This is a genomic window from Saccharopolyspora antiqui, assembly GCF_052246905.1.
Taxonomy (GTDB): Bacteria; Actinomycetota; Actinomycetes; order Mycobacteriales; family Pseudonocardiaceae; genus Saccharopolyspora.
The window spans coordinates 1-56,164 of sequence record NZ_JBQQBO010000018.1 but is presented as its reverse complement, the minus strand read 5'-3'; the positions used below and the strand labels follow the sequence as shown (position 1 = coordinate 56,164).

Sequence of the window (56,164 nt, the reverse complement as noted above, 5' to 3'; positions counted from 1 at the left end):
GGATCATGCTGCGATCGGCCGGTTCCAACCGCGAGTTCCCCCACGCGGCCAACGCGATCAGCACCGGCCGCAGCGACCGCCCGAGGTCGGTCAGGACGTACTCGTGGCGGACCGGGTTGGTCTGGTAGGGCTTGCGCTCCAGCAATCCGTTCGCCACCAGCGCCTTCAGCCGGGCGGTGAGCATGCTGGAGGAGATGCCGATGTTCTGCTGGAACTGGTCGAAGCGCGTGTAGCCGTCGAAGACGTCGTGCAGGATCAGCAGCGTCCACCACTCGCCGACGTAGCCCAGTGCCGTCGACAGTGGACATTCGCGGTCTTCGAGCCGGATCTTGCTCACCACCGTTTGACCACCCCACCTGTTGATGCTAACTTCGAAGTCACTTACTTCTACTTTAGCATCCACGACGGTCGGCGGTCGAGCACGCCCAAGAAACCTGGGACCGCTCATCGCGGCGACCGCATGCCCGAGCACGGAGAGACCCGATGACGAACCAAACCGCCGCCGACCGGTTGCCTGCAGCCGTCCGCACCTACCTGGCCACGCCGAAGGACGAACTGAGCCCGCTGGTCGAGCAGCTGTTCACCAGCGACGTCGTAGTGCACGACGACGGCCAGACCCACGTCGGCGTCGCAGCGATCCGCGCCTGGACCGAAGGCGTCGCAGCCGCGTTCACCTTCACCCGGACCATCACCGACACCACCCTCACCGGCAACGCGGCGATCGTGCTCACCAGGGTGGCGGGCGACTTCCCCGGCAGCCCGGTCGACCTGCACCACCACTTCTCGCTGGCCGACAACAAGATCAGCGCCCTGACGATCTGCACCTGATCATCCGACGATCCGGACAGCTCAAGAACCCATGAGGAGCCATCGAAGAAATGTCGCTTCACCTCGGCACGTTCGGCGCCTGGCTGAACCCCCTGCACGATGACGACGCACGCACGAAGTACGCCGTGGAAGCCGAAGCGCTCGGCTACGGCACCGCCTGGCTCGGATTCGGCATCCAGCACATCGAAGATCTGGCGCTGGTCGAGCGGATCTTCGATGCGACCTCGACGATCACCGTCGCGACGGCGATCGTGAACATGTGGATCAACGACGCCACCGAGATCGCCAAGTCCTACCGGCGAATCCGCGCGGTGCACGGTGACCGGCTGCTGCTCGGCATCGGCATCGGCCACCCGGAATCCATCCAGACCTACCGCAAGCCCTACGACACGATGGTCGACTACCTCGACCGGCTGGACGACGGCGGGGTGCCTCGCGACCGGCGGATCCTGGCCGCACTCGGGCCGCGCGCGCTGCGGCTCGCCGCCGCTCGGGCCGCGGGCTCGCACCCGTACCTGACCGTTCCCGCACACACCCGCACTGCGCGCGAAGTCCTCGGCCAGGACAGGATTCTCGCACCTGAGCAGAAGGTCGTGCTGGACACCGATTCGGATGCGGCCCGCGCCATCGGCCGACCGTTCATCCAACATCCGTACCTCGGCCTGACCAACTACGTCAGCAACCTGCGGCGGCACGGCTACACGGAGCAGGACGTCGCAGACGGCGGCAGCGACCGCCTGATCGACGCCCTCAGCCTGCACGGCACCGCGGCGGCCATCGTCGCCGGGATCACCGGGCACCTAGACGCCGGAGCCGACCACGTCGGCATCCAGGTGCTCACCACGGGCACCGAAAGCCCGATGCGGGGCTACCGCGAACTCGCCGAAGTCCTGTTCTGACGCGAATCGTTCGACCTGGTTCCGCTGGCGCCGGACAATCGGGGGATGACGGTGCGGGTCGGGTCGATCGTGATGGGCGCGTTGGACGTGCGGCGGGCGATGGAGTTCTGGTGCCGGGCACTCGGTTATGTGCCGCGTGACGAGCCGGAGGACACCTGGGTGGTGCTCACCCCGGCGTCCGGGGACGGCCCGAACATCTCGCTCGGGCTGTCCGAGACGCCGGTGCAGCACCGGCCGCGGGTGCACCTGGACCTCTACACCGGCGACCAAGCCGCCGAGGTCGAACGGTTGCTCGGCCTCGGCGCGTCGCGGGTGGACTGGCAGGACTACCCGGCGGACGCGGACTTCGTGGTGCTCGCGGACCCCGAGGGCAACCGATTCTGCGTGATCGACCACGCCTGACGGCGGCGAAACCGCCAACTCTCAGATATCCAGCACCAGTCGACTACCCCGGCACCGGGAGACGCAGATCATCATCGTGTCCCCCGCCGCCTGCTCCTCGTCGGTGAGCACGGAGTCCCGGTGGTCGAGCTCGCCCTCCAGGACCGTGGTCTCGCAGGTACCGCAGGTGCCTTCCGTGCAGGACGAGAGGACGTTGATCCCCGCGTTCTCCAGCGCTTCGAGGACGGTCAGGTCCGGGGTGACCGTGACGCTGACCCCCGAACTGTCGCAGACGACCTCGAATTCGGTGTTCTCGCCGGACGAAGCGACCGCGGTGAAGCGCTCGACGTGCAACCTGCCGGACTGCGGGCACCGCTGTTGGACGGCGTCGATCAGCCCGGTCGGCCCGCAGCAGTAGACGAGCGCCTCCGGGTGTGCGTCGAGCATGCCGTCCAGGTCGAGCAGGCCGACCTCGTCCTGCGGATGGACGTGCACCCGGTCGGCGAACTCGGCCAGCGGTTCGAGGAAGGCCATCGACCGGCGGGTGCGGCCCCCGTAGTGCAGCACCCAGTCGGCGCCGGATGCGGCTGCTGCCCGGACCATGGGCAGCAGCGGGGTGATCCCGATGCCACCGGCGATGAAGACGTACCGCTGCGCTGGCAGCAGCGGGAAGTTGTTGCGCGGCCCGCGCACCCGCAACGCGGTCCCGACCGCCAACTCGTCGGCTATCCACCGGGAACCACCGCGTCCGTCGGGTTCCCGCAGGACCGCGATCCGCCACCGCTGCCCGTCCGAGGGATCACCGCACAGCGAATACTGGCGGGTCAGGCCGCCGGGCAGCACGACATCGAGGTGCGCACCGGGCGTCCAGCCGGGCAGCGCGCCGCCGGTGGGGTGCTCGAATTCGACTCCGACGACTCCCATCGCCTCGTCGCGACGGTCGACGACGACCAGCTCGGCCTCGAAATCCGAAGCGGTGCGGCTCGGCGCGGTGGACGGGAGCATGCACGGACCTCCCCTGGATCAGGAACGGGATCACACTCGCATCCGAACGTAGGGCCCGGCCGGGGACCGGGGGATCGGATCGATGTCGCAACCACGCCGTCCTTTGCGCCGACAACGACTACGTCATCTGTCGCAGAGCCCGCCTCGCGGCGGGGCCAGATCAATCACGATCCTGGTCACCGATTGGTCCACTTCGGACGGCTGACCGTCCGGAGCACAAGCGATCCACCCCCCGCGCTCGGCGGGGATGTTCGCTGGTGGTCCGGGAGGTGCGGCTGATCCGCTCAGCCCTGGGCGCGGCGGGCGCGCCAAGACCGGATCTTGCGGACGAGACTGCGGCCCAGGTAGACGAGGATCAGGGTGACACCAGCCCACGGCAGCACCAGCAGGAACATCCGGAGGATGGCGACCAGGGCGGCGGCGATCTCTCCGGCCCGCGCCGCACTGCCCACCCCCTGGCCCTGCACCAGCAGCGCCTGCCACACGACTGGCAGGACCTGCGGCGCGAGGACGAGGAACCCGATCAGCCAGTACGCCAGGAAGGGGATCACCAGCACGACCCAGACCGCGATCACCCACCGCGCCCAGGGTTTGAGCTCTCGGACGCGGGGATGCATCGGTCGGCCCGGAACCAGGCTGCGCAGCGTGGGTCCCATCCGGTCGAACAGGTCCGGGACCCCGACCAGGTCGCTGAGGATGTAGTAACCGTCGAGGCGTATCGAAGGCAGGAACTGCCAGACCGTGGTGGCCTGCCAGGCCAGCAGCGCGACCAACAACCACGGGAGCTCGGTCTGCGCGTAGAGCGCGATCATGACCAGGATGGCCAGCGCGTTGAAGTAGATGCCGCCGAGATCCGTGCGCAACCGGCCACCGCGACTGAGGCGGTAGGACTCGGTGACCGTGCTGTACATGGCAGGCCACACCAGGTAGATGCCCAACCCCATCGCGCCGGGACGGGCGCCGCCGTAGCGGCAGGCGGCGACGTGGCCGAACTCGTGGAAGATCCCGGCGATCGCCAGCACACCGATCACCAGCAGCAGCTGTTCCGGCTGGTTGATCATCGCTTGCGCGCCGGAGACGATCTGCCCCATTCCGCTGCGCACGACCAACCAGATGTCGGCGAAGACGAAGCCCGCCAGCGCGATGATCAGCACCGGTGGCCAGAACAGCGGCTGGAACAGTCCGGCGATCACCCAGACGACGCGTTCCGGCACCAGGGCGACCCGGAACTTCAGCGCCAACAGCCGATCCCGGCCCTTCGGGACCGGTTGCTCGGGCCGGTCGGACGTCGGGTCGGCCGCCACCATTCCGGCCAGCCGCAACCTGTTCTCGACCAGGAAGGACACCTGCCCGGCGGTGATGTCGCGACCCCACTCGTCGCTGAGGTGCGCGGCGAGCTGCTGGTAGGTGCGCTGTCCGTCGAGGCCAGCGGCCACCAGGTACAGCAGGTGCGAGAGTTGCAGGATCTGACCGTCGGCCCGGCGCGCCAGGTACGGCGGTTCGCGGTGCCCCGAACCCTGGTACTGCCCGATCAGCTCGGTGCCCGCCACGAGGGCGGGTACCGGGAGGTGCGCGACTTCTTCGTCGGCCGCGGGTGTCCCGGCCTCCGGAGTGGCGACCATGACGACTCCCTGGAGTACTCACGTCAAACAGGCCTGGTCGGCGGTCGGCACTCCCCTCCAGGGGAATGCCGACCAGCCGACCGGAAGTGCACTTCCCGAGCCCTGCCTTCGAAGCCGCTCAGTCCGCTCGCGCGGCTGGCGCCGTCCGAGGTTGCGCTACGCGCACCGACGCCGAACGAATCCGACGACAGGTCCCCTGAGCATTCATCGGTGGTTGTGGGTCAGCACCATGCCACCGACCCGCCGTGAACGCCGGACCGCAAGAGATCAGTGGACGGTTCCGCCGCCATCGCCACCGATACCGGAACCGCCGATGCCGTTCCCGCCGATGCCGTCGCCGCCGCGGCCACCATCGCCACCGTCGCCGCCATCGCCACCGTCGCCGCCATCACCGCCGTTGCCGCCACCCTGGCCGCCGCCGTTGCCGCCGCCAGTGCCGCCGCTGCCGCCGGTGACATCGCCGGTGGTCGTCACGTCATCGTCGCCAGCATCGACCGGGTGGTCGTGCCAGTGCACGTCGTCGTCGAGCACGACCACGTCGTCGCCGTTCCAGGGAAGCCACATCGTCGACATCACCGTGCGCGGTGGCAAGAACTCCACGCGCTGATCCGCCAACTCGGCAACGCTCAGCGACCGAGAGGTTTCTGGCATCTGCTGCTCCTTAGCAAATTGAACCGAATTCACCGGGGAAGAACCGGAACAACGCCGCCACCCTGGTTCGCGCTCCAGCGGCGCTTTCCTGGTGCTCGGGGCAGAAGATAGGAGCACGAGGAACTTGCCGCACCTCGAATCACCCATGGGTGCTCCGCATTCCGCCGTTTGTGCGGAATTTCGACGCATGGCATTGGGGTGTGGCGTTGCGCTCCGACAGTCATTGCTGACGCAACGTCCACTGTGTACCTTGACGTATTGAATTGGACGGGGCGGAAACACGCGACCCGAGCGGTTCGGCGGAATGCTGGTAATGCCCGGTTTCCGGGCATCCATCAGCCCGAGAAAAGGCGCAATACCGATGCTCCGTGCTGGTTGCCGCCACCCGAGAACTCACTGGTGGGGACCTGCTGGCGCGGGTCCTCGGGCGGTGGTCCGTCCAGTCTCGTCAGTAATCGCGCCGGGTGGCCTCGGCGCCCGCGGCGATGATGTGTCCGCCAGCGCCACCGGCACCGCCAAAGCCGCCCTTGTCCGCGGTCGCGTTGAGTCCCTGGTGACCGACTGGGCCCCGGGTGGCTCCGTCGCCGCCATCGCCACCGTCGCCGCCATCACCGCCGACACCGTTGAAAGTGTCCACTGTGGCCGTGGCGCCGCTCATGGTGATGATGTCGCCGACGTTGGCGAACCCGCCATCGCCACCGGTACCGCCGGTGCCGCCATTGCCCTCGTTCTCGCGACCGCCGTCGTTGACGGTCATGGTGCTGTTGCCGCCACCAGCGCCGCCGTCGCCACCGAGGCCGCCCTGGCCGCCCTGCACGGTGATCATGTCGTGGCCGGTGGTGACGATGGTCGCGCCCTCGCCGTTGCCAGCACCGCCGCGGCCGTTGGCGTACAGGCTGCCCCCACCGCCGTTGCCGCCGGTGCCCCCATCGCCGCTGCGGTTGTTCGTCCCGCCGTCGGCGCCGCGGCCGCCGGTCCCGGCCGCGCCGTTGTCGCCGCCGGTGACGGTGATCTTGTTGTTGCCTTCACCAGCGGAGATCCGGCCGAGGTTGGCGGCGCCGCCATTGCCCGCGTTACCGCCGTCCCCGCCCCGGGCGTCCGCCGGATCGGCACTGCCCGGACCGGCGTCGCCACCCCTGCCGCCGTTGCCGCCCTGGCCACCGGTAACGGTGATCGTGTCGTCCCCGGCGCCGGTGTCGATGCTGCCGGTGCTCGCCACCCCGGCGGCGCCGTTGCCGCCGTGCCCACCGGTACCGGCGCTGCCGCCCGCCCGCGCAGTGGCGCGACCGCTGGCGGTCCCATCGCCGTTCTTGCCGCTCCAGCCGTCGAGGCTGCCGTTGCCGCCATTACCGCCATCGCCGCCACTTCGGCCGGTGACGATGATCGTGTCGTCCCCCGCGCCGGAGTTGACGGTGCCCGCCATGGCACCGCCCAGGACGATCCGGTCGTTCCCGTCGGTGCCGTTGAGCGTTTGTCCGGCGGGGACGCCTCGACTGCAGACGATGTTCTCCCCGGAGCCGTTGTCGGTGCGCGTGCAGGTGTTCGGGGCGGCCTCGGCGGCCGGGACCGAGGCGAAGCTGAAGGTGACGGCGAGCATGCCGACGCTGGACAGCGGCCACCAGCGATGGCGACCGGCGCCCTGGACCTGACCGCCGCCGGAGACGGCCCGCGAGGCGACGGCCGTGCCCAACACCTCGGATGGAACGACCCGGCGAGGACGATGACTCATCGAGATAACCCCTTACCAAGAGTTATTGAACTGGGCTGAACAGCCGATGATCTTAGGCCAGAAGAACCAGGAAACTTGGTATTGAGCGGCTTGTGTCGTGCTCCGCATCGCCGGGCGTGCTGTCGGCCCAAGCCGCCGTGCGCTTCCTCGGTCCGTGCGCGATCTCCGCCATCGATTCGCTTCGCGAGTCGGGACCGGCAGCACTGGCCGCGAATTGGTTCAAATTCGGAAATGAGCGGAAACGGATCAGCGCGGTTGTTGAAGAAATGTTCGGCAGGTTACCCGCGTTAACCAGGAATGCGCTGAACGACAGCCGCTGCGCAGTGCGGTCGATAGGATCGGAAAAAGACGCGGGCCTGGCTGCCGCAAACACCGGTTCGAGGTCGGCCCGGTGTCGGCACGCTGCGTCTACCAGCACCACTTGATTGCCATCCGTGACTTCAGCGCATGATTGATTACTTCCGCGACGTATCCGCAAGGCCTCGGAAACATCCGGCGAAATCGATGCTGAGCTGCGGGTTTCGCGTTAGTCGTTCATGATGGCACGTCCCATCTCGGACATTTTCATGCTGCGCCGTAATCTGGGTAGACCTACGCTGCGTGCTGATGCCAACGAACTGGGGCGTTGGAATGGGGATCTGGGGGCGTTTATGACCTTGCTTAGGCATCGATCTCCGCGTCGGTTCCGAGCCCGATAGGCAAGGGAGGACCAAGTGTTCGATTCGACTAAGCCGTTGAGCTCCACGGAGCTAGATGACCAGTGCGTGGAGTTCCTGCCCGCGCGCACTGTTATGACGACCTGGCCGCTGGCCGAGGGCTTCTTGGGCGACTTCGAAATCAATGGCGGTGACGGCGGCGACGGCGGCGGCACCGGTGGCGGCACCGGTGGCGGTGACGGCGGCGACGGCGGCGACGGCGGCTCACGTGCCCCCGGCGGTCACGGCGGCTTCGGCGGCAACGGCATCGGCGGCAACGGCTACGGCGGCGGCGGCATCGGCGGCAACGGTGGCGGCAACGTCTGGTGATCCACCCTGACGCGAGCGGCGGGTCTGCGAGGCCCACGCAGACCCGCCGTCCAGCGGCGCGGACGCGTGGGGGGTAATCCTGGCCACTGACAGCCGAGCACACTCGCGGAAATATCCGAGGTGGTTGCTCCGTTGCAACTAGCGCGGGGCGACTGCCTCGTATGCGTTCGCGTGCGATTGAAAGGCTGATGCTGCCGTGGCTGTTGCTCTCTCCATTCTCGATCTGGCCCACATCAGCTCGGGAGAGACAGCAGGTGACAGCTTCGCGGCGAGCGTCCAGCTGGCACAGCGCGCCGAGGAGTGGGGTTACCGGCGGATCTGGTACGCCGAGCACCACAACATGCCGACGATCGCCTCGTCGGCCACCAGCGTGCTGATCGGACACGTGGCCGCGCACACCCGGAGCATCCGGCTCGGCGCCGGCGGTGTGATGCTGCCCAACCACGCGCCGCTGACCATCGCCGAGCAGTTCGGCACCCTCGAAACGCTGCACCCGGGACGGATCGACCTCGGTTTGGGGCGGGCGCCGGGCAGCGACCAGCAGACCATGCGGGCGCTGCGCCGCGATCCGTCATCCGCCGAGGCCTTCCCGCAGGACGTGCTGGAACTGCAGGGCTACCTCTCCGGCGAGTCCCGGATCCCCGGGGTCAACGCGACGCCGGGCAACGGCACCAACGTGCCGCTGTACATCCTCGGTTCGTCGATGTTCGGCGCCAAGCTCGCCGCGGTGCTCGGCCTGCCGTACGCCTTCGCCTCGCACTTCTCGCCGGATGCGCTGGAAGCGGCCGTCGCGCTGTACCGGCGTGAGTTCCAGCCGTCCGAGCAGCTCGCCGAGCCGTACGTGATCGCCGGTGTCAACGTGATCGCGGCCGACACCACCGAATACGCCGAGGAACAGTTCGAGGCCGCGAAGCGCTACCGCGTGACTCGGATGTTGAGCCAGGGCAGGGAGTTCACGCCGGAGGAAACGGACGCGATCCTGGACTCCCCCGCTGGCCGCCAGGTGCTGCAGATGACCAGGTACACCGCTGTCGGCACCCCGGCCGAGGTGGACGACTACCTGGACCGCTTCGCCAAGCAAGCCCAGGCCGACGAACTGATCGTGGTGTCCGCGGCCACGGATCGCGCCGCCTGGCTGCGGTCGCTCGAACTCGTCGCCGAGGTTCGCGGACTGAAGTCGGCGTGAAGTCGGACTGAAGCGCCGGACCCGAGATTCGGGCCCGGCGCGAGGTTCTGGCTACCGCGCGGCGGCTCGGTTGAAAGCGGCGCGCGCCCACAGGTAGCCGACCAGCGCGATGGCCACGCACCAGCCGATGGCGAGCACCGCGTCTGCGCCGATCGGGGTGCCCATCAGCAGTCCGCGGACCGTTTCGATGATGGGCGTGAAGGGCTGGTTCTCGGCGAACCAGCGCACCCCGGCGGGCATCGAGTCGGTGGGCACGAACGCGCTGCCGAGGAACGGCAGGAACTGCAGTGGCAGGCCGATGTTGCTCGCGGTCTCGGCGCTCTTGGCCACCAGGCCGACGGCGACCGACATCCAGGTGAGCGCGATGGCCACCAGCGTCAACACCACCACCGCCGCGATCCACTCGCCCGGACCGGCGGTGGGCCGGAACCCCATGAGCAGCGCGACGGCGATGACCAACCCGACGCTGAGCATCGTCTGGATCACGCTGCCGACCACGTGTCCGGCCAGCACCGAGGACCGGGAGATCGCCATGGTGCGGAACCGGTTGATGATGCCCTCGGTCATGTCCACGCAAACCGACACCGCCGCCGACATGGACCCGGACGTCGCGGCCATCATGATGATCCCGGGGGCGACGTAGTCGAGGTAGTCGGCGCTGCCGCTGGCCGCGCCGCCAAGACCGGCGCCCAGCACCCCGCCGAAGATGTAGACGAACAGCAGCAGCATGACGATCGGCATCCCGATCACCGAAAGCGACATGCCGGGGTAGCGCAGCGCGTGCAGCAGGTTGCGCCGCAGCATGGTCGCGGAATCGCTGGCGGCATGGGAAAAGGTGGTCATCGCAGTGCCTCCGCCGCTTGGTCGGGACGGCCGGTGAGGGCCAGGAACACGTCGTCGAGATCGGGCGTGTGCACGGTCAACTCGGCGACGTCGAGCGACTCGGCGTCCAGCCGGTCCAGCACGCCCCGCAGCGCGCGGATGCTGCCTTCGCTGGGGATTTGCAGGGTGAGCGCTTCGTCGTCGCGTGACGTCCCGGCGAAGCTCCGAGCTGCCGCATCGAGCCCGCCGACATCGGCGAACCGCAGGCGGATGTGCCCGCCCGGGATGCGGCGCTTGAGTTCGTCGGCGGTGCCCTCGGCGACCAGCCGCCCGTGATCGAGGACCGCGATCCGGTCGGCGAGCTGGTCCGCCTCCTCCAGGTACTGCGTGGTCAGGAAGATCGTGACCCCGTCGGCCACCAGGTCGCGGATGATCTCCCACGTGGTGCGGCGGCTGCGCGGGTCGAGGCCGGTGGTCGGTTCGTCGAGGAAGATGAGGCGCGGGTCGCCGACCAGGGTCATCGCGAGGTCGAGCCGACGCCGCATGCCCCCGGAGTAGGTGGCGGCCTGCTTCCGGCCTGCCTCGACCAGATCGAATCGGTCCAGCAGTTCGGCCGCGCGCCGCCGACCTTCTGGACGGCTCAGGTGGTGCAGGTCCGCCATCAGGATCAGGTTCTCCTCGCCGGTGAGCAGGTTGTCCACCGCCGAGAACTGGCCGGTGACGCCGATCGCGGCGCGCACCGAGTCGGGATCGTGGGACAGGTCGTGGCCAGCGACCCGCGCGTTGCCGCCGTCGGCGGTGATGAGCGTGGACAGGATCTGGACCGTGGTGGTCTTTCCCGCGCCATTCGGGCCGAGCAGCGAGAAGATCGTGCCTCGCGGGATGTTCAGGTCGATGCCGTCGAGCACGACCTTGTCGCCGAACGATTTGCGCAGTCCGCTGACCGCGATCGCCGCTTGTTCCGCCATGCCCCCTCCTTTCGTCGTTGCCGATGCTTCGACCCCGATCGTTCGGCGTGCGCCGCGTCCGGCCGGTCAACCCACAACGCGAGATCGATGACGCCATCTTGGCATCATCATGATGCCAAATCAAGCCATCAAGGCTCAGGTTGATGCCATTGAATCTCGACATGGCACTTCGTGCGGCTGTGTCGGGCCGTCCACCTCGGGTGAGGTGGGCGATTTCGCGCGAAATCGCCGTCTCCCATGCGGGGCGGGTGGCGATTTCGCGCGAAATCGCCAGGTCCGCCACCCGCACCGCCACGCAAACCAACCCGCACACTCTCTAAACTGGTTCGGTGATGGTCGACGATGCCCAACAGGCACACTGGCAGTCGGTCTACCAGCGTCATCCGCACATGTACGGCGAGCTGCCGTCGGAACCCGCCCGCTACGCCGCCGAACTCTTCCGCGCCCGAGGTGTCCGCGCCGTGCTGGACCTCGGTGCCGGGCACGGGCGCGACGCCCTGCACTTCGCCCGCAGCGGTTTCTCGGTGCACGCCATCGACTTCAGCCCCAACGGTCTGGCGCAACTGGCCCGCGCCGCCGAACACGACGGCCTCGCCGACCGGATCACGACCACCGTGCACGACGTGCGCGCTCCGCTTCCACTAGCCGACGGGAGCGTTTCCGGGGTTTTCGCGCACATGCTGCTGTGCATGTCACTGTCCACAAGCGACATTCACGCGCTCGTCGCGGAGATCGAGCGAGTTCTGCGGCCGGGCGGCAGTTTCGTCTACACCGTCCGGCACACCGGCGATGCCCACTTCGGAGCGGGCATCGCCCACGGCGACGACATCTACGAGCACGGCGGCTTCGCGGTGCACTTCTTCAACCGAGCCCTCGTCGACCGGCTCGCCACCGGTTGGCACCTCGACGAGATCCACCCTTTCGAAGAAGGCGAGCTACCTCGCCGGTTGTGGCGCATCACCCAAACCTGCCCCTGACTCGCGGTGCCGCGGGCGATTATCGCCCTCCACTGCCAAGATGCGGGCGCTCAACTCACCGGCGCGGTCCAGAGCAACCTGGTCCCGCCCGTTGGCAACCGCTCCACAGTGCACCGTCCACCGACCTGCGCGGCGCGTTCGGCGAGGTTGCGCAGGCCGCTGTGCGCGACCGCGTCCGGGATGCCGACGCCGTTGTCCGTCACATCGATCGTCAGGTTCCCGTCCAACGAGATCGTGACGGACAGCTCGGACGCCTGCGCGTGCCGGACGGTGTTGCTCACCGCCTCCAGGACCACCGCCTCGGCGTGCTCGGCCAGCTTCGGCACCAGCACGTCGAGCGGACCGGCCATCCGCACGGTGATCCGGATCGGGTTGTCCCCCACCAGATCTGTGATGACGCGCTGCACCCGCGCCCGGAACCGGACCGCGTTCTCGGAGGTGGCCTGCAGGTCGAAGATGCTGGCCCGGAGGTCCTGGATCACCTCGTGCAGCTGGTCGATGTGCTCGGTCAGCCGATCGGCCAGCGCGTTGGACTTCTCCCGGCGCTGGGTGCCCTGCATGGCCATGCCGATCGCGAACAACCGCTGGATGACGTGGTCGTGCAGGTCTCGGGCGATCCGGTCGCGGTCGGCCAGCACGTCGAGTTCGCGGCGGGCGGCCTGCGCTTCGGCCCGCTGCAACGCCAGCGCCGCCTGGTCGGCGAACGAGGACACCACCTGGAGCTCGTTGTCGTCGAATTCGGCGGAACCGACCGCCCGAACCGCCAGCACCACCCCGGAAATCGTCTCGTTGGCCCGCATCGGCACCGCGAGTGCGGGCCCGAACGCCACATCGATCCCTTCGGTGACGTCGAAGGCCAGCTTCACGACGTTGCGGGGGACGCGTTCCCGGAACACCTGCCCAGCCGTGGAGCCCTCAACCGGGATCGTCCGGCTGACCAGGTCGTCGACGTCCGCCCCGGCGGACACCGTGATGACGAGCTCGCTGACGTCGCTCGGCTCGTCGCCGACCGGCACCGCGATCAGGGCGTAGTCGGCGGCGGTGAGTTCGGTGGCGCGCTCGGCGATCACCTGCAGCGCATCGATGGAATCGGTGCCCGCCAGCAGTTCAGCGGTGATCTCGCTGGTGGCGTCCAGCCAGCGCTCCCGGCGGCGCACCTCCTCGAACAGGCGGGCGTTGTCCACCGAAATGCCCGCGGCACCCGCCAACGCTTGCAGGACGACCTCATCGTCTTCGGTGAACTCCCCGCCACCGCGCTTCTCCGCCAGGTACAGCCGCCCGAACGTCTCCTGCCTGGCCCGGATCGGCACGCCGAGGAAGCTGCGCATCGGCGGATGGTGCGGTGGGAACCCCACCGAAGACGGATGGTCGGCGATGTCGTCCAGGCGCAGCGGCTTGTCCGCCTCGATGACCACCCCGAGCACACCGTGCCCGGTGGGCAGCCGCCCGATGCGTTCCCGCGTCTCGTCGTCGATGCCTTCGAACACGAACTGGGTGAGCGAGCCGTCCGCACCCAGCACCCCGATGGCGCCGTAGCGCGCGTCGACGAGATCGATGGCGGTGTGCACGATGCGCCGCAGTGCCGCGTCCAGTTCGAGCTCCGAGGAGATCGCGAGCACAGCCTCCAGCAGACCGTCGATCCGATCGCGCAGTCCGATGATCTCCCCGACGCGCACTTGAACCTCGGCCAGCAGTTCCTTCAGCCGCATCCGGGACAACTCCGCCACCGACGAGGTCGCTCCCTCACGCGGCTCGCCGGAGCCAGATGGGTCTGCCCTGCTCACGGCTCTACTGTGACACGGCACGCGGGTTCGCACCGGGGCCCGAGCCCGGGCCGGGCGCACCGCCCGACTGGTGACGATCGGCTCTGGCCGCTTCGCCCTGGCTCCGGGCACGCTGACGGCGAGCAGCGGATCCCGCGTGATGCGCGCCACCGCCGTTCAACTCGCGAGGACAGCCGATGCCGCGCGCCGATCGGGCATCCGCGATCGAAGCAGCGCAACCGACCGCGCGCGACGCCGGAGGGGAACCGATGAACACTCCCATCAGGGCGGTCGGGAGCCTGGCCGCCGAGCGGGTTCGCGAAGTGCTGCTGGCGGCCACGGCCGCGCCTTCGCTGCACAACAGCCAGCCCTGGCGGTTCCGCTGCACCCCGGATGCCATCGAGCTGCACGCGGATCGGTCCCGTGCGGTCCCGGTGGCCGATCCGGACGACCGGGAACTCCTGCTCGCCTGCGGAGCGGCCCTGCTGAACCTGCGGCTGGCGATCCAGATGGCCGGGGTGCAGGCAGACGTGCGCATGCCACCGGGGCGCAGCCAGCCGGACCTGCTCGCGGTCGTCCGCCCCGCCGGACGGCGCCCGGCCACACCGACCTGCGTCGGGCTCGCGGGGGCGATCCACCAGCGCCGCACCAACCGCCGACCGTTCCAGCCGACACCGGTCCCGCTGCCGGTGCGCAACCAGCTGCGGCAGGCAGCGGAAGCCGAACGGGCCTGGCTGGCGATCCCCGAGCAACCGCAGCTGGCCAAGCTGCGATCCCTGCTCGAACGAGCGCACCAGGTGCAGTTCGCCGATCCGGCGTTCGCGGCCGAGTGGCGGTATTGGACCGGCCGCGACCTCGACGCCCGCGACGGCGTGCCCGCGCGCAGCTGCGGCCCCGCTCGGGAGCCGCAGGACGAGTGGGTGCTGAGGAACTTCGGCGGCGGCAGCGCGAAAGCCCGGGTATCCGGCAAGGACTTCGAGCCCGAGCCGCTGATCTGCGTCCTCGGCTCCTTCCAGGACTCGCTGTCGGCGCAGCTGCACGCCGGGATGGCGATGCAACGCGTGCTGCTGACCGCCACCACGGCCGGGCTGTCGGCGTCGTTCCTCTCCCAGGCGATCGAGGTCCCCGCCGCGCGCAAAGAACTGCGCGCCCTCATCGGCGGCGGGCTGTGGCCGCAAGCCGTGCTGCGCATCGGCTACGGGTCGCCGGTGCCGACGACTCCGCGACGGCCCCTGGAGGAAGTTGTCGAGGGCGAACCGGCGCACACCCACCGGGGCTAGTCGACGGCAGCCACTCCAGCCACCCGAGTCGACCCGCGCACCGGCTACGTCGAGCTCGGGCGGTGGTGCAGCCGGGTGGCCAGCACCGCGGCCTGGGTTCGGCGCTGCAGCCCGAGCTTGGACAGCAGGCGGGAGACGTAGTTCTTGACCGTCTTCTCCGCCAGGTGCATCTGGTCGGCGATCTGCCGGTTGGTCATGCCCTGGCGGATGAGCTCCAGCAGGACGCGCTCCTGGTTGGTCAGGTCGGGCAGCGTCGCCGAGGTGTCCAGCTTGGCGCGCAACTTCTCCACCAGCGCCGCGGTCGCCTGCTCACCCAGCAACGACTTGCCGGATCCGACCGTGCGCACCGCCTCCGCGAGCGCCATGCCCTTGATGTTCTTGATCACGTAGCCCGCGGCCCCGGCCAGCATCGCATCCAGCGTGGCCTGCTCATCCGGGAACGAGGTCAGCATCAGGCAGTTCAGTCCCGGCACGCTGGACCGCAGCTCCCGGCACAGCTCGATGCCGTTGCCGTCCGGCAGCCGCACGTCCAGCACCGCCACGTCCGGGCGCAGGGCGGGAACGCGGGCCAGCGCCTCACGCACCGTGCAGGCCTGCCCGATCACTTCGAGGTCGTGCTCCGCGTCGAGCAGGTCGGCCAGGCCGACCCGCACCACCTCGTGGTCGTCCACCAGGAACACCCTGATCACACCGTCGTGCAAGCGATTCACACGTCCAGGCTAAGGTTGGTACGCGGTCGCTACGAGTTGATTACGGCGCTGGGACATCAGGGCCAGGCCGCTTACCGGACGGTGGATCTTGGGCCAGCGGCTGACTTCCGTTCTGCGGCGGCGCCAGCTGCTCGGCCCACCCGAGCAACTCGCACCGCCAAGCAGAACGACTTCATAGGCGGGCCCTCACGCGTCGGCGCGGAAGGTGAAGCGGGCCTTGCCCACCCAGATCTCGTCGCCGTCGGCCAGCTCGGCGGCTTCCACCGGCAGCCGGTTGACGTAGGTGCCGTTGAGCGAGCCCCCGTCCACCAGGACGTACTGGCCCTCCCGGCGGCGCAGCTCGGCGTGCTCCCGCGAGACGGTGATGTCGTCCACGACGATGTCGCATTCGCGGCCCCGGCCGATCGTGGTGCGCGGGGTGCTGATCGCGAACCCGGTACCCGAGTCCGGGCCCCGGTTGATCACGAGCCGAGCGCGCCCGTCCGCATCACCTGACCTGCGCGGCGCCGGGACCTGCTGCGCGGCCGGGGCGGGTTGCAACCAAGACCGAGTCGACTCGTCCAACCTCTCGATGGCACTCGATGCGGGCGCGCCGATCCAGGTCTGATTCATCATCGTTCTCCTAGCCGAAAGAGAGCAGAGCACCGCTGTGGACATCCCCTGGGGTTCAGCGGCCACTGCCAGCATGCCGAAGCCGAACACCCCGTGACCAGGACCTTCGTCCCGACTTTCGCGGCCACCACAGTCGTGAGTGGTCCGCCGGGTCGAAACCCGACGAACCACTCACTCGCTGCGGTCAGTTCCCGTTGGTGGACTGATCCGGGTTGTTCGGTTGTGGCTGGTCGGGGGCTTGCTCGTCCCCGCCCTGACCCGAGTCGACCTGCTCCGGCTGCTCGTTCGAGTCGACCGACTGCTGGTCCGGATCCACCGACTGCTGCTCCGTCAGCTGCTGCTTGTCGAGCTGCTGCCCATCGCTCTTCTGGCCATCGCCCTGCTGCTTGTCCAGCTGCTTCGGCTTGGATTGGGTGGTCGGCTCGGTCGGCTTCTTGACGGGCTTGCCGTTGCGGGAGTCGTCGGCGTCCTGCTGCCGCTTCTTGGCCTCCTGCTCCGCGCTCTTGGCCTCCGCGTCCTTCTTCTTGGCGGCGTCTTCCGCGAACGTCGCGACGTTCTTGTCGTTGTCGGCCTTGGCCTGGGCGAACTTGTGCTGGTTGAACTTCGTGTCGAAGTCCTGCTTGGCCTGCAGCGTCCGCGGGTCGTTCGGGCCGAAGATCTTCACGAAGTTCTGGAACACCTCGAACGCGTCGTCGCGCTCGCGCAACTTCTTGTTCGCGACCTCCTGCGATTGCTGGGCGGTCTTGGCCACGTCCTGGGCGTCCCGCAGCGCCTTGTCGGCGTCCAGGCGGGACTTGACGGCCCGATCCATCGCTTCCTTGGCCAGCGCGTCCAGGAACGGATCGCTCTTGCCCGGGTTGGGTCCGCCTGGGCGGGTGACCGGGCCGCCGGTGCCCACATCGACCAGTGAGTGCTCGTTGATCACGTGGCCGCTGGGCTGGATCGCGGTGACCGAGCCCGGTTGGAAGCCCGTCCACCCGGCACCGGCGTAGTTGCCCTGCGGATTCGCGTCGCCCTTGGTCAACGGGTTGCCGTTGAAGCACTTGACCGTCGGCTGGCCGTGGCCGTCGATGAACACCGCGGTGCCCGCCTGCAACACGGCCGGGTAAGGAACGAACTTGCCGTCGTCGTAGCCGTGGCTGGTGACCGAGGTGTCCGACCGCAGCACCACCGGGGTCAGACTCTCGACGAACGACGGGATGTCCTCGGCCTTGACGCCCTCGACCTCCGCCCAAGCCCGCGACTTGGCCTCGTCGGCCCGCAGGTTCGAGATCAGGCTCTGCGCATCGCAGGCGGGTGTGTCGCCGTTGTCGGCGAAAAGCCCGGAGGTCTCGCCCGAGAACTCACCGGCGCTGCCCGCCGGGGGCGTCACACCGGTCCGGTCCTGGCCGACCGGAGCGGAGAACGGGTTCGCCCCGGCGGTCGAGACCGCCTCCAGTTGCACCTCGCGCGCCTGCGACTGCTGGCTGCACGCGATACCACCGACCAGCCCGAGTGCCAGCGCACCCGCCATACCTACCGTGGTGACCTTGACGCGAGTGGACTTCCCGCGCTGCGCGGCGTTGTTCGCCATTTGGTTGCCTCCCCGATGCCGGTCCTACCCGGCGCTTCTTCACATCTGCCGGTGCTCGAACACCGATTGATTCGCCCTTTCGGGCCCGATGCGAAAAAGCCTGACAGCCAGCCAGGCCACCAACGATGGAGCAAACCCCCGAAAACCGAACCCCAACCCCCAGACCCGAGGTAGGGCACTCCCCCGCCTACCCCGGACAACGAGCTACCCCGGATGCCGGGCAGCAGACCCAGTCGATCCGGGGTAGCAGGTGGTGTTGCTCGGGGTTATTTGACCGCGCCCATGGACAGGCCTCGGACGAGGTGGTTCTGGGCTATCCAGCCGATGATCATGACTGGTAGGGAGGCCATCAAGGCTGCTGCGGACAGTTGGGCCCAGTAGAGGCCTTCGCTGGTGATGAAGCCGACCAGGAACACCGGCACCGTGCCCGCTTGGGCCGCCGTGAGGTTGACCGCGTAGAAGAACTCCGTCCAGGAGAAGATCACGCAGATCAACGCGGTGGCGGCGATTCCCGGTGCGACCACCGGCAGGATGACCCGGAACAGCAGCGTCGGCAGGTTCGCGCCGTCGACGCGGCCCGCCTCCACCATCTCCTTGGGGACTTCCAGGAAGAACGAGCGCATCATCCAGATCGCCAGCGGCAGGTTCATCGCGGTGTAGAGGATGACCAAGGCCCACACGTTGTCCAGCAGCTTGAGGTTCTGCGAGATCACGTACAGCGGGATGATCGCCGCGACGATCGGCAACATCTTGGTGGACAAGAAGAATCCGAGCGAATCGCGGGTGGCGGGCACCGGTGAGATCGACAGCGCGTAGGCCGCCGGAACCGCCATCAGCAGAACGAGCAATGTGGACACCACGGTGACGAACGCGGAGTTGCCCAGGTAGGGCAGGAATCCGCGTTCCAGGATTCCGGCGAACTGGTCCAGCGTGGGGGTGAACAGCAGGCGCGGCGGGTCGGTGTAGGCGTCGGCCTCCTGCTTGAACGCGGTGAGGATCATCCACAGCAGGGGGAAGACGAACAGGATCGCGATCACCCAGGTGAACGCCGTCAGCGCGATGCGACCGGCGGGATTGTGGGTACGCATGCTCATTTCACCTCACCGCTGATGCCGAAGGTGCGGAACATCAGGCGCAGTGCGAAGGTCGCCACGATCAGGGTCAGGATCACGACGATGACGCCCATCGCCGAGGACTGGCCGATGTCGAAGCCTTCGAAGGCCCGTTGGTAGATGTAGTAGGGCAGGTTGGTGCTGGCGGTGCCCGGACCACCCTGGGTCATCAGGAAGATCGCGTCGAAGCTGTTGACGATGTAGATCGCCCCGAGCAGGATCGCCAGCTGCAGGTAGCGGCTGAGCTGCGGCAGCGTGATCGAGATGAACGTGCGCCACCGGCCCGCGCCGTCCACCGCCGCCGCTTCGAGCACTTCCTTGGACTGGGCCTGCAGCCCGGCGAGGATGAGCAGCATCATGAACGGCGTCCACTGCCAGATGATCTGCGCCATCACCGAGGCCAGCGGGAACTGCGACAGCCAGTCGGTGTCGCCGCCGAAGACGAAGTTCAGCAGGCCGTAGGTCGGGTCGAACATCGTGGTCTTCCACAGCAGCGCACCGGCTGCCGGGAGGATCAGGAACGGCGTGATCAGCAGGGTGCGCACCACGCCGCGGCCGAGGAACTTCCGGTCCAGCAGGATTGCCAACCCGAGTCCGAGCAGCATCGCCACCAGCACGCAGACCACGGTCAACACCACGGTGTTGATCAACGCCACTCGGAACTGGCTGTCGGCGAACACGTCGAGGTAGTTGCGCAGTCCGACGAAGTGCCGGGAGCCGGGTCGCACCAGGTTCCAGGACTGGAACGAGTAGAAAACCGTCAGCAGGAACGGGATCTGCGTCACCAGGATGGTGAACAACAACGCGGGCAGCAGCGGCGCCCGCCGCAACCAAGCGGTGCTGGACCAGGTGCTGACCGGTTTGCGCATCGGGATCACGCCGGGTTTGGCGGCGGTCTCTGTCATCTCGTCTCCCGGTAGGACTCGCCGACCGATTCGGCGTATTCCTGCGACTGCCGCAGCGCTTCATCGACTGAGATCTGCCCGGCGATGGCCGCGGACAACTGTTGGCTGACCCGGGTGCCGAGGTCCTGGAACTCCGGGATGCCGACGAACTGGATCCCCGGGTAGGGCACCGGGTGCACCATGCTGTTGCGCTGCTGGGCCTGATCGATTCCGTCCAATGTGGGCTGTGCGTAGGCCTGCGCGGCCTGCTGGTATTCCGGGATCTGGTAGGTCGACAGGCGACATCCCGGCGGAACCCGGTTCCAGCCGAAGGTCGTTCCGACGCTGCGCACGAACTCCTTGTCGGTCATCCAGCGCATGAAACGCCAGGCGGCGTCCTTGTCCTCGGCCACCTTCGGCATGGCCAGCGACCAGGTGTAGAGCCAGCCGCTGTTGGCGGTGCGCTCCACCGGGGCGGCCACGTAGCCGGACTTGCCGACGACCTTGCTGCTGGCCGGATCCTCGTTGGTCCCGGCCATGACCGTGGCGTCGTACCACATCGCCGCCTGGCCCTGCGCGTAACGCGTGCCGCATTCCGAGAAGCCCGCGCTGGAGGCGCCGACCTCACCGTGCTGGCGCACCAGGTTGACGTAGAACTCCGCGGCGGCCCGGAATTCCGGCGAGGTCAGCTGCGCGTGCCAGTTCTCGTCGAACCAGCGGGCGCCGAAGGTGTTGGCGACCGTGGTGAACGGGGCCAGGCTCTCGCCCCAGCCCGGCTTGCCGCGCAGGCAGATACCCGACACGCCCGCGGCCTTGTCGTCCAGCCGCGCGGCGAAGTCCGCGATCTGCTGCCAGGTCGGATGCTCCGGCATCGTCAACCCGGCCTGCTCGAACAGGTCCTTGCGGTAGGTCAGGAACGAGGATTCGCCGTAGAACGGAACCGCGTACATCGACCCCTGGTACGACAGCGAGTCCCGGATGCTCGGGATGAAGTCGTTCTGGTCGTAGCCCGGACTTGCTTTGATGTAGGGCTCCAGGTTCTCCAACCAGCCGTTGGCCGCCCACTGCGGGGTTTCGTAGTTGCTGATCATCACCACGTCGAACTCGCCGCCTTCGGTGGCGGTCGAAGCGGTGATCTTGGCGCGCGCCTGGTTCTCCGGCAGCTGCACGAACTTCAGCTGGATGCCGGGGTTCTCGCGCTCGAACTCGTCCGACAGCGCGATCGCGTCCTCCATCTGCGGATTCGACACGATTGCGATCACCAGCGTCCGCCCACCCGAACCCAGTGACCCCGCGCCCGCACAGCTGGTGAGCGCGAGCAGCGCGGCCACCACGAGCAGCGCCAGCTTGCTTCGCCTATGCATCAACACCTCCTGGCAGGACCTGAACCTTCAGTCCGCTGCCGCTGCGCATCAACTCCAGCGCTGCGGGGAACTCCTCCAACGGCAGCGTGTCGGTGAGCAGAGCCGCGGTGTCGATCGCGCCCGCGGCCACCAGATCGAGTGCCGCACCGAAGCTGTGCAGCACGGCCATCGAACCAACGATGGTGATCTCGTCGTTGTAGATGCGAAACGGCGACAGCGCCACCCGCGCTTCGGCCGGGGCGACGCCGAACACCAGCAACCGGCCGCCGCGGCGCAACGAGTCGAAGGCCGCCTCGATCGCGGACGCCGCACCGGTGCAGTCGACCGCGGCATCGAACCGCTCGTCGAGCGCGGCGACATCGCTGCCCACCGCGACGGCACCGAGGTCGGTGGCCCGGCCCAGCCGGGCTTCGTTGCGGTCGACGACCGTGACTCGCGCGCCAGCCCGCTGGAGCAACTGCTGCATCAGCAGACCCATCGTGCCCGCGCCCACCACGAGGAACCGCTCGCCCGCCTCAACACCGATCTGGCGGACGCCGTGCACCGCGCACGACACCGGTTCGACCAGCGCACCCTGCTGCCAGGTCATCGAGTCGGGCATCCGGTGGCAGGTGGCCGCGGGCACGGCGACGTATTCGGCGAACGCGCCGTTGACGGTGTCGCCGGTGGCGTTCCAGTTGGCGCAGAGGTTGCCGTGGCCGGAGCGGCAGGGCGTGCAGTACCCGCAGTACAACGACGGGTCCACGGCGACCCGGTCGCCGATCTTCCAGCCGCCGGGCACGTCCGCCCCGATCTCGACGACCTCACCGGCGAACTCGTGCCCCGGCACGATCGGGTAAGGGGTCGGCGGGAAGTGCCCGTCGGCGATGTGCAGGTCCGTGCCGCAGATCCCGCACGCACCGACCTTGATCACCAGTTGCCGGTCCCCCGGCTTCGGATCCGGCACGTCGCCCACCCTGATCGAACCGGGCTGATCAATGATCGCGGCGCGCATGACACTCCATTTCACACTGCTCATATGAGCGCTATCTAGTCGCGGGTACCCGCGATATGCCGAGCATTGAATTGCTTACCCGCCAGTTACGTCAACCTTTCAGCCAGATTTCACGCTATGGTGCTCAAATGAGCATCAAAGGACGGCGGCTCCCGACCGACACCGTCACGGCGGCTTCGATCGCGCATCGGTTCTACGTCCAGGGCCGCGCCAAGCTGGAGATCGCGGAGGAGTTCGGGCTCAGCCGGTTCAAGGTGGCTCGAATCCTCACGGCAGCGCAGGAAACCGGCCTGATCAGGATCGAGTTCGACCTGCCGGTGCCGGTGGATCTCCCGCTGTCCGCCGAGATTCGCGCCGCTTACGGACTCCGCCGAGTCCTGGTGCTCAATCGAGCGCAGACCAAGACCGATCGAATCGAGTTGCGCCGCCGGATCGGAGCCCTGGCGGCCGGGCTGCTGACCGAGATCGCCACGTCTGACGACGTGATCGGCCTGGCCTGGGCACGTTCGGTCAACGCCATGGCCGAAGCCGTCCGGTCGCTGCCCAAGTGCCCGATCGTGCAACTGTGCGGTGTGCAGGCGGGCATGGACATGCGCGACCGGTCGGTGGAGACGGTCGGCCGGGTGGCGGCCGTCGGGGGCGGCGACGCCTACCCGATCTACGGTCCGCTGGTGCTCCCCGACCGCCGCACCAATGACATCCTGCGCAAGCAACCGGGCATCGCCGAAACGTTCGAACAGTTCCAACACCTGACCAAAGCGGTGGTCAGCATCGGCGCCTGGCTGCCCGGCGAATCAACGGTCTACGACGCCCTGGGCCAAGCCGAGCGCGAGTCGATCGGCCAACGCGGCGCCACCGCCGAGGTGGCGGCCCGCCTGTTCGACGCGGACGGCAACGCCCTGTCGACGGGCCTCGCCCACCACGTGCTGGCCATCCACCACGACCAATTCCGCCGAGTCCCGGAGGTGATCGCCATCGGCTACACCAAACCAAAAGCAAAAGCGATCGACGCAGTCCTGCGCTCCGGCCTCGTGACCACCCTGATCACCGACGCCGAAGCAGCAGACCTGATCCTCCACCACGCGAACCAGCGCCCACCCCGATAACGCCCCCCGTTTCCCGTCGTCCCCGGCAAGAGGAAACGGGAAACAGTCCTACTTCTCGCCGCTGGCTACCACATCTCCGCCACAATCCGTCGACGAGCCGCGAACAGCGGTTCGAAGCGTCCAGATTTCCCTCCACCCATCGAGGGCGGCGATGAACGCAGCAGCGAGCACGAGAACCAACGCGTACCGGGCAGCACCCGCAAGATCAAGATCGAGCAGGGTGCTGGCGGCCCAAACCTGCACCGCGGTGAAACCGAATGTGAGCGCTGCGCGTCCGAGCAACGATTCGCGGTCCCGATTGCGCTCTTCGGGTATCGATTCGCGAACACCGTCGTCCTTGATCATCTCTTCTCCTAGAGTCGGCCGGTGGTCCGGCAGTTCAGCAGCCGGACCTGCACGTTTCACCTTGCGCGAAATGCGGCCGATGGGAACACCCGTTTCCCCGCGCCGACTGGACCGGGCAACGGGAAACCCGGAGGTCGATATGAGCGAGCAGCCCACACTGTTCGGGGCAGAGCTTCGTAGATTGCGTATCGCCGCTGGCCTTTCCCTGACCCGGTTGGCCGCGCTGCTGCATTACAGCAAGGGCCACCTCAGCAAGATCGAAACCGGGAACAAGCGCCCGACACCGGATTTCGCGAGGCGATGTGACGCCGTCCTCGACGCCGGTGGAAAGCTGACCGATCTGGTTTCCACGCAGTCCTCCGATGCACCTCTGCCCGAAACGCACGGCGACGGTGAGGTGTGGTTGATGAATCTCGCATCCGACGGGAAAAGCTGGTTCCAGCCGATGGATCGGCGACAGGCATTGGCAGCGGGAGCAGCCTCGGTGCTGGCCTTCGGGATGGGCGGCACGCACGCCGTCGCTTCGCAGGCCGATGTGCTCTCGACTTTCCGGACCATGTTCGACCAGTTCCGCCAATTGGGGCAAACCGCGAGTCCATCGGTAGTGCTGCCCGCGCTCATCGCGCAGACTCACACGTTGCGCGAACTCGCCGCCCAATCCCGGCCACGATTGCAGGCCGAAATCCTGGCGTTGAACTCGCGGTACGCCGAATTCGCCGGATGGATGGCGCAGGAATCGGGAAACGACCGAGCCGCGCTGTGGTGGACCGATCGCGCGGTGGAGTTCGCCGAAGCTGGCGATGACCGAACACTCGGCGCATACTCCCTGGTCCGGCGCGCACTGGTCACCATGTACCTGGATGATGCGCAACAGACCATCGAACTGGCGCGTCAAGCTCAGAACGCCAGACCTTCCGCGCGGATCCACGGCCTGGCCGCGCAGCGCGAAGCCCAAGGTCACGCGCTCGCCGGAGACTACGACTCCTGCATGCGGAGTTTGGACCGCGCTCGAAAGTTGCTCAGCACCGTCGAACTCGACGGTGAACCGGTAATCGGCACGGCGAATTTACCCGACCCCGTCGCAATGGTCACCGGGTGGTGTCTGCACGATCTCGGCCGTCCTCGGGACGCGGCCGCCATCCTGGACCGGGAAATTCGACGGGTGCCAACCGGAGCGTTGCGTTCCCAAGCACGGTACGGGGTGCGCAGAGCGCTCGCTCATGCCGAGGCAGGCGATGTCGACCACGCCTGCGCCCTCCTTGAGCAGGTGCTCGGGGCAGTCGATTCCGTCGACTCGGCAACCATCACCACGGACCTGCGTCGATTAGCCCGTGCGCTCGGCCGATTCCACACCGCTTCCTCGGTGCGCAAGCTGCAACCACGACTGATCGCTTCGCTGCACAACAAGATCGCTTGAGAAATCCGCATCCTGCCCGGAAGTGAGGTAGTGCTGTGCCTGAAATCTTCATCAATTACCGGACCGGAGACTGCGAGCAAGCCGCGGTAACGATCGAACACGACCTCTCACGCCGATTCGGCCGGGAGCGGGTCTTCCGCGCCAGCAAGTCCATCCGGCCCGGCGACAACTTCCGCGACGGGTTATCGGCGGCATCCTCTGGGAGCCGCGTCCTGCTCGCCTTGATCGGTCCGAACTGGCTCACCGCCCGAGACCACAACGGGAACCTGGCGCTGGCCAACGAGAACGACTGGACTCGCGTGGAGATCCTGAACGCCATGCGGTCCGGTGCTCGGATCATCCCGATCCTCTGTGGACGTACGATGCCTCGTCTGTCGGCGGCGAGCATGCCATCCGCCTTGGCGCGGCTCGCGGACCTCCAGTCCCTGCGCTACGACACCGGCAACGCCGAGGCCGACCTCAACCGGCTCGCGGCCGAACTCGTCGACTTTGTGCCGGGCCTGGTCGACCGCACTGCGGAGCAAACCGAAGAGCCCAGCGGTGTGGTGAATTCGAATTCCGGCACGGTCCACGGCAGCCTGACCCAACTTCGTGACCAGTACGGCGGGTTCACCGCTACGTTCCACGGACCAACCGGACCAGTGAGCACCGGATCTGGAGATCAGCAGGTTGTCTACGGCGATGGCAACGCCTACATCGATGGGAAGAACTCCGACGGAATCAACCAGAGCTTCGGCACGAAGCGCGAACCGGAGGAGGACCGATGACGGAATTCCACACCGAATTCCACGACGCGCAGGACGGCCCGATCCACGCGGGCTCAGGCGCCCTGAACGTCAATCCCGTCTTCTTGAGCATCCACGAGAGCGTCACGCGCCAGGCTCGCGGACCCCGTTTGACGCTGAAGGACGATCTGCGGTGGCTCAAACGACGATTCGCGGCGCCGCCGAACATGGGTGCGGCGCGAGATCGCCTGTTGGAGACCCGAACCGTTCTGCTGACCGGACCACCGGGAAGTGGGCGGCGCACTGCCGCGAAGATGCTGCTCAACGAGGGCACCGACGCGAGCACGCCGTTCAGCGAGCTCGCGGACGAGGCGCTCGCGCAGAGCGAAAGGCTGGACGATTCGAAGGTCCACTCGGGATACCGGCTCGTGCTCGATCTCACGGACAGCAGCGAGGAAGTATTCCGCGCTCGCTACCGGGAACTGCCATCGTTTCGCACCGCGCTCCAGCACAACGATGCCTACCTGGCAGTCGTCGTACCGGACGCCTTCAGGCACTTGGTAGATGCGGATCTGGCGCATCTCGTCGTTCGGATCGACCGGCCACGCGGTGATCTGGCGCTGCGGCGCCATCTGGAAGCAGCGGAAATCTATCCATCGGACCAGCACCTCGCCGTGGACGAGCTCGCCGAGCACCTGACCGCATCCATGTCGGAAATCGCCAACCTGGCGCAACTGGTGATCCAGGCGCGCGAGGCGGACTCGGATGGCGATGTGCCAACCTGGCTCAATGAAGCCGTTGCTGCGCGAACCGACCGCAGCGATGAGGTCGCGTCGCAGCTGAGCAAGCACTCCCGCGGCAGGATGCGGGCGGTGCTGCTCGCCGCCGCGATGTGCAGAGGCGCATCGAGTGACGCGGTGTTCTTCGCTTCCCACCAGTTGGTCGAGATGTTGGGTCTGGATAAGGCTGAGGGCCCACGACTTGCGCAGGACGGCTACCGCATCCAGCTCGACGAGCTCGACATCGACGTCGCACCGAACAACCGCATCGAGTTCGGCAGGATCGCCTACGACCGAGCGCTCCTGGAACACTTCTGGGACAACTATCCGGACCTCCGGGAATCGTACTGCCGATGGGTAGACCGGATAATCCGCCAGGAGTCGTTCAACGCGGGAGATCGGCAGAACCTGGTGGACCGATTCGGCTCGCAGGCATTGCGGACCAAATCACCTGGGCACGTGCGGTGGTTGATCGAGCGCTGGGTCTCCCCGCGGCAGAACGGGTCGAATCCCCTGTTGGATTACGGTGTGCGAGCTCTGCTGACCGGCCTCAGGGACGTGCGCCACGGCCGGTTCTTCCGACAGTTGGTGTACGCGTGGTCGCGCCGCAACGACCTCCCCGCGGAGGTCGGGCAAATCGTCGTGGACGTGAGCACCGAAGTGATCGCGCCGAACTTCCCAGATCAAGCGCTGGTGCGGCTGCACAACCGGGCCCGCCGCGAGGAAGGACCGGGAAATCCTTCGGCACGACAGGCCCTCGTAGCGCTGACCGCGCAGAATTCGATCCTGCTGCGCCTACTGCTGGACAGGCTCGCGACGGGCTTGCTGAGAGCTGACCAGTGGCAAGCCGACTTCTTCCTGTTCCTGGAGGTCGCGGATCCTTGGCGACTGGCGGATTCGAGCATGCGCTCGCAGCCACTCGCCGCGGATCAAGCAGTGCGGTCCCACCTGGTGACCTGTTGGCGGACGGCGATGGTCGCCCGCCCTGACCTCATCCTGCTCAGATTGCACCACTGGCTGGCGGCAGCCGGTCAGACCGCGCGGCACGATCTGCTGCTCGGAATCCTGGTTGAGGCAGCGCACCCGTCGATCAAACTGCTCGCCGCGCTGCACGTCGTGGCGCGCGATTGGAGCCGCACCGAGCACGGACGGCCTGAAGTCGCGATGCGGATGTCCCAGTTGATCGACATGGCGCAGGGATTGCAGCCGACGGACTACCTTTTCCCCCGAGCGCCCGAGGAGGCCGTTCAATGAGCAAGGAAAACCGCATCCTGTACGGCGGCCTGGCGTTCGCTGTCGTGGTACCCGTCGTACTCGGTCTGGTGCTGGATTGGTCAGCCTGGGTCACGGTTCCGCTGTTCGCAGCCGTGCTCTTCGGGATCTACCGGAAGCTCATGCACGGAACCAGAACCCCCAGCGACCACGTGGGTGTCGTGCTCGACAAGATCGGCCTGTACCCGGACAACCCGGTGCGCGACCTGACTGCCCACCGGTTCGCCAAGCTGATCGAAGCAGCCGGGAACCAGAAGGTCGCCGACGAAGTCCGCCAGAAGTTCGACGCACCACGCCCCTTCCACTAGCCCCGAAACCACTGGGGGTGGCCGGGAGGTGCTCGGGGGCTGAGCACCTCCCGGCCCGAGCGAACATCAGCAATCAATCCTTCGGTTTGAAGGTGGGCGCTGGTTCGTGACCGTCTACTTTGGTCAGGTTGTCTGGTTTGCGCCGTAGGGTTGGGTTATTGCTTCGAGGTAGTGGCCTGCGGGGTCGCAGAAGTAGACGCCTCGGCCTCCGTGGTTGGTGTTGTACTGCTGGGGGAACTCACCCTTCGGGTCCGCCCAGTGGTCGAGGTCCTCGGCTTGGATTCGGGCGTAGATGCCGTCGAAGTCCGCTTCCGCGACGAGGAACGCGTAGTGCTGCGGCGGGAACTCGATGCCCGGCTCGGCGAACTGGAGTGTTACGCCCCCGTCGAGGTGGACCGTGCGGAAGAAGCCGCCCGGCTCCGCCGGTGGGAGATCGAACATCTTCGTGAAGAACGATGCCGATTCGTTCTTGTCGCGCGCGGCGACGATCGTGTGATTGAAGAGAATGGTCATGAAGACCCTTCGAAACCACGCCTCCATGCCTGACGCTGTCCGCCACCGACACGCGACGCTCGCCGGATCAAACCACAACCATGACCACCACGGCAAGCAAACCGCTTGCGCCCTGATCTGCTGAACAGCAGGTGTGCGGATCGAGGCTGGGCCGTGCGTGCTCGTGACTTAGAATCCCGCTTCTTCCGGAACAACCACTCACGAACCCCCCATGCGCAACGCACGCCGATCCGCACAACCCCTAGGACGGCCGAGGCAGTGATCCAATCGCGCTACAGTGCCAAGATGGCGCGCGCTTGTGATATTTGCGGCAAGAGCGTTACCGGCCGAACAGCGAGCAATCGATGCGCGGAGTGCGACAAGAAACGCAACCGGGGGCCGCGAATCTGCATCGTCGAAGGCTGCGACAAGCCCGTAGCCAAACGTTCACCCGCAGCTGCGCTCAAGGTCTGCCCCAGGCACTACGCGCCCGGTCTCAGCAGCGGCCCGATCAACTTTCGCACCAGATAACCAGAAGAAAGAACCCCCTGCGACGCTAGCCACCCCAAACCCCGGCAGGTCTCCAGGATGACGACAGTGGCGCCCGGGCCCACTCGGGGCGAACACCGCACAAATCGCCGCTGGCCAGACCAGCCGTAGAACACCCCCGCCCGCGAGCACAGCCCAGCCCGGCTCCGATGCGCACGATCGACGCAACCCTTCCGCAGCCCGGATCGGGTGAGGGGCGAAGGGCACCTTTCGCCAAGTAAGTTGGTAAAAGGTGCCCTTCACCTGCTACGCGAACGGGTGGTTGCTCCGGTGCGGTGGGGGCTCGCGCTCGTCGTTGACCTCGACATTGATCGTCGTTACAGTGCCGCTGACCGAAACGTCAACGGCTGCGGCCCCCGAACCGGGCCCGGCTGGGTTTTCGGTTGCCGGGCACATCGGGGTGTCCGGTGGAGGGGAGCGTCGATGACTGCCCTTGATCCTTCGCCGCAGCCGCAGCCGCAGCCGAGGCCGGAGTCTGATGCGCATGTCGTTGGACGGCGGCGGTTTCTCGGATACGTGCTGGCCGCTCCCACCCTGGTGGCCGCCGCCGAGCTCGGCTTGCGGCCGGGCGCCGAGGCGGCGGTGCCCTCGCCCGGTGTGGCGGAACTGCTGGATCTCAACGACTTGTTGACGGCGGCGGCGCGGCCGACCGCCAATCTGATCAGTGTCGCGGTGCACGCCGACGGCACCGTGTCCTTCGAGCTGCCGCGCGCCGAGGTCGGGCAGGGCATCACCACCTCAACGGCCATGCTGATCGCCGAGGAGATGGACCTGCCGCTGGAGAAGGTGCGCGTCACCTTGGCCAATGCTCGACCCGAGTTGCTGTTCAACCAGCTCACCGGCGGATCGAACACGACCATCTCGACCTACACCCCGATCCGGGTGGCCGCCGCGATCGCCAAGGGCCGGTTGCTGCACGCGGCGGCCATCGAGCTCGATGCCGCGATCACCGACCTGACCGCGCGGGCGGGCGTCATCACCTCCGTCCTAGGTGGACAGATCGATTACGGCGCACTGGCGGCGAAAGCGGCGGGCGTGCGGACCGAGCAGGTCTCCGTGGAGCTCAAACCTCGTTCGGAATTCGAGGTCATCGGCACCCCGCGCGGCCGGATCGACGCGTTGGCCGCCGTGACCGGGCGCAAGAAGTTCGCGATGGACCTCGATGTGCCGGATGCGCTGCCGACCATGGTGTGCCGACCACCGACCATCAACGGCACCGTCGATTCCGTCGCCAACCTCGCCGAGGTCCGGCAGATGCCGGGCGTCACCGATGTCGCCGTCATCTACACCGGGGTGGCGGTGCGAGCCGAAACGTTCGGCCAGTGCGTCGACGGAGTGCGGGCGCTGCGGGTCAGCTGGAACGCGGGCAGTGCCGCCGGGAAGTCCGACGAATCCGTGTTGCGCGAACTGGAATCGGCCGAGCTGCCGCTCGCGGCACCGCTTGCGGAAACCGTGGAAGGCGAGTTCACCTTCTACTTCCGGGGAAACAGCGCGCTGGAACCGAACTGCGCCATCGCCGACGTCCGAACCGACCGCGCCGAGATCTGGGGCGCGCTGAAATCACCGATCGTGGCCCAGGAGACCATCGCGGCGAAACTCGGCCTGCCGCCGAGCGCGGTCGCGGTGCACGTCGTGGAAGGCGGCGGTTCGTTCGGCCGCAAGCTCTTCTTCGACGCCGCGCTGGAGGCCGCCGAGATCTCGCAGCAGCTCGGCAAACCCGTGAAGCTGATGTGGCATCGCGCCGACGACTGCCGCCAGGGCCGCACCCATCCGATGAGCACCTCGCGGATCCGGGTCAGCTACGCGGGCGACACCGTGCTCGGCTTCGACCAGCGGCACACCAGCGTGTCCACCGACTTCGGTCACGGTCTCGGCGAGGTCCTCACCGCCATGGCGGCGCAGCTGCCGGTCGGTGATCTCGGGTTCTCCGAGACGATCTTCCAGCTCACGCAGTCGATGCCCTACGACTTCGGCGTCACCGCGCAGCTGCTCAGCGAGGTCGACAAGGGCTTCAACACCGGCAGCATGCGCAACATCTACTCCCCCGACGTCACCTGCGCCCGGGAACTGATCGTCGACCGGCTGGCCGCGACCACGGGTCGCGACCCGTACCGGTTCCGCCGCGACTTCCTCCAGGACGACCGGTCGCGGGCGGTGCTGGACAAGGTCGCGGAGGTCGGCGGCTGGGGCCGCGCGATGCCCGCGAACATGGCGCAGGGCATCGCCTTCCACGCCGAATACCACGGCGTGAGCGCCGCACTAGTCGAGATCGACTGCCGACCGGAGACCGTCAACCGCCCGATCCGCGATGCGGTCAGCGGACCGCGCGTCACCAAGGCGATCTTCGCCGTGGACGTCGGGCTGGCGGTCAATCCGCGCGGGCTGGAAGCGCAGATGATGGGCGGCATCATGGACGGCATCGCCCAGGTGCTCACCTCCAGCCTGCACCTGACCGACGGGTACTTCCTCGAAGCCAGCTGGGACAACTACTTCTACACCAGGCAGTGGAACACCCCGCTGGACGTTCAGGTGATCGTCATGCCGCCGACCACCGGCGAGCCCGGTGGGGCCGGGGAGCTCGGCGTCGCCGCGTCGATGTCCGCCGTCGCGTGCGCGTACGGGCGCGCGACCGGGCGCATGCCGACCAGCTTCCCGATCAACCACGGCACGCTGTCCTTCGAGCCGAAACCGACCGAGCCGCCGATCCCGGAATCGCCCACCGACGGCCTGGACCACGCCTACTGAGGAGAACCCCGTGCCCGAGCACACCTTTCGACTCAACGGCAAGCAGGTCACCGTCGACGTCGCCGACGACGTCCGGCTGCTGTGGGTGCTGCGCGACGTGCTCGGTGTCACCGGGCCGAAGTACGGCTGCGGCATCAACGTCTGCAAGGCCTGCACCAGCCACCACAACGGCAGGGCGTTCAACCCGTGCTCGGTGCAGGTCAAGGACATCGAGCCCACCGACGAGGTGACCACCATCGAGGGGCTGGCGGCCACCGTCGGCGAGGAGCTGCACCCGATGCAGCAGGCCTGGTTGGACCACGACGTGGCGCAGTGCGGCTACTGCCAGCCGGGCCAGATCATGGCGGCCGTGGCGAAGGTCCGGCAGGCCGCCGACCAAGGCCGCGAGATCACTGACGCCGACATCGACGAGATCCGAAACATCTGCCGCTGCGGCACCTACTTCCGCATCCGCGAAGCGATCAAGGACGGCGCCCGGAACATGTGACCGTTGCGGTTCGTCGAGGTCACGATGGGGTGATTCTGGGTCGCCCATCGAGTCGGGTTCACTGTGGACACTTCGAGTCCACTGATCCCGATCACTCCCTTGCTCCGCAAATGTGCTGGTAACAAACGATTTTCGCACCCCCACCCCGGACCGGTCGGCGGTCGAGCGGAATCGTGGTTGGGCTAGGTTCCACCGGGTCGTTGATCGATGATCGAGGTGGTGGGGATGGACGCGCACAAGCCCAGCCGTCGGGCGTTCCTGGCGGGCGCCGCGGCAGGCCTGGCCGGGATGGGACTGCCGGGCCCAGCATCGGCCGCTGGACGCGCTACCGGTCCCGCGGTCGCGGTGCTCGGTGCCGGGATCGCCGGATTGACCGCGGCCCACGAACTCGCCGAGCGCGGCTTCTCGGTCACCGTCTACGAGCGCCGTGCGCTCGGTGGCAAGGCACGCAGCATCCCGGTGCCCGGTACCGGCCGGGACGGTCGGCGGGATCTGCCGGGCGAGCACGGCTTCCGGATCTTCTTCGGCTTCTACCGCGACCTCCCGGACACCCTGCGCCGCATCCCGTTCCCGGGAAACCCCGGCGGGGTGCACGACAACCTGGTCGACGCCAGCGAAATGCTGCTGGCCCACCCCGGCGGACGCGCCGATCTGCACGTGCCGTGGTCGGTCAGCGGGACGGCCACGGGCTTGCTCGATCAGCTGTCGCCGAACGTGCTGCTGGAACAGCTGCGGGCGCTCGTCGAGTCCACCTTCCACCTGCCGCCCGACGAGGCGCTGTTCTTCGCCCGGCGGATGCTGGTCTACCTGACCAGCTGCGAACAGCGTCGCCTCGGGCAGTGGGAGCACACGTCCTGGCCCGACTTCCTCCGCGCGGTCGGAAAATCCCACGACTACCAGCGGATCCTGGTCTCCGGGCCGACCCGGGTGCTCAGCTCGACCAAGACCGCGGACGCCAGCGCGCACACCGTGGGGGTGGTGCTGGAGGCACTGCTGTTCAACGTCCTCGGACGCGGCAACGACGGTGCACCGGACCGGGTGCTGGGCGCCCCCACCAACGAAGCGCTGATCGACCCGTGGGAACGGCACCTGCGCGATCTCGGGGTGCAGTTCCGCATCGGGTGGTCGGTCGAGGACCTGGTGCTCGAAGGCGGCCGGATCTCGGGCGCTCGGGTCCGCGACCCGCACGGTCGCAGCCAGCTGGTCGGCGCGGACTTCTTCGTCTGCGCATTGCCCGTCGAGCACGCCCAGCGGGTGTGGAACGAAGGTGTGCGGGCCGCCGACCCGCAGTTGCGCGCGGCGGCGACGCTGGACACGGAGTGGATGGTGGGCCTGCAGTTCTACCTGGACCGCCGCACGCCGATCGCGCACGGCCACGCGTTCTACGTCGACTCGCCGTGGGCGCTGACCTCGATCAGCCAAGCCGGTTTCTGGCCCGGCCGCGACTTCTCCGCCGACTACGGCGACGGCCGCGTCGCGGACTGCCTGTCGGTGATCATCTCCGAGTGGGATGCGCCGGGGGTCCTGTTCGGCAAACCGGCGAAGGAGCTGACCGCGGAGCAGGTCGCCCAGGAAGCGTGGGAGCAGATCAAGCGGCACCTCAACGACTCCGGCCAAGCCGTGCTCGACGACAGCTCGCTGGTGTCCTGGTTCCTGGACCCGGGTGTGACCGGGCTCGGTGGACCGCAGCCGCACAACGCCGACGAACTGGTCGTGCATCCGGTCGGTTCTTGGCACCGGCGTCCCGCCGCGCGCACGGCGATCCCGAACTTCTTCCTGGCTGGCGACTACGTGGCGGTGCCGATCAACGGGGCCTCCATGGAGGGCGCGAACACGGCGGCGCGGATGGCGGTGAACGCACTGCTGGACGCGGCCGGATCGGACGCGCCCCGCGCAGTGGTCCACGACCTGTACCGCGCGCCCGAGTTCGAACTGCTCAAAACAGAGGACCAGCTGCAATACCAGCTCGGCCTGCCGAACCTGTTCGACGTAGACCCGCAAGGGTGAAGGGTGAGGGGCACAAGTAACTGGGGCACGGGTGCCCCTCACCCCGGTCACCGCTCGGCGAGGTGGTGGAGGGTTTCGAGGAGGTTGGGGTTGGTTTTTAGGGTGTGGAGGAGGTTTTGTTCTAGTTCGGCGACCTTGGGGGCTATTCGGCGGTGGGTTGCTTGGCCTCGGCGGCTCAGGTGGACCAGGATCTTGCGGCGGTCGGTCTGGTCGACTTCGCGGTACAGCAGCGCGGTCGTGACCAGCCGGTCCACCACCCGGGTCAGCGTCGGTCCGGTGGTCGTGGTGCGTTCCGCGAGGTCGGCCATCGCCAGACCGCCTTCCGCGGCCAGGGTTTCCACCACCAGCCACTGGTCGAAGGTCAGGCCCTCCGGCTTGAGCACCTGCTCGACGCTCGCGGTCACCGCACGGGCCGCCCTGGTCAGCGCGCGGGTCAGCGCCGGACCCGCGGCGACGTTGCCTGCTGCCATGCTCTCCGATCCTCGCTCTTGCGCAAACCTGCCTGAATCGTAAAACTTCCGGGTGGAAGCAATCGAGCGAACCCGGCCGTTTCCGGAGCCCGTATGACATTCGGCTCAGCGGTCCGCGAACGCGCCGCGCGATGGCGCGTGGCCATGGTGATTCCGCTGCAGGGCCCGGCCGGGCTGTTCGGCCCGTCCTGCGAGGCGATCATCGAACTCGCGGTGCGCGAGATCAACGAGCGCGGCGGCGTCCTCGGCCGCGAGGTGACCGCGGAGGTCGTCGACGGCGGCGCGCCGCCGCACGAGGTCGCCGAGGCGGTCCGGCGGCTGGTCGCCGACGGCGCGATCGACGCGGTCAGCGGCTGGCACATCTCCTCGGTGCGGAATGCGATCGCCCCGGTGGTGGCCGACCGCGTGCCCTACGTCTACACCTCGCTATACGAAGGCGGCGAGCGGCGCGCTGGCATCTTCTGCTGCGGCGAGACACCGCGTTTCCAGATCGCCCCGGCCCTGCGGTGGCTGCGCGACAACATGGGCGTCCGCCGCTGGTTCGTGGTGGGTGATGACTACGTGTGGCCGCACGGCTCGACCGCGGCCGTCCGCGACTTCGCGCACGAGCTGGACCTGCGGATCGTCGGCGAGACGTTCGTCGGCCTGGGCTCCGGCGACATGCGGCGGGTGACCCGGCAGGTGGCCGCCGCCCGGTGCGACGGGGTGCTGATGTTGCTCGTCGGCCAGGACGCGGTGCGGTTCAACCGCGCTTTCGCCGCCCAGGGCTTGCACGACCGGCTGGTGCGCTTCAGCCCGCTGATGGAGGAGAGCATGCTGCTGGCCAGCGGCGCGGCAGCGACCCGGAACCTCTTCGTCGCGGCGGGGTACTTCCGGTCGCTGGCCACCGCGGACGCGATCGACCTGCTCGGCTCGTACGTCCGGTTGCACGGTCCGAGCGCGCCACCGCTGAACAATGCGGCCGAATCCTGCTACGAAGGCCTGCGCACCTTGGCGAAGCTCGCGCACCGGGCCGGTTCGCCCGGCCTGGCCGAGTTCAACGCCGCGATCGACGGCACCGCATACCGCGGACCGCGCGGCACCGTCGAGTTCCACGACCACCAGGCGGCCCAGCACGTCCACCTGGCCGTCGCCGACGGCTACGACTTCGACATCATCACCCGGCTTTGAGCGTGGGCTGGGCTGAGCGGGAGAGCTGGCGATTTCGCGCGAAATCGCCGCTTCCGTTGGGCGGCGGGGCCGGTTTCGCGCGAAATCGCCGCTGAGTAACCCCTCCGTCGCGGCGTCGCTCGGGCGACCGACCACAGGTTGACGTCCGCGACATGCGCACTTATTTTCATTCGAAATAATTTCATCAGGAATCAACTGGTGACCGAGCGGATCAGGCCGATCGAGGAGGCAGCTGATGCGACACGGAGACATCTCCGCCAGTCCGGACACCGTTGGCGTCGCGGTGGTCAACTACAAGATGCCGCGCCTGCACACCAAGGCCGAGGTGCTGGCCAACGCGCGGCAGATCGCCGAGATGGTGGTCGGCATGAAGACCGGGCTGCCCGGCATGGATCTGGTCGTGTTCCCGGAGTACTCGACCCAGGGCATCATGTACGACCCGGGCGAGATGTTCGCGACCGCGGCGACGATTCCCGGCGAGGAAACCGAAATCTTCGCCGCGGCCTGCCGAGGGGCCCAGACCTGGGGAGTTTTCTCCATCACCGGCGAACGGCACGAGGAACACCCGGACAAGCCGCCCTACAACACGCTGGTGCTGATCAACGACCGCGGCGAGATCGTCCAGAAGTACCGCAAGATCCTGCCCTGGTGCCCCATCGAGGGCTGGTACCCGGGCGACACGACCTACGTCACCGACGGCCCCAAGGGCATGAAGATCTCCCTGATCATCTGCGACGACGGCAACTACCCGGAGATCTGGCGGGACTGCGCGATGAAGGGCGCCGAGCTGGTGGTGCGCTGCCAGGGCTACATGTACCCGGCCAAGGACCAGCAGGTGTTGATGGCCAAGGCGATGGCGTGGGCGAACAACTGCTACGTCGCGGTCGCGAACGCCGCCGGTTTCGACGGCGTCTACTCCTACTTCGGCCACTCCTCGATCATCGGCTTCGACGGTCGCACGCTCGGCGAAACCGGTGAGGAGGAGTACGGCATCCAGTACGCGCAGCTGTCGATCTCGGCGATCCGCGACGCGCGCCGCCACGACCAGTCCCAGAACCACCTGTTCAAGCTGCTGCACCGCGGATACTCCGGCGTGCACGCCGCCGGGGACGGCGACAAGGGCGTCGCGGACTGCCCGTTCGACTTCTACCGGACGTGGGTGACCGATCCCGAACGAGCGCAGAAGGACGTGGAGGCGATCACCCGCGACACGATCGGCGTCAAGGACTGCCCGGTCGGTTCACTGCCGATCGACGAGACCTGATCGCTCCCGCGATCGGCGAGCGCGGGGTTTCTCGGTGGCCGGTGCGTAAAGCCGCAGGAACGTGCGCACCCCGCTGGTGATGATCTCGTCGGCTTCCGCGGCGGGCATCGGGATCGCGCCGTAGAAGGTCCGCTGGAGCACCGAGGTGACGGTGAGCAGGTTCAAGTGGCGCGCGGCCTGCTCGTCGTCATCGATCACGAGCAGACCGCGATCGGCGAGGCCGCGGAGGTACGGGGCCAGCCGCACGTGCGCCGACTGCGGACCCGCCGCCAGCCATTTCTCCAGCACCGGCGGCGGAATTCGGGTCACCTCCGCTTCCAAGGCCCGGACCAGCGCGAAGTGGTCGGGGAACTGGGTCACGGTGGCGACCCGGTCCCGGCTGAAGGCGACCAGGTCCTCCTCCAGATCCACGATCTTGCGCAGGTGCAGCTCCATCTGCCGCGCGATGGAGTCGGTGACCTCCTGCGCGCCCTCCAGCGCCACGGACAGGAACAGCTGCTCCTTGTCGGCGAAGTGGTTGTAGATGGTGCGTTTGGACACCTGCGCTTCGGCGGCGATCGCGTCCACGCTGGCTCGGGTGTACCCGTCTCGCCCGAACACCTTGCGCGCGGCACGTTCGATGGCCCGGCGCTTCTCCGGTCGGCCGGTCGGTGACACCGGAGCCTCCTTCCTCAGGACTGCACTGCTCGGTGCAGTCTGGTCAGCGGCGGATCTGGAGCAGCTCGGTTCGCGGGTTCAGTCCCCCGCCTTGGGATCGACCCGGAGGTCGGTGAAGTAGCTGTCGTGCGCGATGAAGAACTCCGCCCGTTCCGCTTCCCCCATCGCCACGATGCGCCCGACTCCTTCGAAGTACTCCTCGCGGGGCGCGCCGGGGGCGAACAGCATCAGGAACGACGTCGGCTCGCCCGACTCGTTGCAGAACGCGTGCAACCCGCCCGCCGGGACGTGCAGGAAATCGCCCTTGGTCGCATCGCGCCACCGCACCCCGTCGTACACCCGCAGCGAACCGTCGGTGACGAAGAACGACTCGGACATCGAGCGGTGGAAGTGGGTTCCCGTCCCGGCGCCCGGTGCCAGGTCGACCACGTGGTAGAGCCCGAACTCGCCGTCGGTGGCGATGTCGTGCTCCCGCCCGGTGGGCTGGCCGGTGGCCAGGTAGTAGGTCCTGGTGCCCGACGGGTTCACCAACTCCGGGGCGGCGTCGGCCGCCCGGAAGGACGCGCTGATCTCACCGGTCTCGCCGTGGTACCGATCCGGCGGGTATGACATGGCAACCTCCTCGACTCGCACCTCGGATCTCGATTCGAAAAGTACACCGAGCAGTGCATTAACTCAACTACACAGTGCAGTGCACTTTCGAGTACGCAGTGCAGTGCACTTTCGAACGCGAGCCACGGCGATGCCGCTGGCACGACTTCACGAGAAGTTCACCTCCGCCTGAGACGGTGCGATTTCTCGCGGAATCGCCACGTCCCCGACACGCGCAACCCCGTTCCGGCTACGCGCGGTGACGAAGAGCTCGGTTGCCTGGTGTCACACGATCCACTTCGGACTGCGAGAGCTCACGGTGCGGCGGTGAGCGCCGCAGGAGGTATCGGCCGGTCCTGGCCGAGGGCGGTGAACAGTTCCGCCGCTTTCTCCCGGTCCCACCGCAAAGCCGCGCCGACACCAGGGACTTCGATGCCACCGCTGGTCGGGACGGTCGCCGTGACCAGCCCCTCCCCCGCGCTGCTCGCCTGGTAGCCGAGCCGACCGAGGTCGTCGAGGTGGTCGTGGTCGGAAACCGTTACCGCGGCGGCGAATCGCCACGTCATGGGCACCGAGCGCAGCGGGTTGAGCAGCACGCCCCGGCTGGTCGCCTTGTGCACCAGGGCGGTGAGGAACTCCCGCTGGTGTTCGGCGCGTTCCAGGTCGCCGCGTTCGAAGGCGCGGGTGCGCACGAAACCGAGCGCCTGCGCGCCGGTCAACTGCTGGCAACCGGGCGGCAGCGTCAGGTTGATCTTCGGGTCGTGGATCGCCTGCGGCAGGCACATCTGCACCCCGCCGACCGCGTCGACCACCCCGGCGAAGCCACCGAGCCCGATCTCCAGGTAGTGGTCGATGTGCAGGCCGGTCGCTTCCTCGACGGTCCGGGACAGCAGCGTCGGACCGCCGTAGGAGTAGGCCGCGTTGAGCTTGTTCGGGCCATAGCCGTAGATCGGCAGCAGCGAGTCGCGCGGCAGGCTGACCAGCGTCGGGGTACCCCGACCGGCCGGAATGTGCAGCAGCATCACGGTGTCGGTGCGCGCACCGGCCGCTTCCGCGGCGTCACCGGTGACCAAATCCTGTTCCTGCTGCGCGGAAAGCCCGGTACGGCTGTCCGACCCGACCAGCAGCCAGTTCGTGCCGCGCGCCGCCTCGATACGACCGCCGTAGTCGGTGAACGCGGGCACCCTGCCCAGCGTGAAGTCCGCGTACAGCACCGCACCCCCGACCAGCAGGAGCAGGGTTGCGAGGGTCAGCGACAGCAGTCGGGTGGTGCGCCGCCAGAAAGTTCTCACTGACTGTGTTCACTCCCGCGATCAAGTGACTCGCACGCACCCCCGACACCAGCGCGCCTTGGACCAAAGTGATCGTAACGTTATCGTACTGTGCCTCGACCCCAACCGTTCGAGTGACCGACGACAACCGGAGTAGTGATGTCCAGCCGAGACCGCCAGCGACCCCGTAGCGGCTCGAAAGAAGTCCACGCCAGACACCGACGCCGCACCGGCTCCGGACTGGTCGTCCACACCGGACGCTCCGGACGAACCGGGCGGCGCGGGGCGGTCGCCCTCAGCGTCACTCCTGATCGGCGGCTTCGGCGGATGCACTACGCCGCGGATCCGATCTTCGTCGACCGCAGCGGGCGTCGCCGCCGCGTGTTCCGGCGGTTCGCCCTGGCCGCCAGCATCGTGCTCGCCTGCCTCGGGCTGTTCCTCGCCGCCGCGATGCTCAACTCGCGCGCCCCGGCCCCACCGCTGCCCGCCACCCCGAATGCGAGCCCGAATCCCTGACCAGGCAGGAACGCTTTGCCACGCCGCTCCCCGATTCCCCGAACTCCCCGAGCGCACTGGTTGCTGCTCGGCTTGGTGCTGCTCGCGCTGTGCGGCCTGCTCTCGCTGGACGCGCTGCTGCGCGCGGACGTGCCCAGCACCCCGAGCGGGACCAGGCAGTTCGTCCCGCAGTCCGCGTTCTCCAGCGGATCGGTGATCGATCCGCGCGAACCGACGGTGCAGCACCCACCACCCCGCAGCCTGGCGCTGACCTTCGTCGACGGACCGGATCCACAGTGGACACCTGCGGTGCTGGACGCGCTGGCCAGGCACGGGGTGCGCGCCACGTTCTTCGTCACCGGCGCGCAGGCCGCCAAGCACCCGGAACTCATCCGCCGGATCGTCGAGGCCGGGCACGAGATCGGCAACCGCACGCTGACCCGCGCCGATCTGCGACAGGCTGGCGACCTGCGGGTGCGGTTGGAACTGCAGGCGACCGATCTCGCGCTGGCCGGAGCCGCCGGGATCACCACCAACCTCGTCCAGCCGCCGGAGACGACCACCGGATCGCTGGACTACGCGGCGTGGAAGGCGGTGCTGCGGATCGGCAACCACGGTCGCCAGGTGGTGCTGGCCGACCTGGACTCGCAGGACTGGCGGCAGCCCGGTGTCGACGCCGTGCTGGCGAACTCGACGCCCCGCGACGACCGCGGTGCGGTGCTGCTGATGCACGACACCGCGGGTCCGGACACCGTCGAGGCACTGGACCGGCTGTTGCCCGACTTGCAGCGCCGCGGCTGGCGGGTCGACTCGGTCGGCGGCACGTTCCACGTGTCCGCGACGATGAACGAGGCTCGGATCATCGACCGCGTCGGCGGCACGCTGTTCGTTTCCGCCGTCCAACTGTCGGCCTGGCTGAGCGACGCACTGCGGGTGCTGCTCTGGGTGGCGACCGCACTCGCCACGCTGCGCCTCGTGTTCGTGCTGCTGGTCGCGCCGCTGCACGTGCGGCGGGCGCGCAGGTGGGAGCCGCCGTGGCAGATCAGCCAGCGCGTCGGCGTGATCGTCCCGGCCTACAACGAAGAAGCTGGTATCGCGAGCACGGTGCGGTCGATCCTCTCCTCCGAGCACCCGGTGGAAGTGATCGTGGTCGACGACGGCTCCACGGATCGGACCGCCGAGATCGTCGAACGGTTGCAGCAGCGGTTCGCGCACGTTCGCCTGATCCGGCAACCGAACGCGGGCAAGGCGGCAGCGCTCAACACCGGCATGGCGGCGGCGAACTCGGAACTGCTGGTCATGGTGGACGGTGACACGGTGCTCGAACCCGATGCGGTGGGGCACCTCGTCGCGCACTTCACCGATCCGGTGATCGGCGCGGTGTCCGGCAACGTCAAGGTCGGCAACCGCCGCAGCCTGCTCGCCCGCTGGCAGCACATCGAGTACGTGATCGGGTTCAACTTGGATCGCCGCGTCTACGACCTGCTGCACTGCACGCCGACCGTGCCCGGTGCGCTCGGTGCTTTCCGGCGGTCGGCGATCGAACGGATCGGTGGGGTCAGCGATGACACGCTCGCCGAGGACACCGACCTGACGATGGCCCTGGAACGGGACGGGTGGCGGGTGGTCTACGAGGAGCGGGCGATCTCGTGGACCGAGGCGCCCACCACCTACGGCCAGCTGTGGAAGCAGCGCTACCGGTGGTGCTACGGCACGTTGCAGGCCGCCTGGAAGCACCGGCATGCGGTCGTCGAGCGCGGCGCGGCCGGTCGACTCGGTCGACTCGGTCTGCCCTACCTGCTGGTCTTCCAAGTGCTGCTGCAGGTGATCGCGCCGGTGGTCGACGTGACCGCGTTCTTCGCGCTGTTCACCGAGGACGCCGCGACGGTCGCCACGACCTGGCTGGGATTCCTGCTGCTGCAAGCGGTTCCCGGGGTGATCGCTTTCCGGTTGGACGGCGAGCGGTTGCGGCCGCTGCTGACGTTGCCGTTGCAGCAGATCGTGTACCGGCAGTTGATGTACTTGATCGTGGTGCAGTCGGTGATCACCGCGTTGGCCGGAGCCCGTTTGCCGTGGCAGAAGCTGGAACGCCGCGGGCGGATCGGCCCGGTCCCGGCGACGCGGCGGTGACCGGCGAGGAGGACGCCGCTGTGCTTCCCTGGTGATGGGTAGCCGACCACGCGCGAGGGGGATCGACATGGCCGACGAGGACATCCTGGGCCTGATCGACGAGCTCATCGACGAAGAGCACCGGCTGCGCGCCACCGCTGCCGGGCAGGGCTTGGACTCCGCACAGCTCGCCCGGCTGCGCGATCTCGAAGTGAGCCTCGACCAGTGCTGGGATCTGCTGCGGCAGCGCCGCGCTCGCGCGGAGTTCCAGGACAGCACCGGATCAACGACCCCGCGCCCATCCGACGAAGTCGGCCGCTACCTGCAATGACTTCCGGCCAACCGGGTTAGCGCTAGGCGTTTGAGGTCCTGCGTTCCGCCGCTGGATGCGAAGAGGACGCGCCGGGTTTACCGCACGGCCCGGTCAGTTCCTCGACCCACTGGCCGACGGAATCGCTGATCCAGCGGCCGGTCGGTGCTGCGCTCGCCGGTTGCGGGATCAGGCTGCGGTGGGGCCGAACTGCTCAGTGAAGCGGCCGGTGAACAGGTCGGTGCCCTTGTACTCGGAGACCGTCGTGGCCGGGATGGCTGCCGGGCCATCGGGGGTGGGCATTTGGCCGACACCGCCGCGCGATCCGAGCGGGAGCAGGATCGCCGGGTGGGACTCGGGCCGGTAGGTGGCCGTGGGCTGCTCGCCGCGGAGTTGGGCGGTGATGTTCTGCGCCACGACCTCGGCGTGCCGCATCGCGTGCGCGGCCATCTTGGCCTCCGGGACATCGGTTATGTCGCCGACCGCGTAGACGTGGTCGTGCCCGTGGACGTTGAGGGTTTCGGTGACGGGGACCTGCCCCTGCGGTGTGCGGGTCGTGAGCCGACCGTCACCGAGGTAGTCGCTGTTGACCCGCGCGCCGAAGGCCCGGAACCAGATGTCGGCGGTGATCTCGTCGCGGCTGGTGGTGGTGACGGTGAAGGTCTCAGCCCGACCGGGCTCGGTCGTCGGTGGCGCGGTCAGGCCGGTGCCCAGCCGCAGCTGGATGTCCAGTTCGTCGAGCTGGCGGTGCAGATCCTGGCGCATCTCCGATTCGAAGGCGGGTAGCAGCTGCTCGGCCGGGTCGACGATGGTCACGTGCTTGTGCGGCCAGACCTCCTTGATCTCTCCGGCCAATTCCAAGCCGACCGGCCCGGCGCCGAGGATCAACACCCGCTCGGCGTCGACCAGTTCCTGGTGGGTCCGGCGGAGGTCGTTCAGCGCCTCGCTGGTGGAGTCGGCGTTCGGATTGGCCGGGTAGGCGTAGTTGGAACCGGTGGCCAGCACCAGGTAGGCCGCCTCAACGCGCCGACCCGATGCCAGGGTGGCGCCGCCGGGGTCCACCGAGACCGCGCGCTCGCGAATCACCGTGCCCCGCGTGAGCAGCGTGTCGAAGGGGAAGAACATGTTGCCCGCCCAATCGGGCCGGGTCAGCGCCCGCAGCGACCCCGCCGCGTTCACGAACGCGTCCCGGGGATCGATGAGCGCGACGTCGGCCTCGGCCTCCAGCGCCTTGGCGACCGCCGCGCCCCCATAACCTCCGCCGATGACCACAACCGCACTCAAGATCCCACACTCCCGAAGACAACGAAATTAGAGTTCGTGCCACGAACCATACTAGTTCGTGACACGAACTGCAATCCGCTCTCCCACGGGACGTGCGATCCCGTTTTTTACCGCCTACGAGCGGCGGGGGCTCCTTCGTTCAGTTCCAGGAAGACCACCGGAACCTCGTTGTCCAGCACGACGCGGCCGAGCAACCCGGCGAGCGCGTCCCGCTCGACGGCACTGAGTCCCGCCGACAGCTTCTCGACCCGTCGAGAGGTCTCGGCGTAGAACTCCGCTGCCAGACTGCTGCCCTGCGCAGTGAGCGCGACCTGCACCGAACGCGTGTCCCGCGGGTCTGGTTCGCGGCGGACCAGACCGTTGCGCTCGGTGCGGTCCACCAGGCCGGTGATGCTGGACTTGGCCAGCCCCAGCGTCGCGCCCAATTCGCCCATCCCGTGCGGCTGCGCCATCAGCACGCACAGCAGATGTCCCTGCTGCGGCGTGATGCCGTGCTCCCGACTCGACTCGGCGTACACGGCATCCACCAAGAACGCCGACCGCACCAGCGCGGCCGCCATCCCGATCCGGCCATCGCCCTGCTCACCCATTCGTTCAGCATAACAGCCCCGCACTCAACAATTCGCGAGACGAACTGTCCGGCTCGCGCATGGAACGGCGCAATTAGCTGCACCAACGGTGTGCATCGAAGGGATTGCCATCGATCATCTGGCCAGCTCGGGACGCACCGTGCGCGGCAACCTACCGCTCACGACGAGCCGTGAGTCCTCAGTGGACGATCAGGTCGATGGCCGGGTGTTGACGGAGAACTCCGCGCCGAACGGGTCGGGGATGGTGGCGAACCGGCCGTAGATCATGTCATCGATCCGAACGGGTGACTTTCCTTCACCTGGACCGAACACACGTTCTAAAATGGTCGGTAGCTGTGCGGATGTGCCTGGAACTGGGGTGGGCGGCAAGCCAGGGCGCTAGCCTGTCGGCAGCGTGCGATGTAGGGGGAAACATGTCGAGCGCGGATGGCTCCCCGATGCGCGGGGAACGCTTGCGGCAGTTGCTGACGGCAGACGGTACGGCCCTCGACGAGGTGTACCGCAGCGTCGAACTGACCCCCCACACCGGTTGGCTGGCCGAGGTGCTGGCCGATCGCCGGGCCCCGACCACGTCGGAGCTGGCCCGGCTGTCGGTGCACACCGAGATCCCGTTGGCCGTGCTGACCGGAGCGACGGAGCCGCGGGCCAACCTCGGCGTGGCGCTGCGGTCCGGACTCGTCGAATTCGATGTTGAAGAACAGGTCCACTTGCGCCACGCACAACGCCTGCTCGACCGCCTGCGCCTGCTGACCTCCTGGTACGGCGCGGAAGCCGCGGGCCGAGCCGCACGGGCCGAGCTGGCACGCCGGGCCTGCAACCACACGCCGTACCCGCCGGAAGCGGCTCGGCGGACGGCGCAGAACCTGCGATCGATCCTCGGCATCGCCGACGGTGCCCCGATCGGTGATCTGACGGAGATCCTCGAATCGATCGGCGTTCCGGTCGTCGTGCTGCCGCTTCCGCCGAACGTGCACGGCATGACGGTGCACGACGAATGCGGCGACGACTGGCGATCAGTGGTCCTCATCAGCTCGCGCGACCGGTGGACCCGGCAACGCTTCACCCTCGCGCACGAACTGGCGCACGTGCTCTTCCGAGACCGCCGAACGGTCATCATCGAGCGGGGCGACGAGGTCGACGAGTCCGATGCCCAGGAATGGCGGGCCGAATGCTTCGCCGGGCGGTTCCTCGCACCCGAGGCCGCCGTGCGCAACTGGTGGAACGCGGCGCGGCGGGACGTCGGCGACCGCGTTGCGCTGGCGCGGTTCATGCTGCACTTCGGCCTGAGCCGCGCGGCGGCCATCCGGACGCTCCGGGGCGCTATCGGCAATCGCGACTTCACGCATCTCGCGCACGATCCGCGACGGGTCACCGACTTGATGGAGCTGGCCGGACTGGGCGAGGACTGGCGCGCGGCCGGAGCCGACGAGTCCGAGCCCGCCGCATCGCCCTGGCTGTTGTCCATGTCGCTGGACGCCTACCGCGACGGGCTCGTTTCCGCCGAGGTCGTCGCGGATGTCCTCGGCGACCCCGACGTCACGGCAGTGGAGCGCGACCTGATCGACCAGGGCTGGGCACCGTCGTCCTGAGCACCTGTCTTTGATCTTGATTTTGAAGCGGCGCAGCCGCTTAGCCCACTCTCGCAACCGGCACCGCCGCGGGTTCTCAGACTCTGCCCACTGGCGTTCTCTGCGAGGCCTGCCACGACGTGGTGTATCGGACATACATGAGTCGGGGATCCCGGAGACGAGACGGCGTCTGAGGTTCCGCCACCCGAACCGCCACGCAAAACAAGTTCGAAGACAAGCTCTGGGCTCAGCAGCCGACGCAGACTGTGCAACCGTCGGCCGCCGCCTGGCAGGAAAGATCCGCTTCGCCCTGCGGGCGAGCGACAGCGGGCACGCCGGTTATCCGATTCGCCTGCTCGAACAGGGCGAACGCCTCCTCGGCGCGATACGTCGCGGTGCACACGAGTTCGTTCAGCAAGTGGCCGAAATGCCTGGTGTGGACCTGCCGACTGTGTGCGACGCGGCTGGCGCCGCCGTCGTTGGTGGCGAAGACCACCCGCGCGCCGCCAGCCATTTCCCGCAGGCAGCACACGATGGCCGACGCTTCGCCCCCGTGCTTCTCCCGAACCTGCGGGGACGCGGGCTCGCGGGTCCGAACGGCTTCCAGCTGGCGGAGCTGTTGCAGGACCGATTCGAACTGCCAGACATCCCCCGGTTGCAGTTCATCGACCGACACGGCACCGCTGTCGATGAACATTCGGGTGGCTTCCTCGGCCGCCTCCTGCACCCCCGGCTTGCTCGTGGGATTCGTCGCCCGGTGCCGCACCTCGGTCACGATCACGTCGGTGGTGTGCAGCCGATCTCGGTAATGCCGAATCACGTGACCACCGCACACCGCATCCACCGCGGCGGCGAACAGCACCCCGGTGTCCAGGTGGTAGACGGCGTCTTCCCAGCCGCGCCGGGGAACTTCCGTGCTGAACCGGGGATTGCGCCGTCGTCGCGGTCGCGCCGGTGGCACCTTCTGCTGGCGCGGCCTGGACGGTGCACCGGGTTCGTCTTGCGCTGCCATGGTCAGTCCCGATGCCGATCAGAACGGCGCGCCGTCGACCGGCGCATCCGCGGCGCTGTCCGGACACCAGCGCCGCACCGAGCAGCGCTTGCACCGCGCCCCGGGGCGCGTCTGCCATTCCCGGTCGTCCAGCCACTCACCGGTCAGGTTCCGGATTCGCGAGCGGGCCAGGGTCATGACCAGTTCGTCGTCGGTGCCGTACCGGAAGATCCGCGCGCCTCGCGGGGTCACGACCTCCAACTGCACCTCGCCGCGCGCCGCGCCGAACCGCCGCGCCACACCGTGTTGGAGCATCAGCAGATTCATCGCCACCGCCGGATATTTCTCGCGCGCGTCGTCATCGGTCTCGGGTAGTCGGGCTTCGGTGGTCTTGACCTCGTGGAAGACCAGCGTGTCGCCGCGACGCAGCACCATGTCCGGCTTCGCCACCGCGACGACGTCGCTGATCGCATCGAATCCGTGCACGTTCCGCTCGATCTCGACGACGCTGGTGGCCGCCTCCGCCAGCGGGCACACCTGGAGGTGCGCCTTGAGGAACGGCAGCGCGATCGCGCAGTCGTCCCGGCTCAGCACCCCCTCGGCCAAGCCGAGACGTCCGGACTCGGGTTCGGGCAGATCTGCTGCGGTGCAGGGCGTTTCGCGCCGGTGGGCGAGCTTCAGCCACTCGTGCACCACATTTCCGCGATGGATCGCCGGGGTGCCGTCGTCGGCGCCCGGTAGTTTCGCGACCGACCGCAGGTACCACTGGGCGGGGCACTCCTCGTAGCTGAGCAGTTCGTGCATGGCGATCGAGCGCGTCCACCGACCCGCGTGGTCCTGCTGGAGGACTTCGGGAACCGGCACGAGTTCCGGGCAGACCGCGGTGGCTTGGCAATCCCCGCAACCGACTCCGGGCGCGGTCCGCGATCCGAGCACCACATCGTTGGCGGCGTCGCGACCGCCGTCTTCGTACCGGGCCTCGACCTGCTCCGGAGTGAGCCCGGTCAGCAGCGGTTTCTCGATCCCGTCGGCCAAACCCAACTCGACCACGTGAATCCGGTGCGCTTCGACCTCGCCGGTGGCCTGCACCGCGACCTTGGCCGCGATGCTCGCCCACGGCGTCAGCTCGTCGCGGGCCCGGCCCATCCGCAGGCGCCGGATCTCCCGATCACCGGCGGCCGACTCGTACATCGGCCCCCACGCGCCGAGCCGCGCGTTCTGCTTGAGCGGAACGACCGTCCACACGCCGAGATAGCGCAGCGGGCCCAATTCCTGCTCGCGCGACTCGTGGTAGTCGAAGTACTGCTGCAACGCGTGCTCGACGAAACAGCGCAACCCGTCGTGCACCTGCCCCAAAGCCCCGGTTGCGGCCGCCAAGGCCTCGTCCAGGGGCCGACCACGACGGAGCTCGGTGTGCACGGACCCAAGCGCGCGCACGAAGGGGTCGAGTCCGAACGGACCCTTCCGGAGCCGCCAGTTCGTCGCTTCCACCCGGGCACCGAGACGGGACTTCAGCGCCCTGCGCAGGCCGCATCCATCGTCATCGGCATCTGATGCGGTAACCCGTACCTGGGACGACACGATCTGCACCGCAACGCGGGGCTGCCAGGCCAAGCTTCCCCCTCGCCAAAGATCAACGGCAGCAACCTAGAGCATCCGCACCGTCGGGGGAAGGCGATCGGTCGAGATCAGCCGTATGCAGTAGCTGACATGCGATCGGGCGCAGATCGCTGCCCGGTCGAGCGGACTGCCGGGTTTGCCCGGCTGCGCGATGATGGGCCTCGGGTGACGGGAATGTCGGGGCAAGCCGAAGCGTGTGCCGGGGTGGACGTCGGAGGCACGTTCACCGACGTCGTCGTGCACGCCCCCGGGCACCGGCCGAAGGCCGTCAAGGTGCCGACCACCCCGGCCAACCAGGCCGAAGGGGTGCAGCGCGGGGTCACCGAGAGCCTGCCCGGCGGCCCGCTCCGCCTGCTGCCGCACGGCAGCACCACCGCCACCAACGCCGTGCTGGAACGCAAGATCGCCCGCACCGCGTTCGTCACCACCGACGGGTTCACCGACATCCTGCAGATCGCCCGGCAGAACCGGCCCGCGCTCTACGACCTGACCGCGACCAGGCCGGATCCGCTGGTCCCGCACGAGCAGGTGGTCACCGTCGCCGAGCGGATGAGCCCGCAGGGCGAGGCGATCATCGCGCTCACCGACGCCGAGATCGACCGGGTGGTGGCCGCGGTCCGGCGCCTGGAGCCGGAGTCGATCGCGGTGAGCCTGCTGTTCTCGTACGCCTGCGACGACCACGAACGTCGACTGTGCGCGGCGCTGGCCGACCTGGGGGTGCCGATCACCCGCTCCAGCGCGCTGCTGCCGGAGTTCCGGGAGTTCGAGCGCGCGTCGACCTGCGTGCTCAACGCGGCCATCGAGCCGGTGATGCGCCGCTACCTGTCCAATCTGACCTCCCGGTTGCCCGAACCGACGATCACCGTGATGACCTCCAGCGGCGGGACCGCGGGCGTGGACTTCGCCGCCACGGCACCGGTGCACACGCTGCTGTCCGGCCCGGCCGCCGGTGTGGTGGCGGCCGGAGCGGTCGCGCGCTCCGCCGGTTTCGGCGATGCGATCGCCTTCGACATGGGCGGCACGTCCACCGATGTGTGCCTGATCCGCGAGGGCCGTCCGGAGGTGTCCACGTCGTCGGAGATCGCCGGGCTGCCGTTTCGCACCCCGGCCGTCGGGATACACACCGTGGGCGCCGGTGGCGGATCGATCGCGTGGGTGGACACCGGCGGAGCCCTGCGGGTCGGTCCGCATTCGGCCGGGGCCGATCCCGGCCCCGCCTGCTACGGCCTCGGCGGCGAGCAGCCCACGGTGACCGACGCGCACTGCGCGCTGGGACACCTGGATCCGGCCCGCGAGCTCGGCGGCGGCCTGCGGCTGGACGCCGACGCCGCCCACCGCGCGCTGGCCGCGCTGCCGGAATCCGCCGCCGGAGTGCTGTCGGTGGTCCGGGCGACGATGGCGCGGGCGCTGCGCAAGGTCAGCACCGAACGCGGTGTCGACCCCGCCGGGTTGGCCCTGGTCGCCTACGGCGGTGCGGGGCCGCTGCACGCGACCGCGCTGGCCCGGGAGCTCGGCTGCCCGGCCGTGGTGGTGCCGCCCGCGCCCGGTGTGCTCAGCGCGCTCGGGCTGCTGCTGGCGCCACCGCGCTTCGAGACGTCCCGAACGGTGCTGGCGGATGCCACCGAGGACCTGTCCTCGGCCTGGCTCGAACTGGCCACCGAGGCCCATCGCGAACTGGAAAAACAAGGGGTCACGACGGAGATCTCACTGTCCAAGGTGGCCGATGTGCGCTATGCGGGCCAATCCCACGAGCTGCGGATCGACGTCGCGGAACAAGCCGACATCGCCGAACTGCTGCACACCGCGCACCGCGAGTCGTACGGGTACGCCATGCGGGACGAGGAGGTGGAGGTGGTCACGTTGCGGGTCATCGCGCAGGGCGAGCCGATCCTGCCGGAACCACCGAAGGATTGGGACCAGGGGCAGCCGGAACGCAAGCCGGACCGCGAGATCGGCATCGGCGACCGGATGGTGCGGGCGCGGATCGTGTCGCGGGCGGCGCTGCGGTCGGGTGAAGAAGTCGCCGGTCCGGCGCTGATCGAGCAGCCGGACACCACGACCCTGCTGGCCGCCGACGAACTGGCCACAGTGGACGAATCCGGGAACCTGGTGGTGCGCCTGACATGACGGAGCTGTCCGCGGTCGAACTGGAGGTATTCCGCCACGCCCTGGCCGGAGTCGCCGACGAGATGGGCGTGGCCCTGCGCCGCGCCGCCTACTCCCCCAACATCAAGGAACGCGCCGACTGCTCGGCCGCGGTGTTCGACGCCGACGGCGAGATGGTCGCGCAGGCCGAGCACATCCCGGTGCACCTGGGCGCGATGCCCGCCAGCGTCCGCGCCGTGCTGGACACCTTCGGGCGGCTCGAACCGGGCGAGCAGGTCTGCGTCAACGACCCGTACCTGGGCGGCACCCACCTGCCGGATCTGACGATCGTCGCCGCCGTCGGCTACGGCGGCCGACTGCTCGGTTACGTGGCCAACCGCGCCCACCACTCCGACGTCGCCGGTGCCGCACCCGGCTCGATGCCCGCGTCGGCCACCGAGATCGCGATGGAAGGCGTCCGGATCCCGCCGATCCGCATCGCCGACGCCAGCGGCGAGCGCGAAGACGTGGTCCGGTTGATCGCGGCCAACTCCCGGACCCCGGGAGAACGCCGCGGCGACCTGCGGGCCCAGTTCGCGGCCAACCACGTCGGCGCGGTGCGGATGCGCGAACTGGCCGGTCGGATGGGCTCGCAGCGGCTGCGCGCGGCGATGGCCGCGGTGTGCGACTACTCCGACCGCCGGGTGCGCGCGGCGATCCGCGAAATACCCGACGGCTGCTACCGCAACGAGGACGTGCTGGAGATCGGCGACGGGGTGGCGATCCGGGCGGCGGTGACGGTGTCCGGCGACGAAGTGGTGGTCGACTTCGACGGCAGCGCCCGGCAGATCCCGGTGAACTGCAACGCGGTGTTCGCGGTGACCCTGTCGGCGTCGATGTTCGTCTTCCGGATGCTCACCGATCCGGACGCGCCGCCCAACGCCGGGTGCTACCGGTCGCTGCACGTCGAAGCACCGGAGGGCACGGTGGTGAACCCGACGTTCCCGGCCCCGACCGCGGCGGGCAACGTCGAGACCAGCCAGCGCATCGTGGACGTGCTGCTCGGCGCGTTCGCCCAGGCGATCCCCGAGCGCGTCCCGGCGGCGAGCCAGGGCACCATGAACAACCTGCTCATCGGCGGCAGCGACCCGGCCTTCAGCTACTACGAGACGCTCGGCGGCGGCGAGGGCGGCACCCCGACGCGCTCCGGCATGTCCGGCGTGCACACCGGCATGACCAACACCCAGAACACCCCGGCGGAGGCGGTGGAACTCGACTACCCGCTGCGGGTGTGGCGCTACGAACTCCGCCCGTCCTCTGGCGGCGACGGGCGGCATCCGGGCGGCGACGGCCTGGTGCGCGAGATCGAGGCACTCGCGGACTGCACCCTCACCATCCAGTCCGAACGCCGCTACCACGCACCGTGGGGCGCCCAGGGCGGCCAGCCGGGCGCGGTGGGCCGCAACATCCTGATCCAGGCGGACGGCACCGAGCGGAACCTATCGGCCAAGGGCACCTGGCCGCTGCGCCGAGGCGACCGAGTCCGCATCGAAACCCCAGGTGGCGGCGGCTGGGGAAGTCCCGCGAAGCTGACTTGAGCGCTACCGTAGTAAGTGCCGACCGGGCGCCCCGCGCTGGCACGTGGAGCCTCCGAACCCCCGGCCCGGCGGGGCCTCCGACCCAAGCGGCCGGAGGCTTCCGCCCACCTGGCTGGAGCCGCAGCGCGACTTCGGCGCCCGCGACCCCGGTTAGGGGGTTAGTTGGGTGAAGTCTGGGGGTGGGGCTTCGGTTACCAGGGTTTGGATGGCTTCTTGGGCCTTCGTCGGGGTTCGGTCCTTCCGCCACCACAGCGCTACCTCGCGGCCCTGGGTCACGTCGCTGATCGGGACCAGGCGGACTCCCGCGGTGTTCGCCATGACCATCGCCAGCGCGTTGGTCACGCCCACCGCGATCCCCTTGCGCACCAGGGCCACCAGGGTTTGCGGCTGGTTGGTGCGGAAGATGACGTTGGGCACCAGGCCCGCCTGTTCGAACACCAGGTTCGCCTCGAAGTGGTCGTTCGCGCGATCGGTGTTCTCCCCTATCGTGATCAGCGGCTTCGCCGCCAACTCCGCCAGTCGCAGGGCACCCGCCGACGAGTCGCCGCCCGGCACCACCGCCACCAGCGGCTCCCGCCACAACGGCTGGAAGGTCAGAGTCTCGCTGGCCGTCACCGGCAGCACCGGGCGGATCGCCAGGTCGACGTCGCCGGAGATCAGCGCCGCCTCCAGCTCAAGCGTCGCGCCCTCCCACGGCACCAGCTCGATACCCGGGAACCGCTGCGCACTGCACTCGAACAGGAACGGGAACAGGTGCGCCGCCGCGCTCGGATAGGCACCCAGGCGCACCCGGCCGCGCACCCGCTGAGCAGCGTGCCCGGCCTCCTCGGTGGCGGCCTGCAGGTGCCGCAGGATGCCGCGGGCGTGCGACAGCAGTGCACGGCCGTCGGCGGTGAGCGCCACCGGGTGCTGCGAGCGGTCGAACAGCCGCACGCCCAACGCTCGTTCCAGCTCCGCGACATGGGTGCTGATCCGCGACTGCGACCGGTACAGCGCGTGCGCGGCAGCCGAGAAACCGCCGTGTTCCACCACGGAGACGAAGCTGACGAACCAGTCGAGGCGGTAGCGGTAAGCCTCGTTGGCCTTCACCGCCACCACCTCGTGGCCCGCCGCGCGCTGGGTGCTCTCATGTCCGCCATCCGTCCGATCGCCGTTGGTCGGACAGATGATGGCAGCAGGCTCCCGGTCAGCCGAACAGCTTGTCCAGCTGCTGCTGCACCGTCAGCACCGCGAGCACCCCGAACAGCAGGATCGACCAGACCAGCGCCGCCAACCGGTACCCGCGGACCCGGATCGCGCTGGGCAGCATCTTGCGGTTGATGGCGATCAGCAGGCCGGAGTAGATGAACATCATCACCCCGCCGACGCAGGCCGCGATGGTGGCCAGCAGCAACGGCTGACCCAGTCCGGCGGCGACCACCACAGCGCCGATGACCACCAGGCCCCACACCAGCGCGGCGTACATCTTGCTCTCGGAGACGTTCGGGAAGTAGGTCGTCTTCAGCACGTCGGCGGCCAACCGACTGGTGTAGTCGACGACGCCCAGGGCCGCCGCGAACAGCGAGAACGCGCCGATGACCCAGAAGAAGTAGCCGAACCAGCCCCCGGCCATCGCCATCATCCGCTCGCCCTCGACCCGCAGGAACGACACGTCGTTGGACACGTCCTCGCCGAAGACGGTGGCGTAGGCCAGCAGGGACATGAACATGATGGACAGGAAGGTGATGGCGACGAAGGTGAGCCCCTGCTCCTTGTTGGCGAACCGCCACCACGCCCGCCAGCGGGTCAGGTTCTCCTCGGTGGCCGGGAAGATGAACCCGGCCTGGCCGCGGGCCTCCATTTCGCCGGTCAGCGGCGAAACGATCTTCGGGATGTAGCGGCCCATGCCGAATCCCTTGTCGCGGATCCAGTTGCTCTGCACCAGGTTCTGCCCACCACCGGCCCCGGCGAAGGCCAGCGCGCCCATCAGCACGGCGAACCCGAGTTCGGCGGCGGGGAATCGCGGCTGGGTGACGATGCTGGGCAGCGCCGCCCAGGTGTTGGCGCCGAGGACGAACAGCGAACCGATCAGGATGAGCAGCAGGATGGCTGCGACCTTGACCATCTGCGCTCGTTCCAGCGCGGTGTAGACGGCGGGCGCCAGGGTCAGGATCAGCGCCACGATCACGAGGATCACCACGGAGACCACCGCGACGTTGCCGCCGACCACGTAGGTCACCAGCGTCGCCGAACTGGTCGCCCAGGCCGGCCAGATGTTCGCGAAGTAGGCCATGATCGCGAACACCAGGCCCCAGTGCTTCCACAGCCTGCTGAAGCCGGTGACCGCGGTTTCCCCGGTGGCCAGGGTGTACCGCTCGATCTCCATGTTCAGGAAGTACTGCGTCAGCAACCCGAGCAGGGCCGCCCAGACGAACGCCAGGCCGACCTGCGAGGTGATGTACGGGAACAGGATGAACTCGCCGCTGGCCAGGCCGACCCCTGCGGCGACCACGCCTGGGCCGATCAGGCGCCACTGGTTCGCGGGCGGCTCCGGCAAGTCGCGCACCTGCGGCGGCGGGATGTACTTGTCGGGAAACGCCTTCGCCGGATCGGACGGGATCGCTTCATAGCGCTCGGCCATCTGGGCACCCTCGTTCGTGGCTTGCCAGCCTGTTCGGGACAGCTAGCCGATCACGAGGCGCCGGGCCACCTCGGGGCGGCCCGGCGGTGGCTCAACGCACGAACTGGTCGACGAAATCGCCGCCGAGTCCAACCTTCTCGTAGTGCGCGCGGCACATCTCGATCTTGGTGAACACGTCTTCGTAACCCACCTGGTGACCGGCCTCGTCAAGGTAGATCATCGCACCGGAGATGTTGAAGAACGTGATCATTTCGTCGCAATCGTCGGGAACCGCGAGGGTGTGGATCTCCCCCGGCGGCTCGTAGACGTAGTGCCCGGTCTCGGCGACCCACGGGTGTTCGTAGTAGTGCCACTTGCCCTTGATCACGTAGCCGTGCACCGCGCCCGGGTGGCGGTGCCGCGACACGATGCCGGACTTGGTCACCCACAACAGGTTGCACCACTGGCCGACCACGGTGTTGAACATCAGCGGCCGGAACCAGACGTCCGGTGCCTGCGGCACCCACACCCGGTCGTCCTCGGGCACCGCCGCGATCGCCATCTCCGGCGGGATCGACGGCGACGGCAGCACCCGCAGCTGGTCATCGGATGACATGCGCTCACTCCTAACTGGGTTCGGCGTTCGTCAGAACTTGTTGTTTTTTGAAGCGGCGCAGCCGCTTGGCCCACCCTCGCGACCGGCGCCGCCGCGGGTTCTCGGACTGTGCCCACTGGCGTTCCCGGGGATGCCTGCCTCGACGGAACACATGATGTCGGGATCCCGGACCGAGACGCCGTCTGAGTGCCTGTCCTCGAAATGGCTGTGTCGGGCCGACCGCCTCGGAGGGGGTGGGCGCTTTGGCGCGCAAACGCCC

Annotated in this window: 53 protein-coding genes (1 of these 53 cut by a window edge); 23 read left to right on the top strand and 30 right to left on the bottom strand. The window is 68.3% G+C overall.

Annotated elements, in window-relative coordinates:
• Window positions 1-340, bottom strand: the 5' portion of a protein-coding gene (locus tag ACTWQN_RS25810) for a winged helix-turn-helix transcriptional regulator (RefSeq protein ID WP_443206150.1). 167 nt of this gene lie to the left of the window's left edge; the window shows 340 of its 507 coding nt (coding positions 1-340); it begins with the start codon at window positions 338-340; the stop codon falls past the left edge of the window.
• 143 nt (window positions 341-483) lie between these two features.
• On the opposite strand from ACTWQN_RS25810, the gene ACTWQN_RS25805 reads away from it, so the two are divergent.
• Genes ACTWQN_RS25805 through ACTWQN_RS25795 form a run of 3 tightly spaced genes read left to right on the top strand, consistent with a single transcriptional unit; the run spans window position 484 to window position 2,129 of the window.
• A complete protein-coding gene (locus ACTWQN_RS25805) occupies window positions 484-828 on the top strand; it encodes a nuclear transport factor 2 family protein (protein WP_443206149.1) in 345 nt (114 codons plus the stop codon).
• 50 nt (window positions 829-878) lie between these two features.
• Window positions 879-1,727 carry an LLM class F420-dependent oxidoreductase gene (locus ACTWQN_RS25800; RefSeq protein ID WP_443206148.1) on the top strand — a complete coding sequence of 283 codons (849 nt, stop codon included), beginning with the start codon at window positions 879-881 and terminating at the stop codon, window positions 1,725-1,727.
• A gap of 45 nt (window positions 1,728-1,772) precedes the next feature.
• Window positions 1,773-2,129, top strand: coding sequence for a VOC family protein (locus tag ACTWQN_RS25795; protein ID WP_443206147.1), 357 nt, complete (start codon window positions 1,773-1,775; stop codon window positions 2,127-2,129).
• Window positions 2,130-2,150: 21 nt separating this feature from the next.
• Here the strand turns inward: ACTWQN_RS25795 and ACTWQN_RS25790 are convergent, their stop codons facing one another.
• The 5 genes from ACTWQN_RS25790 to ACTWQN_RS25770 all read right to left on the bottom strand — a co-directional run bounded on the left by ACTWQN_RS25790 (window position 2,151) and on the right by ACTWQN_RS25770 (window position 7,536).
• Window positions 2,151-3,113 (bottom strand): PDR/VanB family oxidoreductase, encoded by a 963-nt coding sequence (locus ACTWQN_RS25790; protein WP_443206146.1) that lies wholly within the window; start codon window positions 3,111-3,113, stop codon window positions 2,151-2,153.
• 284 nt (window positions 3,114-3,397) lie between these two features.
• Window positions 3,398-4,735, bottom strand: a complete 1,338-nt coding sequence (locus ACTWQN_RS25785) for a zinc metalloprotease (protein WP_443206145.1) — start codon at window positions 4,733-4,735, stop codon at window positions 3,398-3,400.
• A 267-nt stretch (window positions 4,736-5,002) separates the two neighbouring features.
• On the bottom strand, window positions 5,003-5,386 hold the full coding sequence (locus ACTWQN_RS25780; protein WP_443206144.1) for a hypothetical protein: 384 nt from the start codon (window positions 5,384-5,386) through the stop codon (window positions 5,003-5,005).
• A gap of 448 nt (window positions 5,387-5,834) precedes the next feature.
• Entirely contained in the window at window positions 5,835-7,115 is a 1,281-nt protein-coding gene (locus ACTWQN_RS25775; RefSeq protein ID WP_443206143.1) for a hypothetical protein, read from the bottom strand.
• Between the two features lie 52 nt (window positions 7,116-7,167).
• Window positions 7,168-7,536: a hypothetical protein gene (locus ACTWQN_RS25770; protein ID WP_443206142.1), complete on the bottom strand. Its 369-nt coding sequence runs from the start codon at window positions 7,534-7,536 to the stop codon at window positions 7,168-7,170.
• 292 nt (window positions 7,537-7,828) lie between these two features.
• Here ACTWQN_RS25770 and ACTWQN_RS25765 point away from each other — a divergent pair, with 292 nt between their 5' ends.
• On the top strand, window positions 7,829-8,140 hold the full coding sequence (locus tag ACTWQN_RS25765) for a hypothetical protein (protein ID WP_443206141.1): 312 nt from the start codon (window positions 7,829-7,831) through the stop codon (window positions 8,138-8,140).
• A gap of 196 nt (window positions 8,141-8,336) precedes the next feature.
• A complete protein-coding gene (locus ACTWQN_RS25760) occupies window positions 8,337-9,326 on the top strand; it encodes an LLM class flavin-dependent oxidoreductase (RefSeq protein ID WP_443206140.1) in 990 nt (329 codons plus the stop codon).
• A 51-nt stretch (window positions 9,327-9,377) separates the two neighbouring features.
• Here ACTWQN_RS25760 and ACTWQN_RS25755 read toward each other — a convergent pair whose 3' ends face one another.
• On the bottom strand, window positions 9,378-10,169 hold the full coding sequence (locus ACTWQN_RS25755) for an ABC transporter permease (protein ID WP_443206139.1): 792 nt from the start codon (window positions 10,167-10,169) through the stop codon (window positions 9,378-9,380).
• Window positions 10,166-11,116 carry an ATP-binding cassette domain-containing protein gene (locus ACTWQN_RS25750; RefSeq protein WP_443206138.1) on the bottom strand — a complete coding sequence of 317 codons (951 nt, stop codon included), beginning with the start codon at window positions 11,114-11,116 and terminating at the stop codon, window positions 10,166-10,168. The genes ACTWQN_RS25755 and ACTWQN_RS25750 overlap by 4 nt, the downstream gene beginning before the upstream one ends.
• A gap of 332 nt (window positions 11,117-11,448) precedes the next feature.
• Here ACTWQN_RS25750 and ACTWQN_RS25745 point away from each other — a divergent pair, with 332 nt between their 5' ends.
• A complete protein-coding gene (locus ACTWQN_RS25745; RefSeq protein ID WP_443206232.1) occupies window positions 11,449-12,093 on the top strand; it encodes a class I SAM-dependent methyltransferase in 645 nt (214 codons plus the stop codon).
• 50 nt (window positions 12,094-12,143) lie between these two features.
• On the opposite strand, the gene ACTWQN_RS25740 is transcribed toward ACTWQN_RS25745, so the two are convergent.
• Window positions 12,144-13,802, bottom strand: coding sequence for a sensor histidine kinase (locus ACTWQN_RS25740; protein ID WP_443206231.1), 1,659 nt, complete (start codon window positions 13,800-13,802; stop codon window positions 12,144-12,146).
• A 323-nt stretch (window positions 13,803-14,125) separates the two neighbouring features.
• Here ACTWQN_RS25740 and ACTWQN_RS25735 point away from each other — a divergent pair, with 323 nt between their 5' ends.
• Entirely contained in the window at window positions 14,126-15,136 is a 1,011-nt protein-coding gene (locus tag ACTWQN_RS25735) for an Acg family FMN-binding oxidoreductase (RefSeq protein ID WP_443206137.1), read from the top strand.
• A gap of 44 nt (window positions 15,137-15,180) precedes the next feature.
• On the opposite strand, the gene ACTWQN_RS25730 is transcribed toward ACTWQN_RS25735, so the two are convergent.
• From ACTWQN_RS25730 to ACTWQN_RS25700, 7 genes are all read right to left on the bottom strand, one after another.
• A complete protein-coding gene (locus ACTWQN_RS25730; RefSeq protein WP_443206230.1) occupies window positions 15,181-15,825 on the bottom strand; it encodes a response regulator transcription factor in 645 nt (214 codons plus the stop codon).
• Window positions 15,826-16,032: 207 nt separating this feature from the next.
• Entirely contained in the window at window positions 16,033-16,461 is a 429-nt protein-coding gene (locus tag ACTWQN_RS25725) for an FHA domain-containing protein (protein ID WP_443206136.1), read from the bottom strand.
• A gap of 181 nt (window positions 16,462-16,642) precedes the next feature.
• Window positions 16,643-18,031, bottom strand: coding sequence for a DUF6777 domain-containing protein (locus ACTWQN_RS25720; protein ID WP_443206135.1), 1,389 nt, complete (start codon window positions 18,029-18,031; stop codon window positions 16,643-16,645).
• Window positions 18,032-18,297: 266 nt separating this feature from the next.
• The gene (locus tag ACTWQN_RS25715; RefSeq protein ID WP_443206134.1) at window positions 18,298-19,119 is read right to left on the bottom strand and encodes a carbohydrate ABC transporter permease; all 822 of its coding nucleotides are present in this window, start codon (window positions 19,117-19,119) and stop codon (window positions 18,298-18,300) included.
• A gap of 2 nt (window positions 19,120-19,121) precedes the next feature.
• Window positions 19,122-20,012 (bottom strand): carbohydrate ABC transporter permease, encoded by an 891-nt coding sequence (locus ACTWQN_RS25710; RefSeq protein ID WP_443206229.1) that lies wholly within the window; start codon window positions 20,010-20,012, stop codon window positions 19,122-19,124.
• A gap of 32 nt (window positions 20,013-20,044) precedes the next feature.
• Window positions 20,045-21,391 (bottom strand): ABC transporter substrate-binding protein, encoded by a 1,347-nt coding sequence (locus tag ACTWQN_RS25705; RefSeq protein ID WP_443206133.1) that lies wholly within the window; start codon window positions 21,389-21,391, stop codon window positions 20,045-20,047.
• Window positions 21,384-22,385, bottom strand: coding sequence for a zinc-dependent alcohol dehydrogenase family protein (locus ACTWQN_RS25700; RefSeq protein ID WP_443206132.1), 1,002 nt, complete (start codon window positions 22,383-22,385; stop codon window positions 21,384-21,386). The genes ACTWQN_RS25705 and ACTWQN_RS25700 overlap by 8 nt, the downstream gene beginning before the upstream one ends.
• A gap of 128 nt (window positions 22,386-22,513) precedes the next feature.
• On the opposite strand from ACTWQN_RS25700, the gene ACTWQN_RS25695 reads away from it, so the two are divergent.
• Window positions 22,514-23,491 (top strand): sugar-binding transcriptional regulator, encoded by a 978-nt coding sequence (locus tag ACTWQN_RS25695; RefSeq protein WP_443206131.1) that lies wholly within the window; start codon window positions 22,514-22,516, stop codon window positions 23,489-23,491.
• A gap of 48 nt (window positions 23,492-23,539) precedes the next feature.
• Here ACTWQN_RS25695 and ACTWQN_RS25690 read toward each other — a convergent pair whose 3' ends face one another.
• Window positions 23,540-23,836, bottom strand: a complete 297-nt coding sequence (locus ACTWQN_RS25690; protein WP_443206130.1) for a hypothetical protein — start codon at window positions 23,834-23,836, stop codon at window positions 23,540-23,542.
• Window positions 23,837-24,050: 214 nt separating this feature from the next.
• On the opposite strand from ACTWQN_RS25690, the gene ACTWQN_RS25685 reads away from it, so the two are divergent.
• Genes ACTWQN_RS25685 through ACTWQN_RS25670 form a run of 4 tightly spaced genes read left to right on the top strand, consistent with a single transcriptional unit; the run spans window position 24,051 to window position 28,337 of the window.
• A complete protein-coding gene (locus tag ACTWQN_RS25685) occupies window positions 24,051-25,253 on the top strand; it encodes an NsdA family TPR-like regulatory protein (protein ID WP_443206129.1) in 1,203 nt (400 codons plus the stop codon).
• Between the two features lie 35 nt (window positions 25,254-25,288).
• Window positions 25,289-26,020: a toll/interleukin-1 receptor domain-containing protein gene (locus tag ACTWQN_RS25680; RefSeq protein ID WP_443206128.1), complete on the top strand. Its 732-nt coding sequence runs from the start codon at window positions 25,289-25,291 to the stop codon at window positions 26,018-26,020.
• Window positions 26,017-28,011 (top strand): hypothetical protein, encoded by a 1,995-nt coding sequence (locus tag ACTWQN_RS25675; RefSeq protein ID WP_443206127.1) that lies wholly within the window; start codon window positions 26,017-26,019, stop codon window positions 28,009-28,011. The genes ACTWQN_RS25680 and ACTWQN_RS25675 overlap by 4 nt, the downstream gene beginning before the upstream one ends.
• The gene (locus ACTWQN_RS25670; RefSeq protein ID WP_443206126.1) at window positions 28,008-28,337 is read left to right on the top strand and encodes a hypothetical protein; all 330 of its coding nucleotides are present in this window, start codon (window positions 28,008-28,010) and stop codon (window positions 28,335-28,337) included. The genes ACTWQN_RS25675 and ACTWQN_RS25670 overlap by 4 nt, the downstream gene beginning before the upstream one ends.
• 123 nt (window positions 28,338-28,460) lie before the next feature.
• On the opposite strand, the gene ACTWQN_RS25665 is transcribed toward ACTWQN_RS25670, so the two are convergent.
• A complete protein-coding gene (locus tag ACTWQN_RS25665) occupies window positions 28,461-28,850 on the bottom strand; it encodes a VOC family protein (RefSeq protein WP_443206125.1) in 390 nt (129 codons plus the stop codon).
• A gap of 951 nt (window positions 28,851-29,801) precedes the next feature.
• Here ACTWQN_RS25665 and ACTWQN_RS25660 point away from each other — a divergent pair.
• The 3 genes from ACTWQN_RS25660 to ACTWQN_RS25650 all read left to right on the top strand — a co-directional run bounded on the left by ACTWQN_RS25660 (window position 29,802) and on the right by ACTWQN_RS25650 (window position 34,617).
• Window positions 29,802-32,123 carry a molybdopterin cofactor-binding domain-containing protein gene (locus tag ACTWQN_RS25660; protein ID WP_443206124.1) on the top strand — a complete coding sequence of 774 codons (2,322 nt, stop codon included), beginning with the start codon at window positions 29,802-29,804 and terminating at the stop codon, window positions 32,121-32,123.
• 10 nt (window positions 32,124-32,133) lie between these two features.
• A complete protein-coding gene (locus ACTWQN_RS25655; RefSeq protein ID WP_443206123.1) occupies window positions 32,134-32,610 on the top strand; it encodes a (2Fe-2S)-binding protein in 477 nt (158 codons plus the stop codon).
• Window positions 32,611-32,835: 225 nt separating this feature from the next.
• Complete coding sequence (locus ACTWQN_RS25650; RefSeq protein ID WP_443206122.1) at window positions 32,836-34,617, top strand: hydroxysqualene dehydroxylase; 1,782 nt, start codon at window positions 32,836-32,838, stop codon at window positions 34,615-34,617.
• A 47-nt stretch (window positions 34,618-34,664) separates the two neighbouring features.
• Here the strand turns inward: ACTWQN_RS25650 and ACTWQN_RS25645 are convergent, their stop codons facing one another.
• A complete protein-coding gene (locus tag ACTWQN_RS25645) occupies window positions 34,665-35,087 on the bottom strand; it encodes a MarR family transcriptional regulator (RefSeq protein ID WP_443206121.1) in 423 nt (140 codons plus the stop codon).
• Between the two features lie 93 nt (window positions 35,088-35,180).
• Here ACTWQN_RS25645 and ACTWQN_RS25640 point away from each other — a divergent pair, with 93 nt between their 5' ends.
• Together ACTWQN_RS25640 and ACTWQN_RS25635 are read left to right on the top strand one after the other, a co-directional pair.
• Window positions 35,181-36,257 carry a substrate-binding domain-containing protein gene (locus ACTWQN_RS25640; RefSeq protein ID WP_443206120.1) on the top strand — a complete coding sequence of 359 codons (1,077 nt, stop codon included), beginning with the start codon at window positions 35,181-35,183 and terminating at the stop codon, window positions 36,255-36,257.
• A 235-nt stretch (window positions 36,258-36,492) separates the two neighbouring features.
• Complete coding sequence (locus ACTWQN_RS25635; RefSeq protein WP_443206119.1) at window positions 36,493-37,521, top strand: aliphatic amidase; 1,029 nt, start codon at window positions 36,493-36,495, stop codon at window positions 37,519-37,521.
• Here the strand turns inward: ACTWQN_RS25635 and ACTWQN_RS25630 are convergent.
• The 3 genes from ACTWQN_RS25630 to ACTWQN_RS25620 form a co-directional block, all read right to left on the bottom strand.
• A complete protein-coding gene (locus ACTWQN_RS25630) occupies window positions 37,498-38,178 on the bottom strand; it encodes a TetR/AcrR family transcriptional regulator (RefSeq protein ID WP_443206118.1) in 681 nt (226 codons plus the stop codon). The two genes, ACTWQN_RS25635 and ACTWQN_RS25630, sit on opposite strands and share 24 nt — an antisense overlap.
• A gap of 78 nt (window positions 38,179-38,256) precedes the next feature.
• On the bottom strand, window positions 38,257-38,790 hold the full coding sequence (locus ACTWQN_RS25625; RefSeq protein ID WP_443206117.1) for a cupin domain-containing protein: 534 nt from the start codon (window positions 38,788-38,790) through the stop codon (window positions 38,257-38,259).
• Window positions 38,791-39,083: 293 nt separating this feature from the next.
• Complete coding sequence (locus tag ACTWQN_RS25620) at window positions 39,084-40,061, bottom strand: LCP family protein (protein WP_443206116.1); 978 nt, start codon at window positions 40,059-40,061, stop codon at window positions 39,084-39,086.
• Between the two features lie 138 nt (window positions 40,062-40,199).
• Here ACTWQN_RS25620 and ACTWQN_RS25615 point away from each other — a divergent pair, with 138 nt between their 5' ends.
• From ACTWQN_RS25615 to ACTWQN_RS25605, 3 genes are all read left to right on the top strand, one after another.
• A complete protein-coding gene (locus tag ACTWQN_RS25615) occupies window positions 40,200-40,556 on the top strand; it encodes a hypothetical protein (protein WP_443206115.1) in 357 nt (118 codons plus the stop codon).
• 15 nt (window positions 40,557-40,571) lie between these two features.
• Window positions 40,572-42,665, top strand: a complete 2,094-nt coding sequence (locus ACTWQN_RS25610; protein ID WP_443206114.1) for a bifunctional polysaccharide deacetylase/glycosyltransferase family 2 protein — start codon at window positions 40,572-40,574, stop codon at window positions 42,663-42,665.
• 67 nt (window positions 42,666-42,732) lie between these two features.
• Window positions 42,733-42,975 (top strand): DUF2630 family protein, encoded by a 243-nt coding sequence (locus ACTWQN_RS25605; RefSeq protein ID WP_443206113.1) that lies wholly within the window; start codon window positions 42,733-42,735, stop codon window positions 42,973-42,975.
• Window positions 42,976-43,143: 168 nt separating this feature from the next.
• Here ACTWQN_RS25605 and ACTWQN_RS25600 read toward each other — a convergent pair whose 3' ends face one another.
• The 3 genes from ACTWQN_RS25600 to ACTWQN_RS25590 form a co-directional block, all read right to left on the bottom strand.
• Window positions 43,144-44,238, bottom strand: coding sequence for an NAD(P)/FAD-dependent oxidoreductase (locus ACTWQN_RS25600; RefSeq protein ID WP_443206112.1), 1,095 nt, complete (start codon window positions 44,236-44,238; stop codon window positions 43,144-43,146).
• Window positions 44,239-44,345: 107 nt separating this feature from the next.
• Window positions 44,346-44,828, bottom strand: coding sequence for a MarR family winged helix-turn-helix transcriptional regulator (locus ACTWQN_RS25595; RefSeq protein WP_443206111.1), 483 nt, complete (start codon window positions 44,826-44,828; stop codon window positions 44,346-44,348).
• Window positions 44,829-45,017: 189 nt separating this feature from the next.
• Complete coding sequence (locus ACTWQN_RS25590; protein WP_443206110.1) at window positions 45,018-45,140, bottom strand: hypothetical protein; 123 nt, start codon at window positions 45,138-45,140, stop codon at window positions 45,018-45,020.
• A 101-nt stretch (window positions 45,141-45,241) separates the two neighbouring features.
• Between ACTWQN_RS25590 and ACTWQN_RS25585 the strand changes: the two genes are divergently transcribed.
• On the top strand, window positions 45,242-46,417 hold the full coding sequence (locus tag ACTWQN_RS25585) for an ImmA/IrrE family metallo-endopeptidase (RefSeq protein ID WP_443206109.1): 1,176 nt from the start codon (window positions 45,242-45,244) through the stop codon (window positions 46,415-46,417).
• Between the two features lie 226 nt (window positions 46,418-46,643).
• On the opposite strand, the gene ACTWQN_RS25580 is transcribed toward ACTWQN_RS25585, so the two are convergent.
• Window positions 46,644-47,408: a hypothetical protein gene (locus tag ACTWQN_RS25580; RefSeq protein WP_443206108.1), complete on the bottom strand. Its 765-nt coding sequence runs from the start codon at window positions 47,406-47,408 to the stop codon at window positions 46,644-46,646.
• A gap of 18 nt (window positions 47,409-47,426) precedes the next feature.
• Window positions 47,427-48,806 (bottom strand): PD-(D/E)XK nuclease family protein, encoded by a 1,380-nt coding sequence (locus ACTWQN_RS25575; RefSeq protein WP_443206107.1) that lies wholly within the window; start codon window positions 48,804-48,806, stop codon window positions 47,427-47,429.
• Between the two features lie 375 nt (window positions 48,807-49,181).
• Here ACTWQN_RS25575 and ACTWQN_RS25570 point away from each other — a divergent pair, with 375 nt between their 5' ends.
• Together ACTWQN_RS25570 and ACTWQN_RS25565 are read left to right on the top strand one after the other, a co-directional pair.
• Window positions 49,182-51,134 (top strand): hydantoinase/oxoprolinase family protein, encoded by a 1,953-nt coding sequence (locus ACTWQN_RS25570; RefSeq protein WP_443206106.1) that lies wholly within the window; start codon window positions 49,182-49,184, stop codon window positions 51,132-51,134.
• Window positions 51,131-52,690, top strand: coding sequence for a hydantoinase B/oxoprolinase family protein (locus tag ACTWQN_RS25565; RefSeq protein WP_443206105.1), 1,560 nt, complete (start codon window positions 51,131-51,133; stop codon window positions 52,688-52,690). Before ACTWQN_RS25570 ends, ACTWQN_RS25565 begins: the two co-directional genes overlap by 4 nt.
• Before the next feature lie 150 nt (window positions 52,691-52,840).
• Here the strand turns inward: ACTWQN_RS25565 and ACTWQN_RS25560 are convergent, their stop codons facing one another.
• From ACTWQN_RS25560 to ACTWQN_RS25550, 3 genes are all read right to left on the bottom strand, one after another.
• Complete coding sequence (locus ACTWQN_RS25560) at window positions 52,841-53,779, bottom strand: LysR family transcriptional regulator (protein WP_443206104.1); 939 nt, start codon at window positions 53,777-53,779, stop codon at window positions 52,841-52,843.
• A 97-nt stretch (window positions 53,780-53,876) separates the two neighbouring features.
• Entirely contained in the window at window positions 53,877-55,310 is a 1,434-nt protein-coding gene (locus tag ACTWQN_RS25555) for an Nramp family divalent metal transporter (protein ID WP_443206103.1), read from the bottom strand.
• 91 nt (window positions 55,311-55,401) lie between these two features.
• Window positions 55,402-55,905 carry a 2,4'-dihydroxyacetophenone dioxygenase family protein gene (locus tag ACTWQN_RS25550; RefSeq protein WP_443206102.1) on the bottom strand — a complete coding sequence of 168 codons (504 nt, stop codon included), beginning with the start codon at window positions 55,903-55,905 and terminating at the stop codon, window positions 55,402-55,404.
• Between the last annotated feature and the right edge of the window lie 259 nt (window positions 55,906-56,164).

Excerpts from the sequence above, each read along its gene's own strand:
- ACTWQN_RS25805 (WP_443206149.1), top strand. The coding sequence starts at position 484 with ATGACGAACCAAACCGCCGCCGACCGGTTGCCTGCAGCCGTCCGCACC.
- ACTWQN_RS25800 (WP_443206148.1), top strand. The coding sequence starts at position 879 with ATGTCGCTTCACCTCGGCACGTTCGGCGCCTGGCTGAACCCCCTGCAC.
- ACTWQN_RS25795 (WP_443206147.1), top strand. The coding sequence starts at position 1,773 with ATGACGGTGCGGGTCGGGTCGATCGTGATGGGCGCGTTGGACGTGCGG.
- ACTWQN_RS25790 (WP_443206146.1), bottom strand. The coding sequence starts at position 3,113 with ATGCTCCCGTCCACCGCGCCGAGCCGCACCGCTTCGGATTTCGAGGCC.
- ACTWQN_RS25785 (WP_443206145.1), bottom strand. The coding sequence starts at position 4,735 with ATGGTCGCCACTCCGGAGGCCGGGACACCCGCGGCCGACGAAGAAGTC.
- ACTWQN_RS25780 (WP_443206144.1), bottom strand. The coding sequence starts at position 5,386 with ATGCCAGAAACCTCTCGGTCGCTGAGCGTTGCCGAGTTGGCGGATCAG.
- ACTWQN_RS25775 (WP_443206143.1), bottom strand. The coding sequence starts at position 7,115 with ATGAGTCATCGTCCTCGCCGGGTCGTTCCATCCGAGGTGTTGGGCACG.
- ACTWQN_RS25755 (WP_443206139.1), bottom strand. The coding sequence starts at position 10,169 with ATGACCACCTTTTCCCATGCCGCCAGCGATTCCGCGACCATGCTGCGG.
- ACTWQN_RS25750 (WP_443206138.1), bottom strand. The coding sequence starts at position 11,116 with ATGGCGGAACAAGCGGCGATCGCGGTCAGCGGACTGCGCAAATCGTTC.
- ACTWQN_RS25745 (WP_443206232.1), top strand. The coding sequence starts at position 11,449 with ATGGTCGACGATGCCCAACAGGCACACTGGCAGTCGGTCTACCAGCGT.
- ACTWQN_RS25740 (WP_443206231.1), bottom strand. The coding sequence starts at position 13,802 with ATGCGGCTGAAGGAACTGCTGGCCGAGGTTCAAGTGCGCGTCGGGGAG.
- ACTWQN_RS25735 (WP_443206137.1), top strand. The coding sequence starts at position 14,126 with ATGAACACTCCCATCAGGGCGGTCGGGAGCCTGGCCGCCGAGCGGGTT.
- ACTWQN_RS25725 (WP_443206136.1), bottom strand. The coding sequence starts at position 16,461 with ATGATGAATCAGACCTGGATCGGCGCGCCCGCATCGAGTGCCATCGAG.
- ACTWQN_RS25720 (WP_443206135.1), bottom strand. The coding sequence starts at position 18,031 with ATGGCGAACAACGCCGCGCAGCGCGGGAAGTCCACTCGCGTCAAGGTC.
- ACTWQN_RS25715 (WP_443206134.1), bottom strand. The coding sequence starts at position 19,119 with ATGCGTACCCACAATCCCGCCGGTCGCATCGCGCTGACGGCGTTCACC.
- ACTWQN_RS25710 (WP_443206229.1), bottom strand. The coding sequence starts at position 20,012 with ATGCGCAAACCGGTCAGCACCTGGTCCAGCACCGCTTGGTTGCGGCGG.
- ACTWQN_RS25705 (WP_443206133.1), bottom strand. The coding sequence starts at position 21,391 with ATGCATAGGCGAAGCAAGCTGGCGCTGCTCGTGGTGGCCGCGCTGCTC.
- ACTWQN_RS25700 (WP_443206132.1), bottom strand. The coding sequence starts at position 22,385 with ATGCGCGCCGCGATCATTGATCAGCCCGGTTCGATCAGGGTGGGCGAC.
- ACTWQN_RS25695 (WP_443206131.1), top strand. The coding sequence starts at position 22,514 with ATGAGCATCAAAGGACGGCGGCTCCCGACCGACACCGTCACGGCGGCT.
- ACTWQN_RS25690 (WP_443206130.1), bottom strand. The coding sequence starts at position 23,836 with ATGATCAAGGACGACGGTGTTCGCGAATCGATACCCGAAGAGCGCAAT.
- ACTWQN_RS25675 (WP_443206127.1), top strand. The coding sequence starts at position 26,017 with ATGACGGAATTCCACACCGAATTCCACGACGCGCAGGACGGCCCGATC.
- ACTWQN_RS25670 (WP_443206126.1), top strand. The coding sequence starts at position 28,008 with ATGAGCAAGGAAAACCGCATCCTGTACGGCGGCCTGGCGTTCGCTGTC.
- ACTWQN_RS25665 (WP_443206125.1), bottom strand. The coding sequence starts at position 28,850 with ATGACCATTCTCTTCAATCACACGATCGTCGCCGCGCGCGACAAGAAC.
- ACTWQN_RS25660 (WP_443206124.1), top strand. The coding sequence starts at position 29,802 with ATGACTGCCCTTGATCCTTCGCCGCAGCCGCAGCCGCAGCCGAGGCCG.
- ACTWQN_RS25650 (WP_443206122.1), top strand. The coding sequence starts at position 32,836 with ATGGACGCGCACAAGCCCAGCCGTCGGGCGTTCCTGGCGGGCGCCGCG.
- ACTWQN_RS25645 (WP_443206121.1), bottom strand. The coding sequence starts at position 35,087 with ATGGCAGCAGGCAACGTCGCCGCGGGTCCGGCGCTGACCCGCGCGCTG.
- ACTWQN_RS25640 (WP_443206120.1), top strand. The coding sequence starts at position 35,181 with ATGACATTCGGCTCAGCGGTCCGCGAACGCGCCGCGCGATGGCGCGTG.
- ACTWQN_RS25635 (WP_443206119.1), top strand. The coding sequence starts at position 36,493 with ATGCGACACGGAGACATCTCCGCCAGTCCGGACACCGTTGGCGTCGCG.
- ACTWQN_RS25625 (WP_443206117.1), bottom strand. The coding sequence starts at position 38,790 with ATGTCATACCCGCCGGATCGGTACCACGGCGAGACCGGTGAGATCAGC.
- ACTWQN_RS25615 (WP_443206115.1), top strand. The coding sequence starts at position 40,200 with ATGTCCAGCCGAGACCGCCAGCGACCCCGTAGCGGCTCGAAAGAAGTC.
- ACTWQN_RS25605 (WP_443206113.1), top strand. The coding sequence starts at position 42,733 with ATGGCCGACGAGGACATCCTGGGCCTGATCGACGAGCTCATCGACGAA.
- ACTWQN_RS25595 (WP_443206111.1), bottom strand. The coding sequence starts at position 44,828 with ATGGGTGAGCAGGGCGATGGCCGGATCGGGATGGCGGCCGCGCTGGTG.
- ACTWQN_RS25585 (WP_443206109.1), top strand. The coding sequence starts at position 45,242 with ATGTCGAGCGCGGATGGCTCCCCGATGCGCGGGGAACGCTTGCGGCAG.
- ACTWQN_RS25580 (WP_443206108.1), bottom strand. The coding sequence starts at position 47,408 with ATGGCAGCGCAAGACGAACCCGGTGCACCGTCCAGGCCGCGCCAGCAG.
- ACTWQN_RS25570 (WP_443206106.1), top strand. The coding sequence starts at position 49,182 with ATGTCGGGGCAAGCCGAAGCGTGTGCCGGGGTGGACGTCGGAGGCACG.
- ACTWQN_RS25565 (WP_443206105.1), top strand. The coding sequence starts at position 51,131 with ATGACGGAGCTGTCCGCGGTCGAACTGGAGGTATTCCGCCACGCCCTG.
- ACTWQN_RS25555 (WP_443206103.1), bottom strand. The coding sequence starts at position 55,310 with ATGGCCGAGCGCTATGAAGCGATCCCGTCCGATCCGGCGAAGGCGTTT.
- ACTWQN_RS25550 (WP_443206102.1), bottom strand. The coding sequence starts at position 55,905 with ATGTCATCCGATGACCAGCTGCGGGTGCTGCCGTCGCCGTCGATCCCG.